General features: G+C 74.1%; 49 protein-coding genes and 1 pseudogene. 24 read left to right on the forward strand and 26 right to left on the reverse strand.

The window, feature by feature from the left end; all coding sequences use genetic code 11:
* Positions 1 to 82: 82 nt before the first annotated feature.
* A complete protein-coding gene (locus IF61_RS0128125) occupies positions 83 to 745 on the reverse strand; it encodes a response regulator transcription factor (RefSeq protein WP_030369345.1) in 663 nt (220 codons plus the stop codon).
* Positions 746 to 1,446: 701 nt separating this feature from the next.
* The gene (locus tag IF61_RS0128130; protein WP_030369346.1) at positions 1,447 to 2,160 is read right to left on the reverse strand and encodes a DUF3000 domain-containing protein; all 714 of its coding nucleotides are present in this window, start codon (positions 2,158 to 2,160) and stop codon (positions 1,447 to 1,449) included.
* A 90-nt stretch (positions 2,161 to 2,250) separates the two neighbouring features.
* Between IF61_RS0128130 and hemE the strand changes: the two genes are divergently transcribed.
* Both hemE and IF61_RS36060 read left to right on the forward strand, forming a co-directional pair.
* Positions 2,251 to 3,315, forward strand: a complete 1,065-nt coding sequence (gene hemE, locus IF61_RS0128135) for a uroporphyrinogen decarboxylase (protein ID WP_030369347.1) — start codon at positions 2,251 to 2,253, stop codon at positions 3,313 to 3,315.
* Positions 3,316 to 3,362: 47 nt separating this feature from the next.
* Positions 3,363 to 3,536 carry a hypothetical protein gene (locus IF61_RS36060; RefSeq protein ID WP_157848700.1) on the forward strand — a complete coding sequence of 58 codons (174 nt, stop codon included), beginning with the start codon at positions 3,363 to 3,365 and terminating at the stop codon, positions 3,534 to 3,536.
* On the opposite strand, the gene IF61_RS0128140 is transcribed toward IF61_RS36060, so the two are convergent.
* Positions 3,515 to 4,582, reverse strand: coding sequence for an alkene reductase (locus tag IF61_RS0128140; RefSeq protein WP_030369348.1), 1,068 nt, complete (start codon positions 4,580 to 4,582; stop codon positions 3,515 to 3,517). The two genes, IF61_RS36060 and IF61_RS0128140, sit on opposite strands and share 22 nt — an antisense overlap.
* A gap of 127 nt (positions 4,583 to 4,709) precedes the next feature.
* On the opposite strand from IF61_RS0128140, the gene IF61_RS0128145 reads away from it, so the two are divergent.
* On the forward strand, positions 4,710 to 5,246 hold the full coding sequence (locus IF61_RS0128145; protein ID WP_052393121.1) for a MarR family winged helix-turn-helix transcriptional regulator: 537 nt from the start codon (positions 4,710 to 4,712) through the stop codon (positions 5,244 to 5,246).
* Positions 5,247 to 5,265: 19 nt separating this feature from the next.
* On the opposite strand, the gene IF61_RS0128150 is transcribed toward IF61_RS0128145, so the two are convergent.
* Positions 5,266 to 6,156, reverse strand: a complete 891-nt coding sequence (locus IF61_RS0128150; RefSeq protein ID WP_030369350.1) for a nitroreductase/quinone reductase family protein — start codon at positions 6,154 to 6,156, stop codon at positions 5,266 to 5,268.
* Between the two features lie 385 nt (positions 6,157 to 6,541).
* Between IF61_RS0128150 and IF61_RS33655 the strand changes: the two genes are divergently transcribed.
* On the forward strand, positions 6,542 to 6,901 hold the full coding sequence (locus tag IF61_RS33655) for a hypothetical protein (protein WP_157848701.1): 360 nt from the start codon (positions 6,542 to 6,544) through the stop codon (positions 6,899 to 6,901).
* 62 nt (positions 6,902 to 6,963) lie between these two features.
* On the opposite strand, the gene IF61_RS36655 is transcribed toward IF61_RS33655, so the two are convergent.
* From IF61_RS36655 to IF61_RS0128190, 7 genes are all read right to left on the reverse strand, one after another.
* Positions 6,964 to 8,952, reverse strand: a complete 1,989-nt coding sequence (locus IF61_RS36655) for an asparagine synthase-related protein (protein WP_030369351.1) — start codon at positions 8,950 to 8,952, stop codon at positions 6,964 to 6,966.
* Positions 8,953 to 8,962: 10 nt separating this feature from the next.
* Positions 8,963 to 9,100 (reverse strand): hypothetical protein, encoded by a 138-nt coding sequence (locus tag IF61_RS36065; RefSeq protein ID WP_157848702.1) that lies wholly within the window; start codon positions 9,098 to 9,100, stop codon positions 8,963 to 8,965.
* 212 nt (positions 9,101 to 9,312) lie between these two features.
* The gene (locus IF61_RS0128170) at positions 9,313 to 10,704 is read right to left on the reverse strand and encodes an FAD-dependent oxidoreductase (RefSeq protein ID WP_030369352.1); all 1,392 of its coding nucleotides are present in this window, start codon (positions 10,702 to 10,704) and stop codon (positions 9,313 to 9,315) included.
* Positions 10,705 to 10,747: 43 nt separating this feature from the next.
* The gene (gene pcaG / locus IF61_RS0128175; RefSeq protein WP_030369353.1) at positions 10,748 to 11,287 is read right to left on the reverse strand and encodes a protocatechuate 3,4-dioxygenase subunit alpha; all 540 of its coding nucleotides are present in this window, start codon (positions 11,285 to 11,287) and stop codon (positions 10,748 to 10,750) included.
* Positions 11,287 to 12,027 (reverse strand): protocatechuate 3,4-dioxygenase subunit beta, encoded by a 741-nt coding sequence (gene pcaH / locus IF61_RS0128180; RefSeq protein ID WP_078660569.1) that lies wholly within the window; start codon positions 12,025 to 12,027, stop codon positions 11,287 to 11,289. Before pcaH ends, pcaG begins: the two co-directional genes overlap by 1 nt.
* Positions 12,028 to 12,081: 54 nt before the next feature.
* Positions 12,082 to 13,272, reverse strand: coding sequence for a 4-hydroxybenzoate 3-monooxygenase (locus IF61_RS0128185; protein WP_030369355.1), 1,191 nt, complete (start codon positions 13,270 to 13,272; stop codon positions 12,082 to 12,084).
* Between the two features lie 72 nt (positions 13,273 to 13,344).
* Positions 13,345 to 14,538 carry a thiolase family protein gene (locus tag IF61_RS0128190; RefSeq protein ID WP_030369356.1) on the reverse strand — a complete coding sequence of 398 codons (1,194 nt, stop codon included), beginning with the start codon at positions 14,536 to 14,538 and terminating at the stop codon, positions 13,345 to 13,347.
* Positions 14,539 to 14,734: 196 nt separating this feature from the next.
* Between IF61_RS0128190 and hemG the strand changes: the two genes are divergently transcribed.
* Both hemG and hemQ read left to right on the forward strand, forming a co-directional pair.
* The gene (gene hemG / locus IF61_RS0128195; protein WP_030369357.1) at positions 14,735 to 16,183 is read left to right on the forward strand and encodes a protoporphyrinogen oxidase; all 1,449 of its coding nucleotides are present in this window, start codon (positions 14,735 to 14,737) and stop codon (positions 16,181 to 16,183) included.
* A 5-nt stretch (positions 16,184 to 16,188) separates the two neighbouring features.
* The gene (hemQ, locus tag IF61_RS0128200) at positions 16,189 to 16,902 is read left to right on the forward strand and encodes a hydrogen peroxide-dependent heme synthase (RefSeq protein ID WP_030369358.1); all 714 of its coding nucleotides are present in this window, start codon (positions 16,189 to 16,191) and stop codon (positions 16,900 to 16,902) included.
* A gap of 337 nt (positions 16,903 to 17,239) precedes the next feature.
* On the opposite strand, the gene IF61_RS0128205 is transcribed toward hemQ, so the two are convergent.
* Positions 17,240 to 18,835, reverse strand: a complete 1,596-nt coding sequence (locus tag IF61_RS0128205) for an alpha/beta hydrolase (RefSeq protein WP_030369359.1) — start codon at positions 18,833 to 18,835, stop codon at positions 17,240 to 17,242.
* Positions 18,836 to 19,098: 263 nt separating this feature from the next.
* Between IF61_RS0128205 and IF61_RS0128210 the strand changes: the two genes are divergently transcribed.
* From IF61_RS0128210 to IF61_RS0128225, 4 genes are all read left to right on the forward strand, one after another.
* Positions 19,099 to 19,800 carry a nuclease-related domain-containing protein gene (locus IF61_RS0128210; protein WP_157848703.1) on the forward strand — a complete coding sequence of 234 codons (702 nt, stop codon included), beginning with the start codon at positions 19,099 to 19,101 and terminating at the stop codon, positions 19,798 to 19,800.
* 528 nt (positions 19,801 to 20,328) lie between these two features.
* Entirely contained in the window at positions 20,329 to 21,537 is a 1,209-nt protein-coding gene (locus IF61_RS0128215) for an EfeM/EfeO family lipoprotein (RefSeq protein WP_030369361.1), read from the forward strand.
* A complete protein-coding gene (gene efeB, locus IF61_RS0128220; protein ID WP_030369362.1) occupies positions 21,534 to 22,754 on the forward strand; it encodes an iron uptake transporter deferrochelatase/peroxidase subunit in 1,221 nt (406 codons plus the stop codon). The genes IF61_RS0128215 and efeB overlap by 4 nt, the downstream gene beginning before the upstream one ends.
* Before the next feature lie 16 nt (positions 22,755 to 22,770).
* Positions 22,771 to 24,585: a phospholipase C gene (locus IF61_RS0128225; protein ID WP_030369363.1), complete on the forward strand. Its 1,815-nt coding sequence runs from the start codon at positions 22,771 to 22,773 to the stop codon at positions 24,583 to 24,585.
* Positions 24,586 to 24,935: 350 nt separating this feature from the next.
* Here the strand turns inward: IF61_RS0128225 and IF61_RS0128230 are convergent, their stop codons facing one another.
* The gene (locus tag IF61_RS0128230; RefSeq protein WP_052393124.1) at positions 24,936 to 25,343 is read right to left on the reverse strand and encodes a BlaI/MecI/CopY family transcriptional regulator; all 408 of its coding nucleotides are present in this window, start codon (positions 25,341 to 25,343) and stop codon (positions 24,936 to 24,938) included.
* Positions 25,344 to 25,617: 274 nt separating this feature from the next.
* On the opposite strand from IF61_RS0128230, the gene IF61_RS0128235 reads away from it, so the two are divergent.
* Positions 25,618 to 27,558 carry a transglycosylase domain-containing protein gene (locus tag IF61_RS0128235; protein ID WP_030369365.1) on the forward strand — a complete coding sequence of 647 codons (1,941 nt, stop codon included), beginning with the start codon at positions 25,618 to 25,620 and terminating at the stop codon, positions 27,556 to 27,558.
* A 35-nt stretch (positions 27,559 to 27,593) separates the two neighbouring features.
* On the opposite strand, the gene IF61_RS0128240 is transcribed toward IF61_RS0128235, so the two are convergent.
* Complete coding sequence (locus IF61_RS0128240; RefSeq protein ID WP_043191149.1) at positions 27,594 to 28,856, reverse strand: polysaccharide deacetylase family protein; 1,263 nt, start codon at positions 28,854 to 28,856, stop codon at positions 27,594 to 27,596.
* Between the two features lie 81 nt (positions 28,857 to 28,937).
* Positions 28,938 to 29,654, reverse strand: a complete 717-nt coding sequence (locus IF61_RS0128245) for a peptidyl-tRNA hydrolase (RefSeq protein WP_245684649.1) — start codon at positions 29,652 to 29,654, stop codon at positions 28,938 to 28,940.
* 46 nt (positions 29,655 to 29,700) lie between these two features.
* Between IF61_RS0128245 and IF61_RS0128250 the strand changes: the two are divergent.
* The 3 genes and pseudogenes from IF61_RS0128250 to IF61_RS36405 all read left to right on the forward strand — a co-directional run.
* Positions 29,701 to 30,372: pseudogene (locus IF61_RS0128250) on the forward strand (ATP-binding cassette domain-containing protein); the annotation flags it as partial.
* Positions 30,373 to 30,851: 479 nt separating this feature from the next.
* A complete protein-coding gene (locus tag IF61_RS0128255; protein WP_030369369.1) occupies positions 30,852 to 31,520 on the forward strand; it encodes a hypothetical protein in 669 nt (222 codons plus the stop codon).
* A 14-nt stretch (positions 31,521 to 31,534) separates the two neighbouring features.
* Positions 31,535 to 31,675 (forward strand): hypothetical protein, encoded by a 141-nt coding sequence (locus tag IF61_RS36405; RefSeq protein WP_169748857.1) that lies wholly within the window; start codon positions 31,535 to 31,537, stop codon positions 31,673 to 31,675.
* A 23-nt stretch (positions 31,676 to 31,698) separates the two neighbouring features.
* Here the strand turns inward: IF61_RS36405 and IF61_RS0128265 are convergent, their stop codons facing one another.
* From IF61_RS0128265 to zapE, 3 genes are all read right to left on the reverse strand, one after another.
* The gene (locus IF61_RS0128265; protein WP_078660572.1) at positions 31,699 to 32,595 is read right to left on the reverse strand and encodes a polysaccharide deacetylase family protein; all 897 of its coding nucleotides are present in this window, start codon (positions 32,593 to 32,595) and stop codon (positions 31,699 to 31,701) included.
* Positions 32,596 to 32,645: 50 nt separating this feature from the next.
* Positions 32,646 to 32,942 (reverse strand): antibiotic biosynthesis monooxygenase family protein, encoded by a 297-nt coding sequence (locus IF61_RS0128270; RefSeq protein ID WP_030369371.1) that lies wholly within the window; start codon positions 32,940 to 32,942, stop codon positions 32,646 to 32,648.
* A gap of 333 nt (positions 32,943 to 33,275) precedes the next feature.
* Entirely contained in the window at positions 33,276 to 34,346 is a 1,071-nt protein-coding gene (gene zapE / locus IF61_RS0128275; RefSeq protein WP_030369372.1) for a cell division protein ZapE, read from the reverse strand.
* 149 nt (positions 34,347 to 34,495) lie between these two features.
* On the opposite strand from zapE, the gene IF61_RS0128280 reads away from it, so the two are divergent.
* Positions 34,496 to 35,302, forward strand: coding sequence for a pyrimidine reductase family protein (locus tag IF61_RS0128280; protein WP_030369373.1), 807 nt, complete (start codon positions 34,496 to 34,498; stop codon positions 35,300 to 35,302).
* A 164-nt stretch (positions 35,303 to 35,466) separates the two neighbouring features.
* Positions 35,467 to 35,967: a hypothetical protein gene (locus IF61_RS0128285; protein WP_043191155.1), complete on the forward strand. Its 501-nt coding sequence runs from the start codon at positions 35,467 to 35,469 to the stop codon at positions 35,965 to 35,967.
* Between the two features lie 35 nt (positions 35,968 to 36,002).
* Here the strand turns inward: IF61_RS0128285 and IF61_RS0128290 are convergent, their stop codons facing one another.
* The gene (locus tag IF61_RS0128290; protein WP_397945567.1) at positions 36,003 to 36,734 is read right to left on the reverse strand and encodes an ABC transporter ATP-binding protein; all 732 of its coding nucleotides are present in this window, start codon (positions 36,732 to 36,734) and stop codon (positions 36,003 to 36,005) included.
* Entirely contained in the window at positions 36,731 to 37,795 is a 1,065-nt protein-coding gene (locus tag IF61_RS0128295; protein ID WP_030369376.1) for an ABC transporter permease, read from the reverse strand. The genes IF61_RS0128290 and IF61_RS0128295 overlap by 4 nt, the downstream gene beginning before the upstream one ends.
* A 177-nt stretch (positions 37,796 to 37,972) precedes the next feature.
* On the opposite strand from IF61_RS0128295, the gene IF61_RS0128300 reads away from it, so the two are divergent.
* From IF61_RS0128300 to IF61_RS34745, 5 genes are all read left to right on the forward strand, one after another.
* Positions 37,973 to 39,325: a sensor histidine kinase gene (locus IF61_RS0128300; protein WP_342668026.1), complete on the forward strand. Its 1,353-nt coding sequence runs from the start codon at positions 37,973 to 37,975 to the stop codon at positions 39,323 to 39,325.
* Positions 39,322 to 39,993 (forward strand): response regulator, encoded by a 672-nt coding sequence (locus IF61_RS0128305; RefSeq protein WP_052393126.1) that lies wholly within the window; start codon positions 39,322 to 39,324, stop codon positions 39,991 to 39,993. The genes IF61_RS0128300 and IF61_RS0128305 overlap by 4 nt, the downstream gene beginning before the upstream one ends.
* A gap of 80 nt (positions 39,994 to 40,073) precedes the next feature.
* Complete coding sequence (gene murC / locus IF61_RS0128310) at positions 40,074 to 41,468, forward strand: UDP-N-acetylmuramate--L-alanine ligase (protein WP_030369379.1); 1,395 nt, start codon at positions 40,074 to 40,076, stop codon at positions 41,466 to 41,468.
* Between the two features lie 34 nt (positions 41,469 to 41,502).
* Positions 41,503 to 41,910 carry a peptide-methionine (R)-S-oxide reductase MsrB gene (msrB, locus tag IF61_RS0128315; protein WP_030369380.1) on the forward strand — a complete coding sequence of 136 codons (408 nt, stop codon included), beginning with the start codon at positions 41,503 to 41,505 and terminating at the stop codon, positions 41,908 to 41,910.
* Positions 41,911 to 41,991: 81 nt separating this feature from the next.
* A complete protein-coding gene (locus IF61_RS34745) occupies positions 41,992 to 43,566 on the forward strand; it encodes a hypothetical protein (RefSeq protein WP_030369381.1) in 1,575 nt (524 codons plus the stop codon).
* Between the two features lie 19 nt (positions 43,567 to 43,585).
* On the opposite strand, the gene IF61_RS0128325 is transcribed toward IF61_RS34745, so the two are convergent.
* The 4 genes from IF61_RS0128325 to lpdA all read right to left on the reverse strand — a co-directional run bounded on the left by IF61_RS0128325 (position 43,586) and on the right by lpdA (position 48,289).
* The gene (locus IF61_RS0128325; protein ID WP_030369382.1) at positions 43,586 to 43,882 is read right to left on the reverse strand and encodes a hypothetical protein; all 297 of its coding nucleotides are present in this window, start codon (positions 43,880 to 43,882) and stop codon (positions 43,586 to 43,588) included.
* Positions 43,883 to 43,961: 79 nt separating this feature from the next.
* Positions 43,962 to 45,722, reverse strand: a complete 1,761-nt coding sequence (gene treZ / locus IF61_RS0128330) for a malto-oligosyltrehalose trehalohydrolase (protein ID WP_030369383.1) — start codon at positions 45,720 to 45,722, stop codon at positions 43,962 to 43,964.
* 103 nt (positions 45,723 to 45,825) lie between these two features.
* On the reverse strand, positions 45,826 to 46,758 hold the full coding sequence (locus IF61_RS0128335) for a GNAT family N-acetyltransferase (RefSeq protein WP_030369384.1): 933 nt from the start codon (positions 46,756 to 46,758) through the stop codon (positions 45,826 to 45,828).
* A gap of 100 nt (positions 46,759 to 46,858) precedes the next feature.
* On the reverse strand, positions 46,859 to 48,289 hold the full coding sequence (lpdA, locus tag IF61_RS0128340; RefSeq protein ID WP_030369385.1) for a dihydrolipoyl dehydrogenase: 1,431 nt from the start codon (positions 48,287 to 48,289) through the stop codon (positions 46,859 to 46,861).
* Between the two features lie 92 nt (positions 48,290 to 48,381).
* Between lpdA and IF61_RS0128345 the strand changes: the two genes are divergently transcribed.
* Positions 48,382 to 49,290 (forward strand): LysR family transcriptional regulator, encoded by a 909-nt coding sequence (locus IF61_RS0128345; protein WP_030369386.1) that lies wholly within the window; start codon positions 48,382 to 48,384, stop codon positions 49,288 to 49,290.
* A 107-nt stretch (positions 49,291 to 49,397) separates the two neighbouring features.
* On the opposite strand, the gene treY is transcribed toward IF61_RS0128345, so the two are convergent.
* Both treY and glgX read right to left on the reverse strand, forming a co-directional pair.
* A complete protein-coding gene (gene treY, locus IF61_RS0128350; protein WP_030369387.1) occupies positions 49,398 to 51,836 on the reverse strand; it encodes a malto-oligosyltrehalose synthase in 2,439 nt (812 codons plus the stop codon).
* 213 nt (positions 51,837 to 52,049) lie between these two features.
* Positions 52,050 to 54,176, reverse strand: a complete 2,127-nt coding sequence (gene glgX, locus IF61_RS0128355; protein WP_030369388.1) for a glycogen debranching protein GlgX — start codon at positions 54,174 to 54,176, stop codon at positions 52,050 to 52,052.
* A 438-nt stretch (positions 54,177 to 54,614) separates the two neighbouring features.
* On the opposite strand from glgX, the gene IF61_RS0128360 reads away from it, so the two are divergent.
* Both IF61_RS0128360 and IF61_RS0128365 read left to right on the forward strand, forming a co-directional pair.
* Positions 54,615 to 55,856 (forward strand): SAV2148 family HEPN domain-containing protein, encoded by a 1,242-nt coding sequence (locus IF61_RS0128360; RefSeq protein WP_078660571.1) that lies wholly within the window; start codon positions 54,615 to 54,617, stop codon positions 55,854 to 55,856.
* Positions 55,857 to 55,952: 96 nt separating this feature from the next.
* Positions 55,953 to 56,669, forward strand: a complete 717-nt coding sequence (locus tag IF61_RS0128365) for a 3'-5' exonuclease (RefSeq protein ID WP_030369390.1) — start codon at positions 55,953 to 55,955, stop codon at positions 56,667 to 56,669.
* The last annotated feature ends 23 nt before the right edge of the window (positions 56,670 to 56,692 follow it).

Consider the following 56,692-nt stretch of genomic DNA (forward strand, 5'->3'; position numbering starts at 1 on the left):
GGGGAGAGGGGGCGGGAGGGGAGGGGGAGAGGGGGTTGTGAGGGGGAAAGGGGGTGGTGTGGTGCGGCCGGGGGCGCGGGCGTCAGTGGATGATGCCGGTGCGCAGCGCGACGGCGACCATGCCGGCCCGGTCGCCGGTGCCGAGCTTGCGGGCGATCCGGGCGAGGTGGCTCTTGACGGTGAGCGCCGACAGCCCCATGGACACGCCGATGGCCTTGTTGGACTGGCCCTCCGCGACCAGCCGCAGCACCTCGACCTCGCGGCCGGACAGCTCGCGGTAGCCGCCGGGGTGGCCGGGGGCGCCGGGCGGACGGCGGTGCAGCCGGGCAGCGGCCGCGGAGCCGATCGGGGCGGCGCCGGGGCGGCCCGGGACGCCGAGGTTGGTGCGGGTGCCGGTGACGACGTAGCCCTTCACACCGCCCGCGAGGGCGTTGCGCACGGCGCCGATGTCGTCGGCGGCGGACAGGGCCAGGCCGTTCGGCCAGCCCGCGGCACGGGTCTCGGACAGGAGCGTGAGCCCGGAGCCGTCGGGGAGGTGGACGTCGGCCACGCAGATGTCGCGCGGGTTGCCGACGCGGGGGCGGGCCTCCGCGATGGACGACGCCTCGATCACGTCCCGCACGCCCAGCGCCCACAGGTGCCGGGTGACGGTGGAGCGGACACGGGGGTCGGCGACGACGACCATGGCCGTCGGTTTGTTGGGGCGGTAGGCGAGGCTCGCAGGTTGCTCGAGGAGAACGGACACCAAGCCTCCAGGGGGGAGTGGCGGGGGGACGGGTCCGGCTTTGGGGGTAAGCCGGGGTAATCCGTATGGGAAGGGTCACAAGCCTCTTCGGCACCGAAGCGTCCCGGCTTTAGGGAATGATCACGAATTGGTGAGTAACAATTCGGGCAATTCGGATGCGAACGGTCGGCAACCGATCAGGTTGCCGACCGAAACGGTGCGGGGGATCGGGCGGAATCGGTCATGGATACGGCATCCGGGTGACCGTTCCGCCGCCGCGTCCGCTGCGCGGGCTCGGCGGTGCCGTAGGGGTTCGGGTGGGTCCGGCACCGCCGGGGTGCGCCGTTGCGGCTGAGCGCCGCGGCGGCGGTTTCAAGGATGCGGGGCATCCGGGACCGGCCGGTCCCGGCCGCGCTCGGTGGTGAAGGGGACGGGCCCCTTCAATCCCGCCGCAGCGGTGATCAGCCACAGCGGATGTCTTCGGCGGCGCCGAGCTTCCTGAGCCCGTACGGCACCGCCGGACAGCGCCGCTTCGGCTGAGCGCCCTCGCGGCGGTTTCAAGGATGCGGGGCATCCTTGACCGACTGGGACCGGCCGCGCCGCCGGTTCGGCGGTGAAGGGGCCGGCCCCTTTGAATCCGCCGCAGCGGTGATCAGCCACAGCGGACGTATCCGGCGGTGCCGGACTCGCCTCGCCCCCGTACGGCGAAAGCGCGCGCAGCGCTAGCGGCGGCTCTGGGGGTCCCTGCGCTGGGGGAGCGTGACTACCCCGGCATCGGGGGCGCCGCCCGGCGGCAGGCCCGCGATCTGGCACAGCAGGTCGCACCACGCCGCGAGGTGCGCCGCCGTGTCCGGCACCCCGGGCTCCTCCGGCGGCTCCGCGGCCGGGCCGCCGCCCTTGCCGCCCCGCACCGCCCGGACGGGCTTCGCGGCCGCCGGCGGGACCGGCGACCAGGAGGCCCGGATCTCGATGCGCGTCGACGGTTCCCGTTCGGCGAGGCCCCCGAAGTAGTGCGACCCGGCCCGCGTGACCGTGCCGCTCGGCGCCGCGTACGGCACGCGCCGCGCTTCGAGCGCGCCGGTGAGCCAGGACCAGCAGACCTCGGGAAGCAGCGGGTCCGCCGCCATCTCCGGCTCCAGGTCCGCGTGCACGAGCGTCACGAGCCGGAACGTGCCGCCCCAGGCCTCGTGCCCGGCGGGGTCGTGCAGCAGGATCAGCCGGCCGTCGGCCAATTCCTGGTCGTCGACGACGACCGCGGCCTCCAGCGCGTACGAGAAGGGGGCGAGCCGCTGGGGCGGCGGCGTCGCGTCGAGCTCGATCTCCGGCCGCAGGCGCACTCCTTGCAGCCCGGCGACCGCCTGCCGGAAGACGGACGGGGAGTCCTCCCCATCCGCGTCGTCCGGACCGTCCGAGAGGTGTCCCTGCGCCGCAGCCATGCCCGGAAGACTAGGCGGAACGACGCGCGGTTCCGGGTAGGACACCCACACGGGCGGGTCACTCGTTCGGCCCGTGCGAAGATTTGGGGCATGAGTGAGCGCAGCCAGCAGCAGACAGGCCGTACCGCCGCACACGACTCGGCGTTCCTGAGGGCGTGCCGGCGCGAGCCGGTGCCCCACACTCCGGTCTGGTTCATGCGGCAGGCGGGCCGCTCGCTCCCCGAGTACCGCAAGGTGCGCGAGGGCATCCCGATGCTCGACTCCTGCATGCGGCCCGACCTGGTCACCGAGATCACCCTGCAGCCGGTCCGGCGGCACAACGTCGACGCCGCGATCTTCTTCAGCGACATCGTGGTGCCGCTGAAGGCCATCGGCATCGACCTGGACATCAAGCCGGGCGTCGGCCCGGTCGTCGCGGAGCCCGTCCGTACCCGCGCGGACCTGGAGCGCCTCCGTCCGCTCGACGCCTCCGACGTCCCCTACGTCACGGAGGCCGTCGGCCAGCTCATCGGCGAGCTCGGCGCGACGCCGCTGATCGGCTTCGCGGGCGCGCCGTTCACGCTCGCCAGCTACCTCATCGAGGGCGGCCCCTCGCGCACGTACGAGAACACCAAGGCCATGATGTACGGCGACCCGGAGCTCTGGGCCGACCTCGTCGACCGCCTCGCGGGCATCACGGCCGCCTTCCTCGACGTCCAGATCCGGGCCGGCGCCTCCGCCGTCCAGCTCTTCGACTCGTGGGCCGGCGCCCTCGCCCCGGCCGAGTACCGCAACTTCGTCATGCCGGCCTCCGCCAAGGTCTTCGACGCGGTCGCCCACCACGGCGTGCCCCGCATCCACTTCGGCGTCGGCACGGGCGAGCTCCTCGGCCTCATGGGCGAGGCCGGCGCGGACGTCGTCGGCGTCGACTGGCGCGTCCCGCTGGACGAGGCCGTCCGCCGCGTCGGCCCGGGCAAGGCCCTCCAGGGCAACCTCGACCCGGCCGTGCTCTTCGCCGGGCGCGCCGCGGTCGAGGCGAAGGCGCAGGAGGTGCTGGACGCGGCGTCCGGCCTGGAGGGCCACGTCTTCAACCTGGGCCACGGCGTCCTGCCGAACACGGACCCGGAGGCCCTGACGCGCCTGGTGGAGTACGTGCACGAGCGCACGGCCCGCTGACCGCGCCTGTCAGCCACCGGCCCGGCGCTCGCATCAGGTCACACAGGGTGCCCGCGCACATCGCGCAGGGTTCGGCCGTGGTGACCGCGCCCGAAGGAAGCGGCGGCGCGACGAGCGGGCGGCCGGAGGCGGCCGCCCGCGAGGTGTACGACGCCCCGTCAGCGCTGTGCGGGCTCGCCGGCTGCCGACGCGTCAGCCGTCAGTCCGTCAGCGCCGGGTAGTCGGTGTAGCCCTTCGCGCCGCCGCCGTAGAACGTGGCGCGGTCGGCGGCGTTGAACGGGCCGCCGGCCTTCAGGCGGGCTGGCAGGTCCGGGTTGGCGAGGAACAGTGTGCCGTAGCTGATGACGTCGGCGGTGCCGTCCTCGATGAGCGCGAGGGCGTCCGGGCCGGTCGGGCCGTCGGTGAAGGCGTTGAGGACCAGGGTGCCGGAGAACCGCTTGCGCAGGTCGAGGGTGAGCTCGCGCATGCCGGAGACTTCCATGACGTGCAGGTAGGCCGGGCCCAGCGGCTCGATCGCGTCGACCAGGGCGGTGTACGTCGCCTCGGTATCGGTCTCCGCGATCGAGCCGAGCGTGTTCGCGGGCGAGATCCGCAGACCGGTCCGCTCCGCGCCGATCTCGGCGGCGACGGCCTTGACGACCTCGACGGCGAAGCGGATGCGGTTCTCGACGCTGCCGCCCCACTCGTCGGTGCGCCGGTTGGCGTTGGAGGCGAGGAACTGCTGGACCAGGTAGCCGTTGGCGCCGTGCACCTCGACGCCGTCGAAGCCGGCCTCGATCGCGTTGCGCGCGGCTGCGGCGTGGTCGGCGATGGTGGCGAGTACCTCCGGGCCGGTCAGCTCCCGGGGAGTGACGAGGTCCTTCATGCCCTCGGGGGTGAAGTGGGCGCCTTCGGCGGCGATCGCTGACGGGCCCACCGGAACCAGACCGTCCGGCAGCAGGACCGGGTGGCCGATGCGGCCGGTGTGCATGAGCTGCGCGAAGATCCGGCCGCCCGCGGCGTGCACGGCGTCGGTGACCTTGCGCCAGGAGGCGACCTGCTCGGCGCTGTGCAGGCCCGGGGTCCAGGGGTAGCCCTGCCCGACGGCGGAGGGCTGGACGCCCTCGGTGATGATCAGGCCGGCCGAGGCGCGCTGCGCGTAGTACTCGGCGGTCAGCTCGGTGGCGGTGCCGCCCTCGCCGGCGCGGCTGCGGGTCATCGGCGCCATGGCGATGCGGTTGGCGAGCCGGGTGCCGGCGAGGTCGATGGGGTCGAAAGCGGTGGTCATGACGGTCCCCTCCACAAATCATTGGCCGACCAAGCAATCGGCTCGAGAGGCACTGTAGCGCATTGCTTGGCTGGCCAACATAATGAGAGGGAAGAGACCCCGGACCGCCCATGGAAGAAGCCCGCTCATGACCGACGCCCCGGACGACGCCCCCGGCCCCTGTGCCGCCGAAACGACCGGAGTGGCCGAAGCCGCCGATGCTCCCTGCGCCGACGGAGCCGCCGGCGCCCGGCTGTGCCCCGGAGGCGAGGGGCAGGTCAGTCACGCCATCGCCCGCGTCGCCCGCGCCCACCGCATCACCGCGGGCAACCTGCTGCGCCGCCTCGGTCTCTACGCGGGACAGGAGCTGCTGATGATGCGGCTGTGGGAGGCCGGCCCCCAGCGCCAGTCCGAACTGATCAAGCTGCTGGGCCTGGACCCCTCCACCGTGACCCGCATGGTCCAGCGGCTGGAGCAGGCCGGCCTCGTCACCCGGGAACCGTGCGCCGCCGACCGCCGCGCCGTCATCGTCGCGACCACCGAGGCGGGCGAGGCCCTGCGCAAGGAGGTGGGGCAGGTGTGGCAGGAGCTGGAGGAGCGCACGCTCGCCGGCCTCGGCGACGACGACCGGAGCGAGCTGGCCAGGCTCCTGGCACACCTGGAGGACAACCTCACCGGGTGCTGACTGCGCTCTCGGCGCGCCGCTACGGCTTCGGGGCCTGCGGCGGGAACGGAATCCCGGCGAGCGGCGGCAGCAGGACCTCCTCCTCGTAGGCGAGGTGCGCCGTCAGCTTCTCCGACATCCGCTCCAGTTCGGCGCGGAACCGTACGGGATCGGCGACGGCGATGTCCGCCAGCAGCGCGCCCAGCTCCTGCTGCAGCCGCGCCACGGTCCGGTGCTCCGCCCGGAGCCGCTCGAAGGCCGCGCCGAGTTCCGGGTGATGGGCTTCCATCACGGGGAACAGATGCCGGTCCTCGCTGGTGTGGTGGAACTCCAGCGACTGGCAGAACGCCAGGCAGTGCTGTCGGATCTGGAGCCCCAGCCCCGGTCCCGGCGCCGCCGTCTCGCCTCCCGGCGCCGCGAAGTGCGCGTCGACCTCGTCGCGTACGTGCTCCAACTGCGCGCGCAGCCAGGTGTGGACCTCCATGACCTTGTCGGCGAGCGTCCTGACCGGGGCCGGCGCGTCCTCCCCGGCGCGCTCCAGGATCACGACCGGCAGGACGCGCGGGGTGTTCGCCTGGTAATCGCCGTACCCCGGCGCCGCGCGCACCGCGTGGGCGAACAGCCGGTCGCGCCGCTCCCCTTCGGCGGGCACCGCCACCGCCCCGTACCGCTCGGTCCCGATCTCCACCTGGACGAGCGGGTGGGCCAGCAAGTTGTGGTACCAGGCGGGGTGCCGGTGCGCTCCCATGCTGGATCCGACGACCAGGACCAGTCCGTCATGGCGTACGTAGCCGAGCGGGGTGGTGTGCTCCGTGCCGGACTTCGCGCCCGTGGTGGTGAGCAGCAGCAGGTCGCCGCCCTCGAACGGGCCGCCGACCTTTCCGCCGTTGGCGCGGAACTCATCGATGACGGATTGATTGAAGGAAGACATGTGTGTGGGCTCTCCGGAAAATGCAGGACCGCGTCAACGTGCGCGGGAATGCCTGAAGTCGGGGATCCGCGCGAGGCGGAGGGGGTGAGGAGACAGGGCGCGCGGAGCGCCGGGGCGTACGCGTACGAGCACGCCGCCCGCGTCAGGCTCAGCCTGCGGAACGCGAGTTCATGGGAAGTACCCCTGCAACAACGGGTGGTCGCCCGGCTGCCGGCCGGCCCACTTCTCTTTGGCCGGCGCCACGCGCCACGTCGCCCATTACAACCGCAGGGCCCGGCCCGCGTCAAAGCCGGAGATCGTCCGGGCGTCACCGCTCGCTTTGCATGTCATGCTCATGCCTGGATAGCGTGGTGATCACCGTTACCGACCACGACGGGGAATCATCATGCACATAAGGAAGTTGGCGGCCGCTGCCGTCACCGCCGCCGTTCTCGCCGGCACCACAGCCCTGACCGGCGGCGTCGCCACCGCGGCCGACGTGCGGACCGCCGACGCCTCGTACTGCACCTACGGCAAGCTCACCGCGCTGGAGAGCGTGAAGATTCGCACGGACAGGAAGCTGAACGCCACCGCCGTCGGCCTGCTCCCCAAGGGCAAGTCCGGCCGCGGCTGCGACTCCACCGGCACCGGCCTGAGCGGCCAGTCCTACAACCTCTGCGGGAAGAAGGACAACAGCTGGGTCCTCCTGGGCTACGCGGGGCACGAGGGCTGGGTGCCCACGGCCTGTATCAAGCAGTGGCAGTGACAATCTGACACCGGTGCGCCGTGAGCGGTTCTTCCGCTCGCGGCGCACCGCTGTGTGAGCGGTCAGCGCCCGCGCTCGGCGGCGGACCGCACGGGGAGGGCGCGGACCCCCGCCGCCGAGCGCAGCCACGCCTCGGTGGAGAGGGTGTGCACGAGCGCGGGGCGTACGGCGCCTTCCGTGCACGCCTCGGCGACGGCGGCCCGCAGACGGCCGGCGTCGGCCATGCCGTACCGGGCGAGTAGCAGGTCGTCGCACAGGGCGAGCAGTTCCGTGCGGTGGCGGCGGAACCCCTCGGAGACCTCCGCGCCGGAATCCGGCTCCGTCGTGCGGCGCAGTACGGCATCGGGGACGAGGCCGCGCATCGCCTCCGCCAGCAGGGGGTCGCAGCGCCAGGGGGTGGCGCGCTCGTGCAGGCGCACCGCCAGGCACGCCTCCAGCACGCGGTCGTCGAGGAAGGGGTAGGCCGCGGTCAGGCCGGCGCCCGCCACGACCTGTCCGTCGATCCGGGAGCGGCGGCCGGCGGTCTGCGCCAGCATGACGGCCTCGTGCCGGCCGCGTGAGCCGGCGAGCGGGCGCGCGTCCGCCGCGGCCGCGCCGAGCAGGGCGCGGGCCGCCTCGGCGGCTTCCGCCGTGGCCCACGGCACCATGCGCAGGTCCGGCCCCCAGCCGGCCGGGCCGTCCGGGCCGGGCGGGGAGAGGAGGGCGCCGGCCTGGTCGCCGAGCCACGTGCGGTAGTCCCGGCGGTCCAGCAGCAGGTCCAGGACGGAGCGGGTGGGCCGGCGGCGCAGGATCCGGTGGGCGCGTGCGTGGCGCCAGCACGTGCGCGGGTGGCTGCGCGCCAGGTCGTGGAGGTAGGCGCGCCGTGCCCGCACTGCCTCGTCGCCGCCGTGCCCGCTGAGCCGTACGCGGCAGCCTTCGGCCGCCAGGAGCCCGGAGAGCGCGAGGACTTGGGCCTGGCTGCGCAGGCCCGGGTTGGGTTCGTCCGTGCCGGCGGGGCGCAGGAGGTCCGCGAACTGCGGGGGGCGCTGCCCGGGCGTCACGACGAGCCGCCGGGCGCCGGGCAGGTCGCGGGTGGCGAGGCCGGCCCATGCCGCGTCGTCGTCGCTCTGGTCGGTTCCCGTGCAGGTCACCGTGGTCAGGCCGGGCCGGTGCCGGTGGGCGAGGAAACACAGCGACATCGAGTCCAGGTCACCGGACAGGTCGCAGCCGATGCCGATGCCGATGCCGATGCCGATGCCGATGCCGATGCCGATGCCGATGCCGGTGCCGGGCGGCCCCTCGGCCCCTCCGGCCCTTGCAGCCCCTCCGGCCCCCGCGGATCCGGCAGTCCTCGCCGCCCCGGCAGCCCCTGCCGTCCCCGTGGCCCCTGCGGCCTCGATGCGGAACGCCACGGCCGTGGCCAGCGCGTCGCGCAGGAGCGGGGCGCCCCGGGACAGGGGCAGTTCCGGCTCGGGGGGAGTCCACCAGCGTGCGGTGCGGCTCCGCCCGCCGGCCCCGATCAGCAGGCAGTCTCCCGGCGGCACCGCCCGGACCCCTTGCCACGGCGGCATGTCGGCCACGGGATGCGGCAGCGGCGGGTTCAGCAGCCGGGCCGCGAGCCACTGCCGGTCCAGACCGTTTCCGGTCAGGCGGGCCAGGACGTCGCACCGGTCGGCGGCCACGACGGTGCCTGCCAACGGCGCGAAGAAGACCCTCCGCAGCCCCGACGCGCTGCCCTGGACCCGGAGCATGCCGCCCGCCACGGCCACCGCGTGGAAGCTCCCCGGCAGGGCCGCGCCGATCCGGTCCAGGCGCGCCACGCTCTCGCCGAGCCCCGCGGCCAGCCGGTTCAGCCGGCCCGCGGTGACCGGGCACTGGCCGATCACCGCGAGCCTCGCGCCGCCCGCCGCGCCGACCACGATCTCGTCCGTGCTCCAGTGGCCCATCAGCCACGGCCGTCCCGACGCATGGGGGACGGACCGGGCGGCGAGGGGGCGCAGGAGCCCGGCCGCGAGGCTGCCGGCTTCGCTGTCGGGCAGCACCGCGAACCAGCGCGCACCGCAGCCGGACACCCCGCTGTCCTTACCGGTCGCGCCGGCCGGAGGGGCCGTCCCGGAAGTCCCCCCGCCGGCCCTGCGTGTCCTCTTCGAAGGTGCCGGTCTCGACGAGCCCGGGCGATTCGCAGGTCTTCTTCTCGTCCACGGTCTTCTTCTCGTCCACGGGATCCACCTCGGTCCTGACCGGTATTCAGGCTTCCCTTTGGGGGACTATTGCCAGCATCGCGCCGTAATTCCGTGATGCGCAAGTATCCGGCCTTACGCACGATCGGGTGAGTTTGCCCGACCTTCGCGTGGCGCGGAATTGCGCATACGCACCACGACCCGCCCGCGTCATCAGCCCGCAGGCGGGCATCCACCTGAATCTCACGCCCGTCAACTCGATTGTCCCCGAGCGTCCTTGACGGCCGCCGCCGCCCTGCGGGCCGCCACCAGCACCGGGTCCCACACCGGTGAGAACGGCGGGGCGTAGCCCAGGTCCAGAGCCGTCATCTGATCCACCGTCATGCGGGCCGTGAGGGCCACCGCCGCGACGTCCACCCGCTTCGCCGCGCCCTCGCGTCCCACGATCTGCACGCCCAGCAGCCGCCCCGTGCCGTGCTCGGCGAGCATCTTCACCGTCATCGGGCGCGCCCCGGGGTAGTAGCCGGCGCGGCTCGTGGACTCGATGGTGGCCGTCACGCAGCGCAGGCCCTCCGCCCGCGCCTGGGCCTCCAGCAGGCCGGTCCGGGCGATCTCCAGGTCGCAGACCTTGCTGACGGCCGTGCCCACCACGCCGGGGAACGTCGCGTAGCCGCCGCCCACGTTGGTGCCGATGACCTGCCCGTGCTTGTTGGCGTGCGTGCCGAGGGCGATGTGGCGGGTGCGGCCGGAGACGAGGTCGAGGACCTCCACGCAGTCGCCGCCCGCCCAGACGTTCTCGTGGCCGCGCACCCGCATGGCCAGGTCCGTGAGCAGTCCGCCCGAGGTGCCCAGCGGCAGGCCCGCTTCACGGGCGAGCGCCGTCCCGGGGCGCACGCCGAGGCCGAGGACGACCACGTCGGCGGGGTGTTCGCGGGCGGCGGTGACGATGGCGCGGACCCGGCCGTCCGGGCCGGTCCGTACGGCCGTGACCTCGGTGTCCGTCACGACCTCGATGCCCATGCCGGTCATGGCCTCGCGCACGAGCGCGCCCATGTCGGGGTCGAGGGTCGACATCGGCTGCGCGGAACGCTCGATCACCGTCACCGTCCAGCCGCGCCGGACGAGCGCCTCCGCGGCCTCCACGCCGATGTACCCCGCGCCGACCACCACCGCCCTGCGGTCCGCCGCGCCGCCGTCGAGCGCGGCGACGAGCGCCCGGCCGTCGTCCAGGGTCTGCACCCCGTGCACGCCCGGGGCGTCGATGCCCTCCAGGGGCGGCCGGACGGGGCGGGCGCCGGTCGCGAGGACGAGGTGGTCGAAGCCGTGCCAGCGCTCCGTACCGGACTCCAGGTCGCGTGCGAGAATGCGCTGCCGGTCGAGGTCGAGCCCGGTCACTTCCGTGCGCATCCGTACGTCGATGCCGCGGGCGCGGTGCTCCTCCGGCGTCCGGGCGACGAGCGCGTCCGGGCCGCCGACCACGCCGCCCGCCCAGTACGGGATGCCGCACGCCGAGTATGACGTGTGCCGGCCGCGCTCGAACGCGACGATCTCCAGCTCGTCCGGCTTCCTGAGCCGGCGCGCCCGGGACGCGGCGGACATGCCCGCCGCGTCGCCTCCGACGACCACCAGTCGCTGTGCGGCCATGTCCGCTCCTCCCGTTCCCCGGTCCCGGTCGCCCGGTCTCCGCTCAGTCTCCGGCACTCCAGTCCAGGAAGACCGTCTCGCCGTCCCCCTGCAGCTGCACGTCGAAGCGGTACGCGGTCCGCCGCCCGGCCTCGGGCCGCGCCAGCAGCGTGGCCCGCCGGTCCGCCGGCAGCGCCGCCAGCAGCGCGTCTCCGGGCGGCTCGGTGACGTACACCCGGGTGAACAGGTGCCGGTCCAGGCCCCGGGCGTGGACGCACAGGGCCAGGTACGGCGCGCCGCCCGGCAGCAGCGTGCGCAGGACGTAGTGCCCGTCCCGGTCGGTGGGCACGCGGGCCCAGCCGGTGAACGTCTCCCCGTCGCGGTGCAGGCTGCCCGGCGCGCCGGCGAGCGAGCCGTCGGGGGCGGCCTGCCAGAACTCCAGGAGCGCGTCGGGCACGGGCGCGCCCTCCCCGTCGCGGACATGGCCGTGCAGGGTCACGGCGGCCGGGTGCCCGGCCGGGGCCGCGTCGCCGCCGCCCGGGAAGGGCAGGGCGGTGCCGTAGTAGGGGCCGATGGTCTGGGACGGGGTGGGGGGCAGCAGCATCAGCGGGCCCCTTCGGTCCAGGTCGCGGACGGGCCGTCCAGGACGATGTCCCAGCGATAGCCGAGGGAGCGGCCGGGCTCGCCCAGCGCGCGGTCCAGGGCGCTGACCAGCCGGGCGCGGGCCGCCGCGTCGCTGACGGCGTTCCGGATGATGTCGTCGGGCAGGAGCGGGTCGCCGGGGAAGTACATCTGGGTCACGAGCCGCTGCGTGAACGCCGTGCCGAAGAGCGAGAAGTGCAGGTGGGCGGCGCGCCAGGCGTCGTTCGCACCGCCCAGCGGGTAGGCGCCGGGCCGGATGGTGACGAAGCGGTAGCGGCCGTCGCCGTCGGTGAGGCAGCGGCCCGCGCCGGTGAAGTGGGGGTCGAGCGGGGCGGGGTGGCGGTCGAGGGGGTGGGCGTAGCGGCCCGCGGCGTTGGCCTGCCACAGCTCCACGAGCTGGCCGCGCACGGGACGGCCCCGGCGGTCCGTGACCCGCCCGGCGACGACGATGCGCTCGCCGACCGGCTCGCCGCGGTGCTGCCGGGTGAGGTCGTGGTCGAGGGGCCCGACGTCGGCCGTCCCGAAGACGGGACCGCTCAGCTCGGCGGTTCCGGGAGCGACGGGCATGGGCACGGGCACGGCCGGCCGGAGGGGAGCCCGGAGGGCGACGGCCCGCGCTGCGGCGGCGAAGGCGCTGTCCCCGGAGTCCGTTGGGCGTATCTGTTCCTGCGCGGGACGCGGTGCGGGTTCAGAGAGGGCCATGGACCTGATCTACCCCGGGGCGCCCCCGGTGATCCCGCCCGGCCTGCCGTCAGGTCAGACCAGCGGTGCGCCCGCATAGTTCTCGGCCAGTTCGGCCGCGGCCGCCGTGGGGCCCGTGACCCGGCGCAGCCACGTCAGCTGCATGGCGCGGTCGTACGCGTCGGCGCCCGGCGCCGCGTGCAGCATCGTCGTCAGCTCGTGCGAGAAGAACTGCGCCTGCCACACGCGGCGCAGGCAGTTGTCCGAATACCGGTCGAGGAGCGCGGCCGAGCCGGTGCGGTGCCAGTGCGCGAACGCCCGGGCCATGGTGACGACGTCCCCGAAGGCCAGGTTGAGGCCCTTGGCGGCGCTCGGCGGCACGATGTGCGCCGCGTCCCCCGCGAGCAGCAGCCGCCCGTACCGCATCGGCTCGATCACCTGGCTGCGCAGGCCGCTCACCGATTTGGCGAGGACGGGCCCGCGCCGCAGCCGCCAGTTCCCGGCGGCCAGCCGGACGTCCAGCTCGTCCCAGACGCGGTCGTCCGGCCAGTCGCGGGGATCGGTGCCGTTGGGCACCTGCAGGTAGAGCCGTGAGACGGCGGGGGAGCGCATGCTGTGCAGCGCGAAGCCCCGCTCGTGGCCGGCGAGCAGCAGCTCGTCGCTGGAGGGCGGCACGTCCGCGAGGATGCCGAGCCACGAGTACGGGTACGTGCGCGCGTGCATCGACACCGCGCCCGCGGGCAGGGCACGCCGGGAAGCGCCGTACGAGCCGTCGCAGCCCGCCACGAACTCGCACTCCAGCGTGCCTTCCTGGCCGCCCCGCCCCCCTTGTCCTCCCCGGACGAAGCGGACGAGCGGCTGCTCGCCGTCGGCCTTCTCGACGGCGACCACCCGCGTGTCGAACAGCAGCGGCGGCCCGCCGGCCAGCTGAAGGGCGATCAGGTCCTTGACCACCTCGGTCTGCGGATAGATCGTCACCGTCCGGCCGCCGGTCCGGGACGGCAGGTCCACCCGGTGCGCCTCGCCCTCGAAGCGCAGCTCGAAGCCGCGGTGGGTCAGCCCCTCGCGGTCCAGCCGGTCCCCCGCGCCGCACTCCCGCAGGATGTCCACCGAACCCTGCTCCAGGATCCCGGCGCGCTGCCGCCGCTCGACGTACGCGCGGTCGCGGGTCTCCAGGACGACGCAGTCCACGCCCGCCCGGTGCAGCAGCCGGGCGAGCAGCAGGCCGGCCGGGCCGGCCCCGATGATGCCGACGGTGGTACGCATGTGCGGGCAACCTCCCCGGAGAGCGAGCGCCGTACGCGTCCTCGGCGTGCGCGCGTCCCGGGCGGGCGGTCCTCAGCGTTCGAGGACCAGCGCCTGCCCCTGCCCCACGCCGATGCACAGTGCGGCCAGCCCCGTGCCCGAGCCCGCCGCGGCGAGCTGATGGGCGACCGACCCCGCGAGGCGCGCGCCGGAGCAGCCCAGCGGGTGGCCGATGGCGATCGCGCCGCCACGGGGGTTGACGATCCCCGTGTCGAGCTCCGGCCACTCCTCGAAGCATCCCAGGACCTGTGCCGCGTATGCCTCGTTGAGCTCGAAATATGTCACGTCCGCAAAGGTGCGCCCGGCCTTGGCGAGGACGCGCCGCACGGCTTCCACCGGCCCGAGCCCGTAGAGGTCCGGCTCGATGCCGGTGACCGCGGACGCCCGGATCCGCGCGAGCGGCTCGCGGCCCGTCTCGCGCAGCCCTTCCTCATCGCACAGCAGCAGCGCCGCCGCGCCGTCGTTGAGCGGCGAGGCGTTGCCCGCAGTGACCGTGCCGCCGTCCTTGCGGAAGGCCGGTTTCAGGCGGGCGAGGGCCTCCATGGAGGTGTTGTCGCGGATCGTCTCGTCCCGCGGCAGCGCCACGCCCGGCAGCGGGACGACCTCGGCGTCGAACGCGCCCTCCGCCCACGCCCGCGCCGCCTTCCGGTGGCTGGCGAGCGCGTAGGCGTCCTGCTGCTCCCGCGTGATGCCGTACTTGTCCGCGATCAGCTCGGCGCCCTCGCCCAGCGACGTCGTCCACCGCTCCGGCATCGCCGGGTTCGTCATCCGCCAGCCGAGCGTGGTCGAGTACAGCTCCTGGTGGGCCGTGGGGAAGGCCCGCTCCGGCTTCGGCATGACGTAGGGCGCGCGGGTCATGGACTCCACGCCGCCCGCCACGACCACCGACGCGTCGCCGAGGGCGATCGTCCGGTACGCGTGGACGACGGCCTCCAGGCCCGAGGCGCACAGCCGGTTGACCGTCATGCCCGGCACGGTCACCGGCAGCCCGGACAGCAGCACGGCCATCCGGCCCACGTTGCGGTTCTCCTCGCCGGCGCCGTTGGCGTTGCCGAAGACGACGTCGTCGATCCGGGCCGGGTCGAGCGCGGGGCTGCGGCCGACGACCGAGCGGACGACGTGCGCGGCGAGGTCGTCCGGGCGCACGGAGGCGAGGGCCCCGCCGTACTTGCCGACCGGGGTGCGCACGGCGTCGACGACGTAGACGTCCCGGATGCGGTCGTTCATGGCACTCCTCCCGCGGGGCCCCGCCACCGGGGCCGCCGTGTGAACTGCTGTTCAACCCTGCTGTTCCTGGCCGGCCGCTGCCGAGTCTTCGGGCTGTCTCCGGCCGCTGTCAATGGGTAACCGGCCGATCGGTCGGTCGGGAGGCGGGACAGAGGGCGGCGGAAGGCCGTTTGGGGCCGTTTGAGAGAGTGGTCCCATGAGCGCAGCAGACCGTTCAGCGGTCTCTTCCAGGCATCATGTCGTCGTTGTCGGCGGCGGGATCTCCGGCCTCGCCGCGGCCCTCCGGCTCGCCCGCGCGGGCGTCCGCGTCACGCTCCTGGAGAGCAGCGACCGCGTCGGCGGCAAGCTGCACGCCGGCGAGATCGCGGGCATGCCCGTGGACCTCGGAGCCGAGTCGGTGCTGGCCCGGCGCCCCGAGGCCGTGGAGCTCGCCCGCGCCGCCGGGCTCGGCGACCACCTCCAGCCGCCCGCCGCCACCGCCATGCTCTGGACCCGCGGCGAGCTGCGCCCCCTCCCGACCGGCCACACCATGGGCGTCCCCGGCGACCTCGCCCCGCTCGCCGCCGCCGGCATCCTGTCCGCCGACGGCCTCGCACGCGTCGCGCAGGACGCCGAGCTGCCGCACACCGACCCCGGCGAGGACATCGCCATCGGCGCGTACATCGCCGAGCGCATGGGCCGCGAGGTCGTCGACCGGCTGGTCGAGCCGCTGCTCGGCGGCGTCTACGCGGGCGACGCGTACCGCATCTCCATGCGCGCCGCCGTCCCGCCGCTCTTCGAGGCCGCCCGCACCCACTCCTCGCTCGGCGAGGCCGTCCGCGACCTGCAGGCCCGCGCCGCCGCCCGGCAGCAGACCGGGCCCGTCTTCATGGGCATCGAGGGCGGCATCGGACGGCTGCCGCTCGCCGTCGCGGACGCCGTACGGGCCGCCGGCGGCGAGATCCTCACCCGCACGCGCGCGGACGAGCTCCGCCGGGACGGCGCGCGGTGGACCGTCCGCGCGGGCGAGCGGACCCTGACCGCCGACGCCGTCGTCGTCGCCGCGCCCGCCGGGGAGGCCGGACGCCTCCTGCGCGCCGCCGCCCCCGCGGCCGCCGACGGCCTCGCCGCCGTCGAGTACGCCTCGATGGCCCTGGTCACCATGGCCTTCCGGCGCTCCGACGTGGAAGGGCTGCTGCACGGCAGCGGCTTCCTCGTGCCGCCCGTCGACGGCCGCACGATCAAGGCCTCCACCTTCAGCAGCAACAAGTGGCGCTGGAACGCCGACGCCGACCCGGACCTGTTCGTCCTGAGGACGTCCATCGGGCGGTACGGCGACGAGGCCGATCTCCAGCGCGAGGACGCCGAGCTGGTGTCCGTGTCGCTCAAGGACCTCGGCGACGCGGTCGGCCTCGCGGCGGCCCCCGTCGAGACCCGCGTCACCCGCTGGGACGGCGGCCTGCCGCAGTACCCCGTGGGGCACCTCGGCCGCGTCGCCCGCATCCGCGAGGCCGTCGGCCGCGTGCCCGGCCTGGCCGTCTGCGGCGCGGTCTACGACGGCGTGGGCGTCCCCGCCTGCGTCTCCAGCGCCCACCGGGCGGCCGGCCAGGTACTCGAAGGACTCGCCACCCTGGCCGAGGGCGCCGGGGACGGCAGGGGAGAATAGGAACCATGACAGACGCGCAGAAGATCCCGAACGCCGGCAAGAAGGCCAAGGACCTCAACGAGGTCATCCGCTACACCCTCTGGTCGGTGTTCAAGCTCCGCGACGTCCTCCCGCAGGACCGCGCCGGCTGGGCCGACGAGGTCGAGGAGCTGTTCGCCCAGCTCGCGGAGAAGGACGTCACCGTGCGCGGCACGTACGACCTCTCCGGCCTGCGCGCCGACGCCGACGTCATGATCTGGTGGCACTCCGAGACCTCGGACGCCCTCCAGGACGCGTACAACCTCTTCCGCCGCACCAAGCTCGGCCGCGTGCTGGAGCCGGTGTGGTCCAACATGGCGCTGCACCGCCCCGCCGAGTTCAACAAGTCGCACATCCCGGCGTTCCTCGCCGACGAGACCCCGCGCGACTACGTCAGCGTCTACCCCTTCGTCCGCTCCTACGACTGGTACCTGCTGCCCGACGAGGACCGCCGCCGCATGCTCGCCGACCACGGCAAGATGGCCCGCGGCTACCCGGACGTCCGGGCGAACACGGTCGCGTCGTTCTCGCTGGGCGACTACGAGTGGATCCTCGCCTTCGAGGCGAACGACCTGTACCGGATCGTGGACCTCATGCGGCACCTGCGCGCGTCCGAGGCGCGGATGCACGTCCGCGAGGAGGTCCCGTTCTACACCGGTCGCCGCAAGGCGGTCGCGGAGCTGGTGGCGGGGCTCGCGTAGCGCCTCCGGCGCGGAGGCGGCACGCGCATTCCGCCGGGCCCTCATGGCGGTGGCTTCTCGCCGTGGCGGCGGGCGTCTTCTGCCGCCGCGGCGGCGGGTCACCACAGTGCCGGATTCCGGCGGTGCCGAGACGGGCCGTTGGCCGACGCGGCACCGCTGGGAGTCAGCCCGCGGCCTGCTTGTCTCTCGTTGCTGCCGGCTCCCGGCGCGGAGCGTAATCGCGGTGGCTTCTCGCCGTGGCGGCGGGCGTCTTCTGCCGCCGCGACGGCGGGTCACCACAGCACCCGACCCCGGCGGTGCCGAACCGGGCCGCAGCCCGGTTCGGCACCGCCTGTAGTCAGCCCGCGGCCCGCTGGGCCTGCTTGCCCCTCGTCGCCGCCGGCTCCCGGCGCGGAGCGCACGTCGCGCCGCGTGCCGGGACCGCGCCCGTCAGCAGGTACGCGTCCAGGTGGCGGTTGACGCAGCGGTTCGGGCCGCCGCCGATGCCGTGCGTGCCCGAGCCCCGCTCGGTCACCAGGGCCGAGCCCGGCAGCCGGCGCCGCAGCTCCAGCGCGCCCGGGTACGGCGTCGCCGCGTCCCGCTCCGCCGCCAGCAGCAGCGTGGGCGGGAGCGCGCCGCGCGCCGCCCGGACGTCGAGCGGCCGCTGCGACGGCGCCTTCCAGAACGCGCACGGCAGGTTCATCCACGCGTTCTGCCAGGTCTCGAAGGGCGCCCGCCGCGCGAGCCGCGTGTTGTCGCGGTCCCACTTCTTCCACGAGCGCGGCCAGCGCGCGTCGTTGCACTCGACGGCCGTGTAGACGGCGTTGGAGTTCTCACTGGCCACCGCGCCGCCCGCGTCCGGCTCGGCGATGGCGCGCAGGGACTTGGCGTCCCCGCGCAGGTACGAGGAGAGGGCGTTCGCGCTGCGCGCCCAGTAGCTGTCGGTGTAGCCGACCTGGAGGAACGCGGCCTGGAGCTCCCCGGGACCGACCTTGCCGGCCGGCTTGCGCGCCAGCCGGCGGCTCGCGTGCTCGTAGGAGGCGTGCACCTGCTGCGCGGTGCGGCCCAGGTGGTAGACGTCGTCGTGCCGGGCGACCCAGTGCCGCCAGTCGCTCCAGCGGGTCTCGAAGGCCGCGGACTGGCTGAGGTTGCTGCGGTACCAGATCTTCTTCGGGTCGGGGTCGACCACGCTGTCGAAGACCATGCGGCGCACGTGCCCCGGGAACAGGGTGGCGTAGAGCGCGCCGAAGTAGGTGCCGTAGGACGCGCCCATGTAGGTGAGCCGCCGCTCGCCGAGCGCGGCGCGCAGGACGTCCAGGTCGCGGGCGTTGTTGAGGCTGGTGAAGTGCTGCAGGTCCGCGCCTGCGCGGCGCGCGCAGCTCTGCGCGTAGGCGCGCGCCTCGGCGGCCTTCTTGCGCTTGTACGCGGCGGAGGGGTGCTCCGGCGCCTCGGTGGGGGCCTTCACGAAGCTCGCGGGGGAGACGCACGACAGGGGCGCGGAGCGGCCGACGCCGCGGGGGGCGTAGCCGATGAAGTCGTACGCCTTCGCCAGGTTCTGCCACTGCGGGACGGCGGCGAGCAGCGGGAAGAACATGCCGGAGCCGCCCGGGCCGCCGGGGTTGAAGACGAGCGCGCCCTGGCGGCCGGAGTCCTGGCCGGTGGCGCGGCCGCGGCTGACGGTGAGGCTGATGTGCTTGCCGTGGGGGCGGGCGTAGTCCAGCGGCACGGAGACGGTGCCGCACTCGAAGGGGGCGGGCAGGCCCTCGGCCTCGGGGCACGTGCCGAACCGGATGCCCTCCGAGGCGGCTTCCCGGGCGGCTTCCTCCGCGCCGAGCATTTCGGCGTAGCCGCCGGGCGCGTGGGTGCGGTGCGGGACGAGGGCGTCGGCCGGGGCGGCGGTGAGCGTGGTGAGGACGAGTGATCCCAGGGCTCCGTACAAGGCGAGTGCTCTCACTGACCATCCCTTCCCGGCATTTAATCTGACAAAAGGGATAATTGGTGGGGTCTTTGACGATGTAAAGCACCGGGGGCGGGTGTCGCCGCGATGGGGCCGGACGGGGGTGCGGGGGCGCCGGGCGGGAACGGCCTCGGACGGCCGGGGAATGGACGAGACCCCGCGATCGGGGGGATGTCGCGGGGCCTCTGTCAGGCGAACGGCCCGCCGGACGGGTTGGTTCCCGCGCTTCTGCGGCAGTATGGCGGAGGGGGGTGGTCTGCGTGCGGGAGCGGCCGGACGGCAAGAGGAGCGCGAACGGCAAGGCGTTCGATCCCGAGCGGCTGTTCCTGCCGCCCGACGACGACCTCGCGCCCAACCGGCCCGGCGAGACGCTCCGCGCCCGGCTCGACGGCTCCGGCACGGCCGGGCCGTCCGGCCGCGCCCGCCTCGTGCTCGCCCGGCTGCTCGGGCGGCGGCCCCTGGAAGACGCCTGGCGCCGGGCGCTGGCCGCCGAGCAGTGCGTCGGCGCGGCGCTCGAAGAACTTGCCGGCGGCGGCTGGGACGTCGTGCACTCCATCGTCCTTCCGGGCGACGCGATCGTCTCCCACCTGCTGATCGGGCCCGGCGGCGTCTTCGGCATCGCCTCCCGGCCCGGGCGGAGGGCGCGGGTGCGGGTCGGCGTGTCGGAGGTGCGGATGGACCGCGAGCGGCATCCGCGGCCGTACGTCCGCGAGGCCCGGCACGACGCGGCCCGCGCGTCGCTCGTCCTCACGCGCGGTTGCGGGTTCCTGGTGCAGGTGCGGCCGGTGCTGGTGTTCGTGGGCGCGCGGAGCGTGGACGTCTCGCCGGAACTGGACGACGTCCAGGTGCTGGGCGAGCGGGACGTGCCCGGGCTGGTCGCCCCGGGCGGGGTGCTGCACCCCGACCGCTCCCGGCGCATCCACACCGTCGCGCGGAACCGGCGGGTGTGGCTCTGGGCGTGACAGGCCGTCAAACGGGTGACCTGCGGGCGTATTTCCCGACCGGAGCGGGGTGCGGCCCCTAACCTTGATCATGCGGTCGAGGACCACGGGGAGGCTGCGGTGCGGTGCGCCGTGTCCGGCGGACGCTCGGGGATGAGGGTTCCCTCCGGGGCACCCCTGCCGCCGGGCCACGGGCACGCACGGCTGCCACCCTGTAACTCGACCGCGTTCGATTTTGCGGGCACGGGTGCCTGGCGGCTCCTTCGCCGTGTGCGGCGCAACGGGCGCCCGCCGCGGCGACGGTGGAGAGGTGCGGGCGCTCTCCCCTGTTGCCGCGGCAACAGTGGTTCTTTTGCTTGCCGCCGCGGCAACGAATCGTCCGCCGCGGCAGCGGGCAATCGCGGCGGTGGAGGGCAGGCGCGTGCCTGCCGGGTGCTTTGCCCGCCGCGGCAACCATCCCTCCGCCGCGGCGGCGCGCAACCACCCACAACCAGTCCGGCGGTGCCGGACGGACGTGACCGACGGACGGGACGGAGGAGGAGGCGGTCGATGAGGCGCAGCCGGGGCGTTCGCCCGCCGCGCCGGCGCGCGGCCGCCGTCACCGCCACGGCGGCAGCCGTCGGCGGCGCCCTGCTCGCCCTCGCCGGCTGCGGCGCCGCCGCGCCCCGTACGCCCGCCGCGGGCGACAGCGTCGACGCGTCGCCCCACCGCTGCGGCCACGGCTGGCGTCACCCCCGCCCCGGCACGCACACCTTCGCCCTGCACAACACCTCCGGCACCGTGACCGAGATCCAGCTCACCGACCCCCGTACCGGCGCCGTGCTCGGCGAGGCCGAGGGGATCGCGCCCGGGGCCGTCCGGACGATGCGGGCGCGGCTCGGCGCCGGCCGTTACGCGTTCGTGTGCTTCGGCGAGGACGCCGACCCCGTCACCGGCCCCGCCGTCCGCATCCCCGGCCGCACCGCCGCCGGAGGCACCGGCCCCGCCGCCGTCCCCCTGACCGCGCACGACCTCATCCCGCCCACCCTGGACTACCAGCAGTGGGTCACCACCCGCATGACCCGCCTCGCGTCGGCGACCGACGCCCTGCGCGCGGCCGTCCGCGCCGGCGACATCCCCGCCGCCCGTACCCGCTGGCTCACCGCCCACCTCGCCTACGCCCGCCTCGGCGCCGCCTACGACGCGTTCGGCGACGCGGGCGAAGCCGTCGACCGCACCACCGCCGGCCTGCCCCGCGGCCCGCGCGATTCGGGTTTCACCGGCTTCCACCGCGTCGAGTACGGCCTCTGGCACCACGAGCGCCCCACCACCCTCCTCCCCGCCGCCGACCGCCTGGCCCGGGACGTGCGCGCCCTGCGCACCGCCTGGGCCGGCACCCGGATGGACCCCGCCGACCTCGGCCGCCGCGCGCACGAGATCCTGGAGGACACCCTGCGGGCCGAACTGACCGGCCGCACCGACTACGGCAGCGGCTCCGGCCTCGCCACGACCCGCGCCCACGTCGACGCCACGCGCGCCGTCCTGGACCGCCTCCGCCCGTTCCTGCGCACCCGGTACCCGGGCCTCCCGGCCCTCGACCGCCGCCTCGGCCGCCTCGCCCGCACCCTCGACGCCCACGCCCGCGCCCACCACGGCGGCTGGACGCCCCCGGCCCGCCTCGGCCGTACGGAGCGGGCCCGTATCGACGCCGCCGTCGGGGACCTCACCGAGCGCCTCGCGTCCGTCGCCGCGCTCTGCGACGTACGGAGGACGCCGTGAGGCCCGTCCCCCGCCGCGGCCTCCTCCGCGGCGCACTGGCCGCGGGCACCGCCGGCGCCCTCGCGGGCCCGGCCGCCGCCACCGGTCCCCACGGCCCCGGCCCCCACCGCCCGTCAGCGCCCCGCTTCCACGGCCCCCACCAGGCGGCCGTCCTCACCCCGCCCGCCCGCGCCACCGCCTTCACCTCCTTCGACGTCACCGCCGCCGACCGCCGCGAACTCGCCGGCCTCCTGCGCACCCTCACCGACCGCGCCCGCTTCCTGACCACCGGCGGCACCCCCGACCCCACCGGCATCACCGCCCCGCCCCCCGACTCCGGCCTCCTCGGCCCGGACGTCCCCGCCGACGGCGGACTCGCCGTCACCCTCTCCGTCGGCGCCTCGCTCTTCGACGACCGCTACGGACTCGCCGGCCGCGCCCCCCGCCTGCTGCGCACCATGCCCGTCTTCCCCGACGACGACCCCGACCCGGCCTGGTGCCACGGCGACCTCGCCGTCCAGCTGTGCGCAGACAGCCCCGACACCGTGCTGCACGCCCTGCGCGACCTCACCCGCCACACCCGCGGCGCCCTGCAGATCCGCTGGCGGATCAACGGCCACACCGCCCCGCCCCGCCCCTCCGGCGCCCCCCGCAACCTGTTCGGCTTCAAGGACGGCACCTCCGGTCCCGACCCCCGCGACGCCCGCCTCATGGACCGCCTCGTGTGGACCGGCCCGGACTCCGGCGAGCCGCCGTGGGCCGCGGGCGGCAGCTACCAGGTCGTCCGGCTCATCCGCATGCTGACCGAGTTCTGGGACCGCGTCCCGCTCTCCGAGCAGGAACGCGTCATCGGCCGCAGCCGCGACACCGGCGCGCCCCTCGACGGCGCCCGCGAGACCGACGCACCCCGCTACGCCCACGACCCCACCGGCGAGGTGACCCCCCTCGACAGCCACATCCGCCTGGCCCACCCCCGCACCCCCGGCAGCGAGGCGCACCGGCTGTTGCGCCGCTCGTACACCTACGACCGCGGCACCGACAGCAACGGCACCCTCGACCAGGGCCTGCTCTTCTGCTGCTACCAGCGCGACCCGGTGCGCCAGTTCACGGCCGTGCAGAAACGACTCGCCGGGGAGCCGCTGACCGACTACGTCACGCCGTTCGGCGGCGGGTACTTCTTCGCCCTGCCCGGCGTGCGGGACCGCGCCGACTGGTACGGCCGCGCCCTGCTGGCCTGAACCGGAGGAACACGACATGACCACCCGTGCCCGTACCCGTACGAGACGCGGCGTCGCCCTCGCCGCGGCCTTCGCCACCACCGCCATCCTCGGCGCGTCCCCCGCCACGGCCCGCTCCCCGCTCCCCGGCGACTGGACCACGACCGAGTCCCCGGTCGAGCACCTCGTCGTCGTCTTCGACGAGAACGTCTCCTTCGACCACTACTTCGCCACCTACCCGCGCGCCGTCGGCACCGACGGCACGCGCTTCACCCCCGCCCGCGACACCCCCGCCAAGATCGACAACCTGCGCACGGCCGGCCTCCTGCGCCGCAACCCCAACCAGTACCCCCCGCGCCGGCTGTCCGCCCGGCAGGCCCTCACCTGCGACCAGAACCATTCCTACGGGCCGGAGCAGTACGCCGCCAACGGCGGGAAGGCCGACAGGTACGTGCAGAACACCGACTCCGGGAAGTGCTCCGGCCGGCTGTTCGGCGAGCCCGGCCTCGTCATGGACTACTACGACGGCAACACCGTCACCGCCCTCTGGAACTACGCCCAGCACTACGCCCTGAACGACCGCTCCTTCAGCACCACGTACGGGCCGTCCACGCCCGGAGCGCTCAACCTCGTCTCCGGGCAGACCCACGGCGTCGTCTCGACCGACCCCGCCTCCGGCACGGAGCGCCCCGAGCGGACCGCCGAACCCGACCGCCGCGTCGTGACCGCGCCGGACGCCGACGGCGTCGGCACGGTCGTCACCGACCCCGAGCCCGCCTACGACGACTGCTCCAACAAGGACCGCACCGGGCACAGCCCCCTCGCCGAGATGACCGGCCGCACCATCGGGGACGTGCTCACCGACGACGACATCTCGTGGGGCTGGTTCCAGGGCGGCTTCCGCCCGAGCACCCCCTGGGACGGCACGCCCGGCCACCACGCGCGCTGCGCCGGCCGCACGCACACCAACGCCGGCGGCGCGCGCGTCATCGACTACCTCCCGCACCACGAGCCGTTCCAGTACTACCGGTCGACGGCCAACCCGCACCACCTCCCGCCGCGCTCCGTCGCCGAGATCGGCCACGCCGGGCGGGCGAACCACCAGTACGACCTGACCGACTTCGACGCCGCCCTGCGCGCGGGGCGGCTGCCCGCCGTCAGCTTCCTCAAGGCCCCCGCCGCGCAGGACGGGCACGCGGGCTACTCCGGGCCCCTCGACGAACAGCGGTTCCTCGTGGAGTGGATCAACAAGATCCAGAACGCGCCGCAGTGGAAGGACACCGCCGTCGTCATCGCCTACGACGACTCCGACGGCTGGTACGACCACGCCTACGCGGCGCCCCGCAACGGCTCCCGGCTCGCCGGCAAGGGCCCCCACGGCAAGCCCCTCGACGGGCCCGCCTGCCGGGCCGCGCCCGCGGCCGCCGGCGGGCACGCGGGGCGGTGCGGGCCGGGGCCGCGGCAGCCGCTGCTCGTGATCTCCCCCTACAGCAAGGTCAACGCGATCGACCACACGCCGACCGAGCAGACGTCCGTCCTCAAGTTCATCGAGTGGAACTGGGGCACCGACCCGGTCGGCGGCTCGTCCTTCGACACCCGCGCGGGCTCGCTGCTGGGCATGTTCGACTTCGCGCACCCGAACGGGAAGCGGGTGCTGCTGAACGCGGACGGCTCCGTGCGGTCGGTCGCGAACATCCGGAGGGTCGAACCGGTCGCGACGGAGATCGTCGACGGCGACGCGCCGCACGGTGTGCCCTCCGGGCCGGAACCGGTCGCCTTGGCGGCGGGCGGGGCGGTGACGTGCGGGGGCGCGGCGGTGCTCTTGCTGCGCCGCCGCGCACGCCGGGGCTAGCGCCCCCGGCGCGGGGTGTCCTCGCGACGAACCTTCCGCCGCCGCGGCGAGCAATCACCGCGGTGGTGTCCGGCGGTGCCGGGCGGGCCCGAGGCGGTTCCGGCACCGCCGGGATGCGCCGCTGTGGCTGATCGCCGTCGCGGCGGATGTTTCTCGCCCGGCGGCAAGGATGGGCCCGGCTTCGGCCGCCCGGGTGACATCCCTCCGCCGCCGCGGCGAGCAACCACCGCGGTGGCGTCCGGCGGTGCCGGGCGGGCCCGAGGCGGTTCCGGCACCGCCGGGATGCGCCGCTGTGGCTGATCGTCGTCCGCGCGGAGGGAAGTCGCCCGGCGGCAAGGGAGCCGCCGACCCTACCTCTGGGCCGGGATGCCCAGGCCGTCCGACAGTACCGCCCGGAGGAGCAACGCGTCCCCCGGAGGGAGCTCCGCCGCGAAGCGGGCCAGGACGACCTCCCGGTCCGGGACGCCGTCGAGAATGCGGCACATGCGCCGCGCGGCCAGGCCCGCCTCGTCCGTGACCGGCGCGTACGCGTACGCGCGCCCGCGCGGGGTCCGGGTGAGGACCTCCTTGCTGAGGAGCCGGGAGAGGATCGTCACCACCGTGCTGTACGTGAGCTCGCCGGACAGCTGCGCCTGCACCTCGCGCGGGGTCAGCGGCCCCTCGGCCCGCTGCAGGGCGGCGAGGACCTCACCCTCCAGCGCCCCGTTCGCGCGGCGGCGGGGGAGGCGCACCACGACGGGCGGTGTGGCTGTTTCCATGGCGTTCCGGCGGTCCTTCGCTTGTTTCGCGGGGTATGACCCAAGATTTAATGCTTTTACAAGGAAGTAAGACATTACGCTATGGGAGCGCACCCCATAGGGTCGAGCGGTGTTCGAACGACGACAAGGGCGACGAAGAGGGGCGCGTGCCACGCATGCCCGGAAACCATTCGCTCCGGCCGGCCGCCGGTCCTCCGGCCCTGCCCGCCGTAGACGCGCCGCCCCCCGCAAGCGCGGGCTCGCGGGCCTGAACCGGCTGAGCTGGCCGCGCCGCCTGCGCCCCGTGTACCCGCGCCCGGGCCGGCAGGGCTGGCGGCGCTGGATACCGTCGTGGCGCCAGGTGCTCGGCCTCTGCTCCTCCGTCGTGGGCGCCGTCGCCGTCCTCGTGGCGGTCATGTACGCCCGCACGGACATACCCGCCGACCTCAACGCCTTCGCGACCCAGCAGGACAACGTCTACTACTGGGCCGACGGCACGGAAATGGCCCGCACCGGCGAGGTCAACCGGCAGGACACCGACCTGGGCAAGGTCCCCGAGCAGGTGCGCTGGGCCGCCCTCGCCGCCGAGAACGAGACCTTCTACTCCGACAGCGGGGTCTCGCCGAGCGGCATGGTCCGCGCCGTCTCCAAGATGATCACCGGCGGCAGCACCCAGGGCGGCTCCACGATCACCCAGCAGTACGTGAAGAACGCCTACCTCAACCAGGAGCAGACCTTCACGCGCAAGCTCACCGAGATGTTCATCGCGATCAAGCTGGACAACCGGATGAGCAAGGACGACATCCTGGAGGGCTACCTCAACACCAGCTGGTTCGGCCGCGGCACGTACGGCATCCAGCGCGCCTCCCACGCCTACTACGGCAAGGACGTCTCGCAGCTGAACGCGAGCGAGGGCGCCTTCCTGGCCTCGCTGCTCAAGGGCGCCGGCCTCTACGACCCGTCGCTGGGCGCGAAGAACCACGAGCGGGCGGTGGAGCGCTGGAACTGGATCCTCGACCGGATGGTGGCCATCGGCAAGCTGCCGAAGGAGGAGCGGGCCCGCTACACCACCTTCCCGGAGCCCAAGGCCCCGCCCAAGCCGGCCGGCCTGACCGGGCAGACGGGCTACCTCGTGGAGACGGCGCGGCAGTACGTGAGCGCGCACACGCCCGTCACCGAGAAGGACTTCGACCTGGGCGGCTACCAGATCCGCACGACGTTCGAGAAGCCGTCGATGGCGGCGCTGACGAAGGCCGCCGACGAGGTGAAGGGCCGCCTCGACCCCGAGAAGCGGGACGCCGACAAGGACGTGCGCATCGGCGCGGCATCGGTCACCACCGACGGCCGCATCGTCGCCCTCTACGGCGGCCCCGGCTACCTCCAGCAGGGGTTCAACGACGCGAACTCGTCCGCCGTCCCGGCGGGCACCGCGTTCACGCCGTTCGTCTACGCGGCCGCCCTGCGCGACGGCGTGCAGCTGGAACGCGGCAAGCCCCGTACGCCCGTCTCCCCGTCCACCGTCTACAACGGCGACAACAAGGTGAGCCTGCGCACCCCCGAGGGCCCGTACTGGGACCGCTCCGGGAAGATCGTCAAGGCGGTGAACGACGGCGGCAAGTCCTGGGGGAAGGTGACCCTCAAGGAGGCCGTCGCGCAGTCCGTGAACACCCCGATGATGCAGCTCGGCATGGACGTGGGCCTGGACCGGGCGGGCAAGGCCGCCGTTGACGCGGGCCTGCTGGAGAGCAGCCTCGGCACGAAGCTGCCCGCCTTCTCGCTGGGCACCGCGACCCCCAGCGCCATCCGCATGGCCGGCGCCTACGGCACCTTCGCCGCCCAGGGCCTGCACAGCGAGCCGTACTCCGTCGACCGGCTGAGCCGCAACGGCAACGAGGTGCCCGTCGAGAAGCCCAAGGCCGAGCGGACCCTGCCGCAGCTTGTGGCGGCCGCGGTGGACGACGCCCTGCGGGAGGCGGTCCGGCGCGGCACGGCGACCACCGCCAAGGCGGCCGGCGACGTGGCCGGCAAGACCGGCACGGGACAGGGCAACAAGTCCGCGTGGTTCGCCGGCTACCGCGGCAAGGTCTCGACCGCGGTCTCGCTCTCCCGCATCGACCCCAAGACGCAGGAGCTGCTCCCGCTGGACGGCCTGGGCGGCGCCCCGAAGGACGCGACGGGCAGCACGTACCCGATCGACATCTGGACGAAGTACATGGCGGCTGTGAAGCAGAAGTGACGAAGGGGGCCGGGGGTGCGCCCCCGGCCCGCGGCCTACTTGACGAGCGTGGCCCAGTCCGGCGACTGCGCCGGGTCCAGGCCGCGGAGCTTCGCCAGGACCTTCGGGTCCTGGGCGTCCAGCCAGTCGGAGAGCTGCTTGAAGGACACGCAGCGCACCCCGTCCCGCTTGCAGACCGCCTTCACGACGTCCTCGACGGCCTTCATGTAGATGCCGCCGTTCCAGTCCTCGAAGTGGTTGCCGACGAACATCGGCGCCCGGCTGCCGTTGTAGACGCGCTCGAAGCCGTTGAGGTAGCCGTCCCGGGTCAGCTTCCGCCATTCCGCGTACTTGGCCGGGTCGCCCTTGGTGTTGTCGCCGGACTGGTTGTAGAGGAAGTTGAAGTCCATCGACAGGACCTGCTTCTCGCTCTTGGGGTACGGCAGCAGCTGCAGCGGGAAGTTCCACATGCTGTTGATCTTCGACGGCCAGATCTGGAAGTCACCGGGCGAGCTCGCGTCGTAGCGCCAGCCGAACGACTGGGCCGCCGCCAGCATGTTCTTCTGCCCCTCCAGGCACGGGGCGCGGCCGCCCACCAGCTCCTTCTTGAAGTCGAAGGGCAGCGGCGGCAGGCTCGTCAGGCCCGTGTTCGTCTTCCAGTTCTCGACGAAGGAGTACGACTGCTCGATCTCGCTCTTCCACTCGGCGACGCTCCAGTCGCCGCCGCCCTTGCCCCCGCAGAAGTGGCCGTTGAAGTGCGTGCCGATCTCGTTGCCGTCCAGCCACGCGCCCCGCAGCTGGACCAGGGTGTCCTTGATGTGCGGGTCGGTCGCGAAGGATATCGCCGCGTCGCCCGGCTTGTGCTGCGGCGGTTTGTACATCGACGCCTTCGACTTCGGCAGCAGGTACATGCTGGTGAGGAAGAACGTCATCTTCGCGTTGTTCTCTTTGGCCACTTCGCGGAAGTGCGAGAACTGGTGGTCGTCGCCTTCCAGCGCGCCGTCCCAGGAGAAGACGACGAACTGCGGCGGCTTCTCGCCCGGCTTCAGCTTCTCCGCCTTGGGCTGGTTCGGCTGCGGGCCCGTGTAGGACGTCGAGCCGTCCCCGAGCACCTTGACCTTGCCGTCCCACTTCTCCTCGGGCTTCTTCCCGTCCCCGGCCTCGTCCTCACCGCCGCCCGGGCTCTGCGCGGAGCCCGGGGAGGCCGCCGACGCGGAGCTCTTGCCGCCGTCCTTCTTCTCGTCGGCATCGCAGGCGGTCAGGCCCATCGCGAGCGCGGCGACGGCGCCCGCGGTGACGAGAGCCGTCGTGCCGCGCACGGTCCTTTTCGACAACTTCTTACCCCCTGGCGCCAAAACAGATGTTCTCCGCCAGTATCACAGGTCTCCCTGTGAGTCCCTTCAGCCCCTCTGGACGCTTCCGTGACGGAGCGCAGGATGGTCCGCGACCACCGTGCACGAGCCCGGCGCGATCTCCGTGAAGCCCGCGTCCCGCACCACCGGCAGGCCGCTCGCCGAGAGCTCCGGCCAGCGGGCCGGGTCCGCCGTCCGCACCGCCAGCGCGAAACCGGCCGCGCGCCAGGCCGCACGGGCGGCGTCGTCCAGCCCCCACCACGCCAGCTGGGCGCCGTGCCCGGCCTGCGCCATCGCCTTGCCCGCCGACATCTCCAGCTCCGGGCTCATCCACAGCACCGGCAGCGCGGGGTCCGGCTCCGCCGGGGGTTCCGCATCGTCCAGGTCCGTCCCCGACACCTGCAGCTTCACGAGCTCCTTGGGCCAGCCGTCCAGGGGCACCGGCGGGAAGACGCGCACCTCCGCCCGCTCACCGGTCACCGTGATGCCCGGCAGCGCCGACGCCTTGCGCCACTCCGCGCCGCGCGCCCTGCGGACCACCTTGCGGATCCGGGAGTCCTGCCAGTCCCGTACGGCCTGTGCCCACTCGCCGTCCTCGCCGTCCTCGCCGCCGGGCCCGGTCCCGGCGGCGGCCCGCTCGTCCGACAGCAGCGTCAGTACGGCGCGCGCCGCGGTCTCCAGGGCGTCGGTCCGGGCGGGCGGGGCGTCCTTCTCGATCCGCACGACGAGGGGCAGGACGAACTGGGGTGCGTCAGGGCTGGTCACGGCCCCCAGTCTGCCAGCCGCCAGGCAGCGCCTTTAATGTGAGGGGATGAGACTCACGGGGGTGGGCCGCCGCTACGGGTTCGGCGGGCCGTGGATACTGCGCGACCTCGACCTCGAAATCCCGGAGGGCAGCCTGCTGCGGGTCGAGGGCACCAACGGGAGCGGCAAGTCCACGCTGCTGCGGCTGCTCGCGGGCATCGACGCCCCGAGCGCCGGCCGGATCACCGGCCGCCCCCGCACCGCCTACGTCCCCGAACGCTTCCCCGCCGCACTGCCGATGACGGCGGGCGCCTACCTCACGCGCCTCGGCCGCATCCACGGCCTCAGTCGCGCGGGCGCGGCCCGCGGGGCGCAGGAGTGGCTGGAGCGGTTCGGCGCCGGTGCGTACGCCGGCACGCCGCTGTCCGAACTGTCCAAGGGCACCAGCCAGAAGGTCGCCGTCGCACAAGGGCTGATGGGCGCGCCCGGCCTCCTCGTCCTGGACGAGGCGTGGACGGGCCTGGACCGGGCGTCGCGGGGCGTCCTCGACGAGGCGGTACGGGAGCGGGTGGCGGGCGGGACGCGGGTGGTATTCGTGGACCACGATCCGGGGCGGCTGGCGGGGGAGGCGTATGCGGTACTGAGACTTGGCGGCCGCGACCGCTCGGCTGGTGCCGGTGACCACTCGGCGGGTCCTGGTAGCCGCTCGGCCGGTTCCGGTGACCACTCGGCGGGTCCTGGCGACCACTCGGCCGGTTCCGGCAACGACTCGGGTGGCTTCGGCGGCCTCTCGGCCGGTTCCGGCAACGACTCGGGTGGTTCTGGCGGCCTCTCGGCCAGTGCCGGTATCGACTCGGCCGGTTCCGGCAACCACTCGGGCGGTTCCGGCGGCCTCTCGGCCGGTCACGGCGCCCACTCGGGTGGCTCCGGCGACCTGCCGGGCGGTCCTGGCAACTACCCGGCCAGTCCCCGCAACCACTCAGCCCCTCCGGCGTTTGAGGACACCGCGCGTTCAGCGCGGAACACCACGGTGCACATCGTCGCCGAAGGCCCGGCCGGAGCCGAGCTCCCCCACGGCCTCCCCGGCGCGGCCGAGCCGCTCGGCGACGGCGCCGTCAGACTGACCGTGGCCGGGCCGCAAACAGACGACACGCTCCGCACCCTCCTCACCGCCCGCCCCCCGTGGCACATCCGCTCCGTAACGGAGGCCCCGCACCCGTGATCGCCCTGCTCCGCTACCAGGCCGCTCTCTTCCTGCGCTCGCACCGCTGGCTGCCGCCGCTGCTGCTCTACGGCGGCTCCATGGCCGTCGGCGTGCAGAGCGGCCAGCCGGTCCTGGACTGCGCCGGGTGGGCGGCGGCCACGCTGCTGCCCGTCACCGCGTGGCTGGTCCGGGTCTGCGTGACCAACGAGCCGCCCGCCGCGCGGGACTGCACCGCCGCCGCTGCCGGCCCGTGGCGCGTGCACCTGGCCGCGGTCGCCGTCGCCCTGGGCGCGGCGCTGCTGCTGGCCGTGGCCGGGAGCGGGATCGTCGCGGCGGTCGGCGACCCGCACACCGCCGACCGGCGGGCGGTGGTTCCCATGGGGTCCGCCACCGCCGCGGGGCTGGTGTGCGCGGTGGCCTGCGCGCTGCTCGGGACGGCGGTCGGGGCGCTGTGCAACCGGCCGCTGCTGCGCAGCACCGCGTGGGCCGTGCCGTCGACGCTGCTCGCCACGGTCGTCGTGCTGTTCGCCGGGGCGTCGCCCGCGAACGCCGCGGTGACCGGCCTGGTCACGGGGTCCCGTACGGGCGTCGTGCACGTCCCGCTGCTGCCGCTCGCCGCCGCGGGCGCCCTGGCGGCGGGAGCCGTCGCGACGGCCTGCGCGCTCGCCGCCCGGCGGACGTAGGCGAGGATGGGGGCATGAGCGACCGCAACGACGAGGCGTTCGCGGACTGCGTGCAGTGCGCGAAGCCCACCGAGTACCCCGCCGGCCGGCCCGGCATCACGCTGTGCCCCGTGTGCGAATGGCAGGAGGCGCAGCGCACCGCCTGCTCCGGCTGACGCGCCCGGCGCGGGCGCGTCCGTCAGCGGGCGGCGATCAGGTCCGAGACCCGGACCAATTCGTAGCCGCGGGCCCGCAGTTCCGGCACGATGCGCCGGATCGCCTCCTCGGTGGCCGGTGCCGCGCTGTGCGTGCAGTGCATGACCACGACCGAGCCGGGCTTGACCTGTGCCAGGACCTGGTCGGCGACCGGCCCGGACTTCTTGGCGAAGGCGTCGCCGCTGATCACGTCCCACTGCACGGCGGTGACCTTCGCCGGGGCTATCTCGCGCAGGACCGCGTCGTTGTGACAGCCGCCGGGGAAGCGGAAGTACGGCACGGTGTGTTCCACGCCGGCCTTCCCGAACGCGGCGGAGGCCCGCTCCACGTCCTGCCGGGCGGAGCCGGGCGCAACGGCCGGGAGGCCGTAGCAGGGCGTGGAGAACGCGTGGTGGCTGTACGAGTGGTTGGCGACCTCGAAGAGCGGGTCGGCGCCGATGGACTTCGCCTGATCCGGGTACTGCTCGGCCCACTTGCCCGTCATGAAGACGGTGGCGGGCACCTTCAGCCGCCGCAGCGTCGCGATGAGCTCCGGGTTGTCGAACCGCTCTCCGCGCGCGGCGCGCCTGTCCTGATCCGCCGTCATGTCGGCGTCGAAGGTGAGCGCGACGCGCTTGGCGCCGTCGCGCCGGCCGTGCGAGAAGACGGGGGCGGCCCCGCCGGGGCCCGGGGGCAGCGTGGGCGCGGCCAGGGGCCGGACGGAGGGCGCCGGCGGCGTCCCGGCCGGTGAAGCGGCCCCGGACGGAAGGGCCTTGGGGCGCTCGGCCGCGCCGGAGCTGCCGCCGCCGCACGCGGCGAGGGGCAGGCAGAGCAGCGCGGCGAGGGCGGGCGCGAGGGTGTGACGGGCCGGTCGGCGACGGAGGAAGGGGGTGGGGGTCACCACGGCACTGTATGCCCTGCCCCGCCGCGCCCTCGCGCCCGCCGGCGCTGTCAGGCGACGACGACGTTGTGCGCCGGGGTGACGCTGGGCCGCAGGTCGGCGAAGCCGAGGTCGGCGAGGACGGGGCCGAGGGTCTTGGCCCAGTTCTCCAGCGCCTCGGTGGACTCCCACACGTCCGTCACCCGCCAGCCGCCGCCCTCCCGGGGACCGGCGATGTGGGCGATGAGCCCGGCGGCGGGGATGTCGGCGAGGCGGGTGAATCCCATCCCGTCGGTGACGCGGGCGATGACGGCCTCGTAGAGGTCCTGTCCCCCTTCGGGGACGTCGAAGGTGACGACAATGGCCATGGTGTGCTCCTGGCGGTGGCGGAGAGCCCGGTGCCGGGCCCGTCCCCAGCCTTCCGCTCCGGCCGCCGCGGGGCAGCCCCGCGGCGGCGGCTCGCGGGCGCGTTGGACGGGGGCCCGTAGGCGCTGGCGCGAGGGCGCGCGAGGAGCGGGTGGCTTCGCTTCGGAAACGTTCCGGCCGGGTCGGCTGCGCCGCCCGGCCGCCTGCATGCCGCCGGACCTGCTCCGCTGCGGCCGGCCGCCGCGGCTGCGGTGGCGCGGCACGTTCTTCCGCCGCAACGGCGCGCAACCACGACGTGGCGGCCCGGCGGTGCCGAACCGCCCGCAGCCCGTGGGTTACGCCTCGGTCAACCGCTTCGCGTCGCGCGCGAGCGCCGTGAGCCGGGATATCGCCCGGAAGTACTTCTTGCGGTAGCCGCCGGCCAGCATCTCCGCGCTGAACAGCTCGTCGAACGGCCGCCCGGAGGCCAGGACTGGTATCTCGCGGTCGTACAGGCGGTCGGCCAGGACGACCAGCCGCAGCGCCGTGGACTGGTCCGGCACCGGCTCGACGCCGGTCAGGCACACGGCCCGCACGGAGTCGCACATCGCGCCGTAGCGGCTGGGGTGGACCTTGGAGAGGTGCTCCAGCAGCGCGGGGAAGGCGTCGAGCGAGGCGCCCTCGGTGGTTTCAGCCGTACGGGTGACGGTCGCTTCGCCGAACGGGGCGGGCGCCTCCGGCAGGCCGCGGTGGCGGTAGTCCTCGCCGTCGATGCGCAGGGGGCGGAAGTGGGCCGACAGCCCCTGTATCTCGCGCAGGAAGTCCGCCGCGGCGAACCGGCCCTCGCCGAGCTTGCCCGGCAGCGTGTTGGAGGTCGCGGCGAGCGCGACGCCCGCCTCCACCAGCTTGCCCAGCAGGCTGGAGACGAGGACGGTGTCGCCCGGGTCGTCGAGCTCGAACTCGTCGATGCACAGGAGGCGGTGGCCGCTGAGGGTCTTGACGGTCTGCTGGAAGCCCAGCGCGCCGACGAGGTTGGTCAGCTCCACGAAGGTGCCGAACGCCTTCAGCTCCGGGGCGGCCGGGGTGGCGTGCCACAGGGAGGCCAGCAGGTGGGTCTTGCCGACGCCGTACCCGCCGTCGAGGTAGACGCCGCGCGGGCCGGCCGCCGCGGCCGGCTTCGCCTCGCGCCGGAACCAGCGCTTGCGGCCCCCGCCGGCGGCGCTCGCGCCGCCGAGGCCGCCCGCGAAGCCGCTGAGGACCTTGACGGCCTCGGTCTGGCTGGGCTGGTCGGCCGCCGGTATGTAGTTGTCGAAGCGGACCGTGCCGAAGCGGGGCGGCGGCACCATCTCGGCGACCAGGCGGTCGGCCGGGACGTGCGGGGCGCGGGAGGTCAGCGCGATCGGGGAGCCGGTACCGGCGCCGGGTATCGGGCCCGAGGCGTCGGAAGGGGCCGACGGGGCCGGTGAGGCGGCTGCGCCGGAAGCGGAGGCGGTGGTGGGTGACACAGCTCTCCAGCCTAGCCGCTGAACACCGGCTGCCGGCCGCCGGAAGAGCGAGGCATGTCACACTGCGGCCTATGCGACGCCTGTTCCCCGTGCCCCTGCCGTCTCCCTCCGCCTCTGCTTCCCCCTCGTCCCCCTGTGCCTCAGAGGACCGCACCTGGGAGCTGGCGGAGCTCGCCGAGGCGTACGCCTATCCGGAGGCGGCGGGAAGCGGTGGTCGCGCGTGGCTGCGCGCCAACATGGTCTCCTCGCTGGACGGCGCGGCCCACCACGACGGGCGCTCGCAGCCGCTGTCCTCCGCCGCCGACATGCGCGTCTTCGGTACGCTGCGCGGCCTCGCGGACGCGGTCGTCGTCGGCGCGGAGACCGTACGCCAGGAGGGCTACCGGCCCGCCCGCGCCCGCGAGGCCTTCGCGGCGCGCCGGGCGGCGCTCGGCCAGGGGCCCGCGCCGGTGATCGCGATCGTGAGCGCGGGGCTCGACCTGGACTTCACTCTGCCCTTGTTCAGGGAGCCGCTGGTGCCGACCATCGTGCTGACGGGTGCGGACGCCCCCGCGGACCGGGTCGCCGCGGCCCGCGCGGCCGGGGCCGACGTGCTCGTGGCGGGCGAGGGGCGCCGGGTGGACCCCGCGCGGGTGCCGGAGGTGCTGGCCGCACGCGGTCTGACCAGGCTGCTCACCGAGGGCGGCCCGCGGCTGCTGGGGCAGTTCGCGGCGGCGGGCGTGCTCGACGAGCTGTGCCTGACGCTCGCGCCGCTGGTCGCGGGCGGTACGGCGGACCGGATCGTGAGCGGTCCCGGCATGCCCGTGCCAAAACGATTCGTCCTCGCCTCGCTCCTCGAAGAGGGAGGTTTTCTGTTCAGCAGGTACCACAGGATCTGACAATCGGCGGAATATTCCGTTCCGGTTACCCGTCCGTGGGCAGAATTGAGTCGGACGCGCCCGAGGGGGCACGTGACCAGAACAGGCGGGCCCAGGGGGGCACGCGCAGGATGGTTTCTGTTGGCCGTTGGGCCGGTGGCCCACGAAGGAGAAGGGCTCCCACCGTGTTCACGAGCGTATTGATGATCGAGCAGCCGCTGTCCGCCACCGACGTCGACTTCGTCACCACCCTCCACGACGACGAGATGTCCTTCGTGGTGCTCATGCAGCCCCGAGGCGCCGAGGACCGGCTCCTGCGCGCCATCGACGACGTCGCCCTCGGCGAGCTGGAACGGGCGATGCACGAGGCCGACGAACCGGAGGGCGAGCAGGCCCTCCGCCCGGCCGCCGTCGCCCTGGAGCACTCGCTCCGCAGCCTCCGGGACGCGGGCTGCGAGGCCGTGGGCCAGCTCGTCGAGGGCCACCCGCTGGACCTGCTGCGGTCCGTGGTCGAGCAGACCCACGCCGACGAGGTGATCGTGCTGACCGCACCGCACCTGGTGGAGGAGTTCTTCCACCGCGACTGGGCCTCCCGGGCCCGGCACAAGGTCGGCGTGCCCGTCCTCAAGCTCTACGCCCACAACGACGAGGAGGACTACGCCCTGGGCGACGTGGGAGAGGGGTGAGAAGCGGGGGCGGCCCCCGGAGAAGGGCGCCGTCCTCAGCGCAGCCGCCCGTCGGCCATCGTCAGGACCCGGTCCGCACGGCCGAGCAGCGCCCGGTCGTGCGTCACCAGCACCGTGGCCGTCCCGTGCTCCCGGGTCACCGCGGCGAGCAGCTCCACGACCCGCTCGCCGCGCTCGTGATCCAGCGCCGACGTCGGCTCGTCCACCAGCAGGACGGACGGGCCGCCGCACAGCGCGCGGGCGATGTTCACCCGCTGCCGCTCGCCCCCGGACAGCTGGTGCGGGCGGCGGCGCCGCTTCGCCGCGTCCAGGCCCACCGACTCCAGCAGCTCCGCGGCCCGCGCCCGGGCGGCCCGCCCGCTGCCGCCGCGTACGGCCCCGCCCCGCACGTGCTCCACCGCCAGCAGCTGCTCCTCGGCGGTGAGCGACGGCAGCAGGTTCGCCTGCTGGAAGACGATGCCGATCCGGTCCCGGCGCAGCGCTGTGCGGGCCCGGGCGCTCATCGGCCCGGTGTCCTGCCCGGCCACGGTCACGCGCCCCTCGTCGGGGCTCAGCAGCGTGGCCGCCACCGCGAGCAGGCTCGACTTCCCGGAGCCGGAGGGTCCGGCGACGGCGACGAGCTCGCCGGGCGCCACGTCCAGGGACACCGCGTCGAGGGCGGTCAGCCGGCGGTCGCCGTCCGGATAGGTGAGAGTGACGGATTTCAGCGACAGAGCGGGTTCCAGCGGCAGAGCAGGATCCAGCGGCAGGGCGGGGGCGGTGTTCACCGGGAGGCTCCCAGGGCGGTCAGGGGGTCGACGGACGTGATGCGGCGCACGGCGAGGGCGGAGCCGGCCAGGCCCAGCAGCACCATGGCCGCGACGGGTACGGCCACGGTCGCCGCGCCCAGCTCGAACGGCACCGACGCCGACGCGAGCGCCCCGCCGGCCGCGCCCGCCGCCGCGCCGAGCACGGACCCGGCGGCCAGCACGACCGCGGCCTGCCCGAGCGCGTCCCGCACGAGGTAGGCGCTGCTCGCGCCCACCGCCTTGAGCACCGCGACGTCGGGCTTGCGCTGCACCGTCCACACCGTGAAGAAGGCGCCCACGACCAGGGCGCTCACCACGAACAGGAAGCCCTGGATCATCTGCAGGGTGCCGTGCTCGGCCGCGTAGCCGTCGATCCCGTCCAGGGCTTCGCCGACGGAGACCGCTTTCGTGGAGCGCGCGGCGTCCCCGGCCGGGTGCCCGCCGCCGTCAACGGCGAGCGCTGTCGGCTGCGCCTGGTGGCTCACCCGCTGCCACGCCGCGAGCGTCGTCCACACGCTCGGGGCGTGGCCGTGGCTGCGGTCCTCGGTGATGCCCGAGACGGTCAGCTCCTCTGTGCCGAGGGTGACCCGGTCGCCGGTGCGCAGCCCGGCGTCGCGCGCCACGCGCTCGCTCACGGCCACCTGGCCGCTGCCCGGCGCCGCGCCGGTGACGAGCGCGGGCCGCAGCCCGTCCGGCGTCCCGAAGACGCTCACCGACGACGCCCGGCCGCCCGCCGTCAGCCGCGTCATCGCCACGCCGAACGGTTCGGCGGACCGCACGCCCGCCGCCTCCCGCCAGGCCCGCTGCTGCCCGGCGTCCACCGAGCTGTTCGAGAAGGACACCTCCGGCCCGGCCCCGGCGGGCGCACCGAAGACGATCCGCCCGGCCGGCAGGCCCGCCACGGCGGACGACGCCTCCCGCGCCAGGCCGCCGGTCAGGCCGTAGAGAAAGACCACGAGGGTCGTGATGAGCGTGACCACGGCACCCATCAGGGCGAACCGCCCCCGGGCGAAACGGATGTCACGAAGTGCGACGAACAAGGACCCTCTACCTCCGGGCTCTGAACAGGACCCCTCCACACTCCCGCGCGGACGCCTTGCCGCCATCAGGGCAAGGACTGGTCCGCGGCCCGTCCGTACGGTGCACCCGAAAATCAATCGAACGGTTGAGGGCAGGGGCGGGCAGGCTCCCGGGCGCGGGCCCGTACGCTCGATGGGGTGAGCCGAACGACCCCTTCCGCCCTCCGCGCCCGGCGCGCGGCGCGGCCCGCGCCGGACGCCGTCGCAGTGCCCCCGCCCGGCTCCGACATGCCCTCCCTGCGCCTGGTCCGCCTCGCGCTGCACGGCTCCTTCTACGTGCTCCTCGCCGTCGCCGCCGCCCCGGCCGTCGCAGGCAGCAAACCCCCGGCAACCCTGCTGCCCGCCGCCGTGCTCGCCGCCGTCTACGGCCTCGGCGTGATCCGGTCCACCGCCCGCCGCGGGCTCTGGCTCACCGCCGTCACCGCCCTGTGGCTCCTGCTGCTCGCCATGGACCACGGCTACAGCTACGTCGCCTTCCCGCTGTTCTTCCTCTTCCTGGGCACCCTGCCCGTCCGCTGGGCGCACCCCGCCATCGCCGCGGCCACCGCCGCCGTCGTGGCCGCCCAGGCCGCCGCGCCCGGCGGGCTCACCGCCGCCAAGGTGATCGGCCCCGCCGCCGGCGCCGCCGTCGCCATCCTCACCGGCTACGGCTACGCCGCGCTCTACCGTGAGAGCCGCAAGCGCCAGCAGCTCATCGACGACCTGCTGCGCACCCGCGACGAGCTCGCCGCCGCCCAGCGCGAGGCCGGCCGGCTCGCCGAGCGCCAGCGGCTCGCCCGCGAGATCCACGACACCCTCGCCCAGGGCCTGTCCAGCATCGTCCTGCTCGCCCGCGCCGCCGAGACCGCCGCCCCGGACACCGCCCGCGAGCGCGTCCGCGAGATCGGGCTGACCGCCTCCGACAACCTCGCCGAGGCCCGCCGCTTCGTCCAGGCCCTCACCCCGCCCGCCCTGGAGGACGCGCCCCTGCCCGAGGCGCTGCGCCGGGTCACCGCGCGCACCGTCCCCGGGGCCGTCTTCCGCCTCGACGGCGACCCGCGCACGCTCCCCATGGAGACCGAGGTCGCCCTGCTGCGCCTCACGCAGGAGGCCCTCGCCAACGTCGCCCGCCACGCGCACGCCGACCGCACCGCCGTCACCCTCGCCTTCCTCGACGGCCAGGTCGCCCTCGACATCTACGACGACGGCGTCGGCTTCACCCCCGGCGACGGCCCCGCCGACGGCCGCCGGACCTTCGGCCTGCACGGCATGCGCGAGCGCATCGCCGCCCTCGGCGGCACCCTCACGGTCGAGTCGGCCCCGGGGGAGGGCACGGCGATCGCGGCGGTGGTGCCGGTGGGTGCGGGAGCCCGGCCCCGGGATGAGGGAAGCGAGGGTGTTCCGTCCGAGGGCGGCCCCGGGGCGTCCTCTCCGCCGCAACGGCGACCGGCCACGACGGCGGTGTCCGGCGGTGCCGGACCGGACACCGGCTCGAAGGGGGTCGCGGCATGAGCGAGCCGGCACACTCCGAAGGCGCCGGCCGCGAGGCCATCCGCGTGCTGATCGTCGACGACCACCCCGTCGTGCGCCGCGGCCTGCGCGCCATGGTCGACGACCTCCCCGGCGTGGAGGCCGTCGGCGAGGCCGCCGACGGCGCCGCGGCCCTGCGGCTGCTCGACGCCGGAACCCGCCCGGACGTCGTCCTCATGGACCTCCAGATGGGCGACGGCATGCACGGCGTCGAGGCCACCCGCCGCATCACCGCGCTGCCCTCCCCGCCCGCCGTCCTCATCCTCACCACCTACAGCACCGACGCCGACATCCTCGCCGCCGTCGAGGCCGGCGCCACCGGCTACCTCCTCAAGGACGCCCCGCCCGAAGAGGTCGCCGCCGCCGTCCACGCGGCCGCCCGCGGCGAGACCGTCCTCGCCCCGCCCGTCGCCGCCCGCCTGCTCGGCCGCGTCCGCGCCGGGGGCAGGCCCGCCCTCACCCAGCGCGAGACCGAGATCCTCGGACTGGTGGCCGAGGGCCTGGCCAACAAGCAGATCTCCCGCCGCCTCTTCATCAGCGAGGCGACGGTCAAGACCCACCTCGTCCACATCTACGGAAAGCTCGGTGTCGACAGCCGCACGGCGGCCATCGCGGCGGGCCTGGCGGCGGGGCTGATCCGGGCGGTGTGACGGGGGAGGACGGGGCTGTCACCGCGGGGTGCAAGAATCGGTCCCTGACACCCAGCAAGCTGCGACAGGGAGCACCGCACATGGCACCGGCCGTCCCCACGACGATGGACCGACCGCACTTCATCGGCATCGGCGGCGCCGGCATGTCGGGCATCGCGAAGATCCTCGCCCAGCGCGGCGCGCAGGTCGCGGGCAGCGACGCGAAGGAGTCCGCGACCGCCGAGGCGCTGCGCGCCCTGGGCGCCACGGTGCACATCGGGCACGCCGCCGGGCACCTGGCCGAGGACGCCACCTGCGTCGTCGTCTCCAGCGCCATCCGCGCGGACAACCCCGAGCTGGCCGCGGCCGCCGAGCGCGGCATCCCCGTCGTGCACCGCTCGGACGCCCTCGCCCGCCTGATGGACGGCCTGCGCCCGATCGCGGTCGCCGGCACCCACGGCAAGACGACCACGACGTCGATGCTCGCGGTCGCCCTGGACGCGCTGGGCCTGGACCCGTCGTACGCCATCGGCGGTGACCTGGACGCCCCGGGCTCCAACGCCCGGCACGGCGCCGGCGAGATCTTCGTGGCGGAGGCGGACGAGAGCGACCGCAGCTTCCACAAGTACGCGCCCGAGGTCGCGATCATCCTCAACGTGGAGCTGGACCACCACGCGAACTACGCGTCGATGGACGAGATCTACGAGTCGTTCGAGACGTTCGTGGGCCGGATCCGCCCGGGCGGCACGCTCGTCGTGGCCGCGGACCAGTCGGGCGCCCGCGAGCTGACCGAGCGCATCTCGGGGCGTCACGACATCGAGGTCGTCACGTACGGCGAGGCCGAGGACGCCGACGTGCGCGTCCTGAAGGTCACCCCGCGCGGCCTGACCAGCGAGGTCACCGTCCTCCTGGGCGGCAAGATGCTGACCTTCACGGTCTCCGTCCCCGGCCGCCACTACGCGCACAACGCCGTCGCCGCCCTCGCCGCGGGCATCGCGCTGGGCATCCCCGCGCACAACCTGGCCTCCGCGATCGGCAAGTACACCGGCGTCAAGCGCCGTCTGCAGCTCAAGGGCGAGGCGGCCGGCGTGCAGGTCATCGACTCCTACGCCCACCACCCCACCGAGATGACCGCCGACCTGGAGGCCATCCGCGGCGCCGCGGCCGGCTCCCGCGTCCTGGTCGTCTTCCAGCCGCACCTGTTCTCCCGCACCCAGGAGCTCGGCACCGAGATGGGTCAGTCCCTCGCGCTGGCCGACGCCTCGGTGGTCCTGGACATCTACCCGGCCCGCGAAGACCCGGTCCCCGGCGTCACCAGCGCCCTGATCATCGACGCCGCGGTCGCCGCGGGCGCCGACGTCCGCGCCGAGCCCGACATGGCCGCCATCCCGGACGTCGTCGCGGGAATGGCCCGCCCCGGTGACCTCGTTCTGACCATGGGGGCGGGAGACGTCACGGACCTCGGTCCGAAGATCCTGGCCCGCCTGGAGAGCTGAACCGGAAAAGCCGTATCCCCGAAAGGCGAGCGACATGGCGTACGAGGTCGAGAAGACGGACGAGCAGTGGCGCGCTGAGCTCTCCCCTGCGGAGTACCAGGTGCTCCGCAGGGCCGGCACCGAGCCCGCCTTCCGGGGCGAGTACACCGACACGAAGACGGCGGGCGTCTACTCCTGCCGCGCGTGCGGCGCGGAGCTCTTCCGCTCCACGGAGAAGTTCGAGAGCCACTGCGGCTGGCCGAGCTTCTACGACCCGAAGGACTCCGCCGCCGTCGAGCTGATCGAGGACCGCTCCCACGGCATGGTCCGCACCGAGGTCCGCTGCGCCCGCTGCGGCTCGCACCTGGGCCACGTCTTCGAGGGCGAGGGCTACCCCACCCCCACGGACCAGCGCTACTGCATCAACTCCATCGCCCTGCGCCTGGAGTCCGCGGGGGGCTGAGCTCAGCCTCGCCGGGGCTGATGTCAGTGGTCCATGTCAACCTGCTGGGGCCTGAGTTACCGCCCGGACAGCGAGGAAGACGTGGACCGCGCAAGCACTGCCCAGCCGTTCAACCGCCGTATCCTTCTGCTGACGGAGGTCATCGACGACCCCGTTGAGGTGGCAGCCGCCGAAGAACTGGTGGCTGCCGAAGGCTGGATCATTCACGAGCCGACCGAGGGCGAGACAGCACGCGTCGCGCCCCGACGCGCTCTGAAGTTCGAGGTTCGTTTGCGAGGGGCGCGGCGCGGAGCCGTGAAGGAGGCTGTCAGACGCGTCGAGCGTTTGGCTGAGCGGGCACGTCTCGGCCTGTGGGTACGCGAATCGGTGCTGCTGACCCCGCCCCGGGAACCGCGCACGCCGTACTGGATCCGCTTGGCTCGACCCGCTCAGGGGACAAGGCCGGCACGGTGGGCCCTTCGTGTCGCGCGGCGGCTGGATGGCTCGCATGATCAGCGTGTTGTTGTGCTGCCCGGGCCGCGGGACATGCCCACTGCTGTCGATGAATTGTCCGGCAGCCGCTTGGGCGGACATCTGTACGAGCCGGCGACGCAGGTGGTACGCGGCCCGTCGGTACTGGATGGTCAGGCAACTGCCCCATTCCCTGATCCGTCGAATCCAGACCGGTTCCTGAAGCTCTGTCTCCAGGTACTTCTCTTCCTGGCGAGCATGCTCGGGTGCTTGCTCGGTGCCGGGGTTCTCTATGTGGTTGATTCGCCGTGGCGCTGGTCCGTGCTGCCTCTCGCATTGGTTCTGGGGGCAGTGCTGGGGGCTTTTGTTATGCCTGCTTCCTGGTCTCGATACGGGAAGCTGGCGATGGGGCTGGGTTTTGTTTCCGTAATGATCTACTTGGGGTACTTCATTGCCGATTCGAAGCCTGGTGGGCCGGGTGGAGTCATCTATGTGCCACTGTATGTCCTTGCCGGAGGGTTTATCCTCGCGGTTTTCTACGGCCTTTGGCTGGCAGGGACGGCGTCTTGGTTTAGTCGGAATCTGAGCTGGGCGCTTCCGGCGCTTATGGCGCCGCTCTATTTCGTCCCGCTGTGGTTCGGAAGGCTGATGTACACCGTCTATCTGTCCTTCGGCTTTGATATACCTGTCGATGCAGTCCCTGTGACGACGTATTCATTCATTTCCGCTGCTCTGAAGCCGGTTGCCTTGGCGGCGGCATGTGCGCTCTTCTTTCTTTCTGTGGGTGGCTGGGCGCGCCACTTCTACTGGGGGAGCTCGGCGGCGGGCGGAATTTCTACGTTTACTCTCCCTGTCGTGGCTTTGGTGTACGTGGTGACCGCCCTCTCCTACGGTATTCTGAACGTCGAATCGGCATGGAGTGAATCCGTAAATTCCGTCCGGGCAGGGCGTCCCCCTGCCTCCTTCCATGGTTTGCAGGGCAAGCTCATGTGTGTCCGGCCGCGTGAAAAGGACATAGCAACGTACGGCGGCCCGGTGCCCGAGGACCGGGCTGTGCTGACCTTCGGCAGTACTGGGGACCGCGTCTGGCTGTGGGGCCTCCAGGCACCGGGTTCCCGCGAAGCACGGTGGGCGTCCATGAGCGTCCGCCTGGAGGACGTCATCCTCACCCCCGCCCCGTCAGGCGGGCACTGCAAGCGCCCGTGACGCGGCCCCGAGGCGGGGCTCAGCTCCGGGGGGTGGCGGACAGGCCCTTCTTCAGGTCGTCGTAGTTCATGACGGGGATCAGCTCGACGTCGGCTTCCATCTCCAGCAGGAGCGACTCCAGCGTGGCGGGTATCTGCGACGCGTCCGCCAGGTCGAAGACGAGCGTGCAGGTGCGGCCGCCGTCCATGGGGCCGAAGTAGGCCGCTTCCGGCTTGGTCCGGTCCATCAGGTCCTGCACGAACTTCGGCAGCTCGCCGCGCTTGTAGACCTCGTTCGAAGCGTGGGTGTCCAGCCGGGCCCTGAGCATCATGCGCATGGCTCATCGTCCCCTCGGGGCGGCCCACCGCACCCGGCGCTCCGGCTCCGCGCTCACTGAGGCGCGGATGTGCCCGTCTTCAGCGTCTCTCCGGGGCGGAGCCGTCGCAACGCAGCACGGCCGCCGACGCGGGCGGCAGGTGGAGGACACCATCCGGGCCGGGGAGGTGCACCGGGTGCCAGGCGGCCAGGATCCCGGTCGGGTGGGGGGTGCCCAGGGGCAGGGCGGCCGGTGCGGCCGTGGGGTTGACGGCCGTGCACAGGGTGCCGCGGCGCAGGACGGCCGTGCCGCCGGGGCCCACGGCGGCGGTCGTGGAGGAGAGCGGGCCCGGGTCCGGTTCGGCGTGGCGGAGGGCGATCAGGCGGCGGTGCCAGTCCAGCAGGGCGCGGTGCGGCTCGCGCTCGGGCTCGCTCCAGTCCAGGCAGGAGCGGTCGCGGGTGGCCGGGTCCTGCGGGTCGGGGATCTCCTCGGCGGACCAGCCGTGCGCGGCGAACTCGCGCCGGCGGCCGGTGCGGACCGCCTCGGCCAGCTGCGGGTCCGTGTGGTCGGTGAAGAACTGCCAGGGGGTGCGGGCGCCCCACTCCTCGCCCATGAACAGCATGGGGGTGAAGGGCCCGCCCAGGACGAGCGCGGCGGCGCAGGCGAGCAGGCCGGGGGAGAGGCGGGCCGCGAGCCGGTCGCCCTGGGCGCGGTTGCCGATCTGGTCGTGGTTCTGGGCGTAGCCGACGAGGCGGTGCGCGGGGGTGGCCGCCGGGTCGAGGGGGCGGCCCCACGGGCGGCCGCGGAACGAGGAGCGCGTGCCGTCGTGGAAGAAGCCGCCCCGCAGCGTCTTGGCGAGCGCCGCGGCCGGGTCGGCGGCGAAGTCGGCGTAGTAGCCCTGGGACTCGCCGGTGAGGACGGTGTGCAGGGCGTGGTGGAAGTCGTCGTTCCACTGGGCGTGCAGGCCCAGGCCGCCGGCGCGGCGCGGCGTCACCGTGGCGGGGTCGTTCCGGTCGGACTCGGCGACGAGGAACAGCGGCCTGCCCAGCCGCGCGGCCAGGGCGTCGACGGCGCCGGACAGCTCGGCGAGGAAATGCTTGGGCCGGTTGTCGGCGAGGGCGTGGACCGCGTCGAGCCGCAGCCCGTCCAGCCGGTAGTCCCGCAGCCAGGCCAGCGCACTGCCCGTCAGATACGCGCGCACCTCGTCGGAGCCGGGGGCGTCGAGGTTGACGGCCGCGCCCCACGGAGTGTGGTGGGTGTCGGTGAAGTACGGCCCGAAGGCGGGCAGGTGGTTGCCGGAGGGGCCGAGGTGGTTGTGCACCACGTCCAGGACGACGCCGAGGCCGAGCGCGTGGGCCGCGTCCACGAAGCGGGCGAGGCCCGCGGGCCCGCCGTAGGGCTCGTGCACGGCCCACAGCGACACGCCCTCGTACCCCCAGCCGTGCGTGCCCGGGAACGGGCACACGGGCATCAGCTCCACATGGGTGACGCCCAGTCCGGCGAGGTGCGGCAGGCGCGCGGCCGCGGCGTCGAAGGTGCCCTCGCGGGTGAACGTGCCCACGTGCAGCTCGTAGAGGACGGCCCCGGGCAGCCCCCGGCCCGCCCACCCGTGCCGCCACGCGAAGCTCTCCGGAGCGGTGACCGCGCTCAGTCCGTCGGGCCCGTCCGGCTGGCGGCGCGAGCGCGGATCGGGCCGTACGGGGCCGACGTCGAGGGCGAAGCCGTAGCGGGTGCCGTCCCCGCCCGGAGCCTCCCGCCGCCACCAGCCGGCCCGCGCCGGATCCGGCTCCATCGCGTACGCTCCGCCGCCGGCGTGCAGCGTCACCCGCCCGGCCCGCGGCGCCCACACCTCGAACAGCACTGGCGGCTCCTTCCGGCCGTGGTGACCGCAGTGCTGTCCATGGTGCCCTGCGGCCACCCCTTCCGGGGCGCGGAACCGGTCAGCCCGCCCGGGGCATAACCGGTCAGCCCTGCGGCGGCGGAATCAGGTCGATACGCTCCTGGCTGACGGGGTAGCCGGCCTTCGCGAAGTTCGCCGCCATGGGGAAGTTGCCCTGGTCGGTGGCGGCCGCGATGCGGGTGGCGCCCTCGTCCACCAGGTCGTGCGTGCACTCCACGAGCAGGTTGTAGGCGTAGCCGCGGCCGCGCTGCCCGGGAACGACGCCGATGTAGCCCACGCACGGCCCGGCCGGGTTGTGCGCGGGGATGTGGATGCCGACGAGCTCGCCGCCGGGCGTGTAGGCGAGCTTCCACCACGCGCGGGGCGACGGCAGCCAGTCGAGGAACTCCATCGAGTCGTCGACGGCCGCCTCCAGGCCGAGTTCGGCGACGTTCCGGCAGTCGTGGGCGTCGAGCGTGCCGTGCATGGTGCGGCCGAGCACGTCGCGGATGACGGCGTCGTCGGGCTCGGGGCGGCACACCAGCCTGCCCGTGCGCTCCGGCAGCGGGCAATCGGTCGTCCACTCGTAGCGGAAGCGCTCGACGAGGATCCGCATCCCGGCGGCCTCGGCGGCCGCGACGCGGGCCTCGACGGCGGCGCGCACGTCCGGCAGGTCGCGCCAGCCGGGCGGGGCGATGAGGCAGTACTCGGACCGCAGGGGCGCGGCGCGCAGCACCTGGGCCGCCGCCTCCGCCTCGCCGTCGGCGAAGTCGAACCAGTCGAGGGCCTTGGGCGTCTCGTCGCCCGGCCCTCCCCACCAGGCGGCGCGGGCCACGACCCTGCCGTCGCGCAGCGCCACCCAGGTCCAGTCGGGCCGGTACTCCCCGCCCTCGTGGACGGGCACGTAGGCGTGGCCGAAGGCGCCCTTGCCGACGAGGGCGGGGGCGGAAGAGGCGTCGAAGGAGGTGAACAGGTGGGTGTCGTGCTCGGTGAGCGCGCGGACGACCAAGCCGGTCATGGGTTCCTTCCGGAAGGGAATCTCTGCGCAGAGGGTGCGCGCACCCGGTGCCGGCCGTCCACTGATTTCTTCACCCGCTCGTTCGCCGCACACCCGTTCCTCACGCCTGGTGCAGCCCCCGCCCCGCCAGCGACAGCATCACCTCGCCCACCGCCTCCGACAGCGTCGGGTGCGGGTGGATGTGCTGGGCGATGTCCGTGGCCTCCGCGTCCCAGCCGACGGCCAGCTGGCTCTCCGCGATCATCTCCGAGACGTGCGGGCCCACCAGGTGGACGCCGAGCAGCCGGCCGCCGCCCTTCTCGGCGACGGCCTTCACCACACCGGCCTGCCCGTGCACCATGCCCTTGGCGATGGCCGTCAGCGGCATGGAGTTGACCTCGACATCGAACCCGCGCTCGCGCGCACCCGCCTCCGTCAGACCGACCGAGGCCGTCTGCGGGCTGGAGTACGTGACGCGCGGCACGGCGGCGTAGTCGACCGGCCGCGGAGCCCGCCCGGCCAGGGTCTCGGCGACCAGCAGACCCTCCGCGAAGGAGGCGTGGGCCAGGCCGAGGGACGGCGGAGGCAGCAGGTCGCCGACGACGTGGATGCCCGGCATCGCCGTCTCCAGGCGCGACCAGTCGGCCGGCTGTACGAAGCCGCGGGCGTCGACGGCGAGACCGGCCGCCGCGAGGCCGAGGCCGTCGGTGACCGGGACCCGGCCCACGGCCACCAGCAGCCGCTCCGCCGTGACGGTGCGCACGTCCCCCTTGGCGGTGCGCAGCGTGGCCCGCACCCCGCCCTCGTGGACGGCGGCCTCCTCCAGCCGCGCCCCCGCCTGCACGTCGATGCCGCGCTTCTTCAGACCCCGCGTCAGGTACCGGCTCACGTCGGCGTCCTCCAGCGGCAGCAACCGGTCCGCCGCCTCCACGAGCGTCACCTCGGCGCCCATGGAGCGGTGCAGGGACGCGTACTCGACGCCGATGGCACCCCCGCCCAGCACCAGCACCGAGCCCGGCAGCCCGGGCACGAACAGCGCGTCGTCGCTGGTCACCACGCGCGCCCCGGACGGCTCCAGGCCGGGCAGCGTGCGCGGCCTGGAGCCGGTCGCGAGGACGACGCCCCGCCGGGCCGTCCACCGCGCGCCCGCGTCCGCACCCGAGTCGATCCGTACGCTGCGTGCGTCCGTCAGCGATGCGGAGCCGTGCACCACGCGTACGCCGGCCTGGGCCAGATGGCCCTCCACGCCCCGGTGGTTGCGGGAGACGATGTCATCACGGGTCGCGGTCAGCGCGGACCAGTCGACCGACTCCAGCGTCGCCTTCACTCCCCACCGCTCGCGCGCCTCCGCGATGCCGTCCACGAGCTCCGCCGCGTGCAGCATCGCCTTGCTGGGTATGCAGCCGCGGTGCAGACAGGTCCCGCCCACCAGGTCGCGCTCCGCGAGGACTACGTCGAGGCCGAGCGCCGCGGCGCGCAGGGCGGTGCTGTAGCCGCCCGTGCCGCCGCCGATCACGATCACATCTGTTTCCAGCAAGCCTGTTTCGCGCATGTCTTCACCCTGCGCTGTCAGGGATCATGAGTCCAACGCAATGTTTCGATGGAACCCATGATCTGGGTTCATGAGTGCTCAGGGGGGCCGGCATGAGCCTGCGGCAGATGGAGTACCTCGTCACCGTCGTCGAGGAGGAGTCCTTCACCCGCGCCGCCGAGCTCCTCAACGTCACCCAGTCCGCGCTCTCCCACCAGATCAAGGCCCTGGAACGGGACGTCGGCGGCCCGCTGCTGGAACGCCGCCCCCGCGGCATCGGCCTGACCCCCATGGGCCGCGCGTTCCTCCCCCACGCCGAACTCGCCGTCCGCAGCGCCGAACAGGCCCGCCGGGCGGCGAAGGCCGCGGCCGGGGCGGCCGGCGGCGAACTGCACATCGCCTCGCTGCACGCCCTCGCGGTCGGCGTGCTGCCACCCGTCTTCGCGCGCTGGCGCCGCGCCTTCCCCGCCGTCCGCCTCCACCTCCACGAGTACGCGACCACGGAGGAGCTGCGCGACCACATGGAACGCGGCGTCGCCGACATCGCCGTCGGCCCACGCCCGGAGGGCTGGCACGGCCCCGTCGTCTCCCTCGGCGACGAGGAGATCATGGTGATCACCTCGGCCGCCGACCCGCTCGCCGCCCGTACGGACCCGGTCACGCTGCCCGAGCTGGCCGACCGCGACTGGGTGCGCTGCGCCCTCGAACCGCTCGTGCAGGGCAAACGCTGGCTGGACTGGGTCTGCGAACAGGGCGGCTTCAGCCCCCGTACGGCAATCTGGACGGAACACTCCTCGACCGCCGTACGGATGGCTGTGGCCGGGCTGGGCCTGGTCGCCGCCCCCGTGCACATGGCGCGCGACGTGCCCGGCGCGGTGGCCGTCCCGGTCGACCGCCCGTGGCGCCGCGAGCAGACCGCCTTCACGCGGGTCGGCCTGACGGGGATCACGGCGGCGTTCGTGGAACTGTGCGGGGAGATGGCGTTTCCGGGACCGGTGCTGTCGGGTCACCGGGCTCCGTAAGCACCGCGCCCCGTTAGGGGCGCGGGGCGGTGCCAATCTGCGGCTCCGCCGCGTGGGCGCGACCAGCCACATACGACCCGCAGTCGACAACGCACCCGGCCGAGCACTCAGCTCCGTACGAGAAGCGCCACCGGCTGGTGTTCCAGTAGCTCGGCCAGCATGGCACGCCCTTCGAAGGACGCCCCCGTCAACACCTCGCGCCACGGCCCGCCCCCCGGCAAGGCCAGCACCGTCTCCCGCAGCCCCCCGCTCCGGGCGAGCCGGCGCTGCAGCCGTGAGACGACGGTCACCGCCTCGCCGGAGCGGGCGAACGCCACGCAGTGCTCCGCGGCCGGGCCGTCGGCGGCCAGCGGCTCGTACGAGGCGCCCACGCCGAACCACTCGGGGCGCTCGCGGCGCAGCCGCAACACGGTGCGGGTCAGGTGCAGCTTCTCGGCGGTCAGGTTGCCCGCGGCACCGGCAGCGGCACAGACACCGGCTTCGGCTCCCGCTTCGGAGAAGACCGGCGGCCGCCGGTTGTCGGGGTCGACCAGCGCGGCGTACGCGCGCTCCGTGCCCATGTAGAGGTCCGGGACGCCCGGCATGGTCAGGTGCAGCAGGGCCGCGCCGAGCGTGTTGGCCCGCACGGACGGCCGCAGCGCCTCTTCCAGGGGCGCGAGCGCGGCGCGGGCCGCACCGCACGGGCCTCCCGCGACGAACGCCTCCACCGCCGCCTCGTACGGCGCGTCCGGCTCGGTCCACGTCGTACGGAGCCCCGCCTCGCGCACGCTCTTCAGCACGGCGGCGACGAGCCGGGACGCGTCGGCGGGCCCGTCGGACCCGCCGGCCGGGCCGAGCCCGAAGGCGGTCTGCCAGGCCAGCCACGCCGCGTGCGGGTCGGGCGCGCCGGGCTCCGTGGCCGCCAGCCGCTCCATCAGGTCGCCCCACTCCTCGGGGCATTCGCTGAGCGCGGCGATGCGGGCCCGTACGTCGGCGCTGCGTTTGGTGTCGTGCGTGGAGAGCACGGTGCCGGTCGCGGGCCAGTCGCGCTGGAGCAGGGCGCAGTAGGAGTGGAAGTCCTCGGGGGAGACCGCGGGCCGGCCGGGGTCGCCGCCGACCTCCGTGGCCGACAGCAGGGGCGCGTGCCGGTAGAAGGCGGTGTCCTCGACGGACTTGGCGCGCAGCGCGGACGCGGTCTGCGCGAACCGCGCGCAGAAGTCCCGGTGGTCGGGGCCCTGCCCCAGGCGGCCGAGCGCCGCGTCGCGGACCACCTCGGCCGCGGCCGCCTCCTCGGGGACGGCGAAGGCGCCGCGCGCGTCCTGGGCGGCCTGGTCGAGGAGGGCGGCGTCGACGGGGGCGACCGGCCGGCCGGGCACGGCGTAGGGGCGGTAGACGGGCAGCCGGACGAGGATCTCGTGCAGGGCCGTGCGCAGGGCCCAGGGCGCGGTGTCGCGCAGCCGGTGGGAGCCCTCGCAGATCCGGCCGGCGGTCCGGACGAGCCGTTCGGACTCCGCGGCGAGCTCGTGGCTGATCACCTTGTACGCGGCGCGCCGCACCGTCGCGGGCCAGTCGCCGCCGCGGTCGGGCGGCAGGCCGGTGAAGTCGCGGTAGCGGGCGCCGAGCGCGCCCACGCCCTCGGGGTCGAGGAAGAGGCCGTCGAGGCGGCGCAGGGCGTCGTAGCCCGTGGTGCCGGCGACGGCCCAGTCGGCGGGCAGCCGCTCGTCGGCGCTGAGGATCTTCTCGACGACCGTCCACCGGCCGTCCGTGGCCTCGGCGAGCCGGCGCAGGTAGCCCGCGGGGTCGGCGAGGCCGTCGGGGTGGTCGACGCGCAGCCCGTCGATCACCCCCTCGCGCAGCAACTGGACGACCTTGCCGTGGGTGGCGGCGAAGACCTCGGGGTCCTCGACGCGAACGGCGATCAGCTCGGAGACGGTGAAGAAGCGCCGGTAGTTGAGCTCGGTGCGGGCCAGGCGCCACCAGGCGGGCCGGTACCACTGGGCGTCGAGCAGCTCGGGCAGCGGCAGCCGCTCGGTGCCGGGCCGCAGCGGGAACGCGTGGTCGCCGTAGCGCAGGACGCGCTCAGCACCGCCCGCGCGGCCCGCGACCGTGAAGCGCCGCAGCTCCGCGCCGAGCGGGCCGGCCAGGACGGGGAGCAGCACCTTCCCGCCGTGCTCGGCCCAGTCGATGTCGAACCAGCGGGCGTAGCGCGAGGCCGGGCCGTCCCGCAGGACCTCCCACAGCGGGCCGTTGAGCGTCGCGGGCGCGGGCACGGCCATGTGGTTGGGCACGATGTCGACGACGAGGCCGAGCCCGTGCTCCCGGGCGGTGCGCGAGAGCGACCGCAGGCCCTCCTCGCCGCCGAGCTCCGCCCGTACGGCCGAGTGGTCGGTCACGTCGTAGCCGTGGGTGGAGCCGGGGACGGCCTCCAGGACGGGCGACAGGTGCAGGTGCGACACCCCGAGGGAGGCCAGGTAGGGCACGGCCTCCTCGGCCGCCCGGAACGGGAAGGAGGGCTGGAGCTGGAGCCGGTAGGTGGCGGTCGGCGCGGTGCGGTGCGGGGGCCTCATGGGAACGTACGTACCCACTTGGCGCGGCTTTGCCGCGGGGGCCACCAGTACGGAGGGTTGGGCACGGCTCGGCACCGCCGGATTCCGCCGTCGTGGTGCTGCGCCGTTGCGGCGGACAAACCTTCTTCCGCCGCAGCGGCGGGATGCCACGACGGCGTGGACCGGCGGTGCCGGACCGTGCTGTCACCCGGGAGTGGGGCCGGGCGGGCCGCCCTACGCCGGCCGCTGCAGCACCGTCAGGCTGCGGTCGGCCAGCGTCAGACGGTCTCCCGCACGGACCTTCGGCCCATCCGTCTCGACGCCCTCCGCGCTCGCGGTGTCGACCACGATCTGCCACTGCCTGCCGTGGTCGGCGGGGACGACGAAGTCGAGCGGCTTGTCGTGCGCGTTGAACATCAGCAGGAAGGAGTCGTCGACGACCGGCTCGCCGCGCGGCCCGGGCTCGGAGATCGCCCCGCCGTTGAGGAAGACGGTCAGGGACTTGGCCTGGGCGGCCTGCCAGTCGCTGTCCCGCATCTCTTCACCCTCGTGGGTGAACCAGGCGATGTCGGACAGCTCGTCGTGCGTGCCCTGCACGGGGCGGCCGTGGAAGAAGCGGCGGCGCCGGAAGACCGGGTGGTCGCGGCGCAGCCACACCATCGCGCGGGTGAAGGCGAGCATCCGGCGGGCGCGCGTGGAGGACGCGTCGCCGGGGTGCGGCCAGTGCACCCAGGAGACGTCGTTGTCCTGGCAGTAGGCGTTGTTGTTGCCGCGCTGGCTGCGCGCGAACTCGTCGCCGTGGCTGAGCATGGGCACGCCCTGGGACACCAGCAGGGTGGCGATGAAGTTGCGCATCTGGCGCTCGCGCAGGGCGAGCACCCCGGGGTCGCCGGTCTCTCCCTCGGCCCCGCAGTTCCAGGACCGGTTGTGGTTCTCGCCGTCGCGGTTGTCCTCGCCGTTGGCCTCGTTGTGCTTGTCGTTGTACGCGACGAGGTCGTGCAGGGTGAAGCCGTCGTGACAGGTGACGAAGTTGATGGAGGCCAGCGGGCGGCGGCCGTCGCCCTGGTAGAGGTCGGAGGAGCCGGTCAGGCGTGAGCCGAACTCCGCGAGGGTGGCCGGTTCGCCGCGCCACAGGTCCCGCGCCGTATCCCGGAATTTTCCGTTCCACTCGGCCCAGAGCGGGGGGAAGTTCCCCACCTGGTAGCCCCCCTCGCCGACGTCCCACGGCTCGGCGATCAGCTTCACCCGGCTGACCACCGGATCCTGCTGCACCAGGTCGAAGAACGACGACAGCCGGTCCACCTCGTGGAACTGGCGCGCGAGCGTCGCCGCCAGATCGAAGCGGAAACCGTCCACCCGCATCTCGGTCACCCAGTACCGCAGCGAGTCCATGATGAGCTGCAGGACGTGCGGGCTGCGCATCAGCAGGGAATTGCCGGTGCCGGTGGTGTCCATGTAGTACTGCGGGTCGTCCGCGAGCCGGTAGTACGAGGCGTTGTCCAGGCCGCGGAAGGACAGCGTCGGCCCCAGGTGACTGCCCTCGGCCGTGTGGTTGTAGACCACATCCAGAATGACCTCGATGCCCGCCGCGTGCAGTGCCCGCACCGCAGACTTGAACTCCAGCACCTGCTGGCCCCGGTCGCCCCAGGAGGCGTAGGCGTTGTGCGGGGCGAAGAAGCCGATGGTGTTGTAGCCCCAGTAGTTGGCCAGCCCCGCGTCCACCAGCCGGTGGTCGTTGACGAACTGATGGACCGGCATCAGCTCGATGGCCGTCACCCCCAGCTCCGTCAGGTGCTCCAGCACCGCCGGATGGGCCAGCGCCGCGTACGTGCCCCGGATCTCCTCCGGCAGCGCGGGGTGGCGCATCGTCAGGCCCTTCACATGGGCCTCATAGATGACCGTGCGGTGATAGTCGGTGCGCGGCGGGCGGTCGTCCCCCCAGTCGAAGTACGGGTTGACGACGACCGACGTCATCATGTGCGGCGCCGAGTCCATGTCGTTGCGCTTCTCAGGCCGCCCGAAGTGGTAGCCGTACACCGCTTCGCTCCAGTCGACGGCCCCGCTCACGGCCCGGGCGTAGGGGTCCAGCAGCAGCTTGGCGGAGTTGCAGCGGTGGCCGCGCTCCGGCTCGTACGGCCCGTGCACCCGGAAGCCGTACCGCTGACCCGGCATCACCCCCGGCAGATAGGCGTGCCGTACGAAGGCGTCGCTCTCGCGCAGCTCGACCGCCGTCTCCGAGCCGTCGTCGTGCAGCAGGCACAGCTCGACCCGCTCGGCGACCTCCGCGAAGACCGCGAAGTTGGTGCCGGCGCCGTCGTACGTCGCGCCGAGGGGATACGCCTGTCCCGGCCAGACCTGCATCGACTCTTCCGTTCTTCCGTCGTCCCCGGTTCTTCTGTACCGGTGGTCACGCGCGCGTACGGGCCGAAGCGGCATCCTCGCCCAATCGGAGCCGACGGGCCGCCCTTTCGCCAGATCTTCCCCAAAAGGAGCGCCGCCACCGCCTTCTTCGGCTCGTCCGACCGGGTGACCCGGCGGGGCCCGGCCGGTTGCGGCCCCCGCCCGCACGGGCCCCGGGGCACCGCCGCCACCGCGCCCGTACGCGCGCCCGCACGGCCCTCACCGCGCCTTTTGCGCCCCCGCCGCTATGAAACGGCTCACTCCCCGCCCCGGGGCGCCGGACAACAGGCACACGGAAACCCAGAGTTGACGGGGGACCGGCCGCGTCCGGGTGCAGGGCCTCCCGCCCGCACAGTAGTCTGCCTTGATCGTTGGACGGGGGCGGAAGGGCGGTGCACTGTGAGCTCGGGCGGGCTGGAGCTGCCCCCTGGAGACGGAGGTCCCGGGGGTGACGGCTCGGCCGACACACCTCCCGGCGCCGTGTCCTTGGCGCGCCCCGTGGAGATCGGCGCCGCGCTGGACTGGGACGCCGACGCGTGGAGCGAGGTGCGCACCCGCGCCCGGCGCGCCGGCCGGGCCTACATCTGGCTCAACCTCGTGGAGCAGCGGCTGCGCGCCGTCGTGGCCGCCGTGCTGCGGCCCGTCTACGAGCCCGTGCACGGCGAGGACGAATGGGTCGTCGCCGCGGCCGGCCCCGCCGGGCAGGAGTGGGTGCAGCGGGCCGTGGCCGTGCGCGAGGTCAGCCGCCGCAAGGGCTACCTGCTGGACCCCGCCGACGACAACGTCCTCAGCTTCCTCACCCTGCCCCAGCTGCGTGAGCTCCTCGTCCAGCACTGGCCCTGCTTCGAGCCCTACCTCGACGACCGGCGCGAGCTGGAGCTGGCGCTGGACGAGCTCGAGGTCACGCGCAACGTCGTCTCCCGCAACCGCGCCCTGTCCGAGACCGTCCTCGCCCAGGCCGAGCGGGCCTCCGGCCGCCTCCTCGCCATCCTCGGCGGCGGCAGCGGCTCCGGCGCCGCGTCCGCCGACCGGCTGCCCGTCGACGCCGTCGAGGACATCGTGGGCGACCGCTACGCCGACGTCGTCGGCGTCCACCCCGACCGGGTCCGGCTGCAGCGCCAGCTGCCCGTCGAGGACCTCTTCGGCAGCGCCCGGCGCCTCGACGCCGTCGGCATAGGCCTGAACCTGCTCGTCCAGAACTACTCGGGTCGCCGGCTCGTCCGGCTCGCCGAGGCGGGCTGCCGGGCCCGCCTGCTCTTCCTCAACCCCGCCAGCAGCGCCGTGCGGCGCCGGGAGCGGGAGCTGGGCATCAAGAAGGGCGAGATGAGCCGGTCCGTCGAGATGAACATCATGCACATGCGGCGCGTGCGCGACCGGCTGCGGGACACCGCCGCCTTCGAGATCCGCGTCTTCGACGAGACGCCCCGCTTCACCGCCTACCTCGTCAACGGCGACGGCTCGGACGGCCTCGCCGTCGTCCAGTCCTACCTGCGCAAGGCCCGCGGCATGGAGGCGCCCGTGCTGGTGCTGCGCGGCGGCGGCACCGTCGTCCGCGACGGGCGCGAGCCCGAGCACGGGCTCTTCGAGACGTACCGCGAGGAGTTCGAGAGCGTGTGGGCGGACTCGCGGCCGGTGTCGTGACGCTCGCCTGCGGCGACGGCCTGACGAGGGGCGATGTCAGTGGGGCGTGCGACGCTGGGGAACCAGTCGGGGGAAGCACCACGAAGGGGGACCGCGATGGGGTGGCATCAGGAGCTGCTGATCGGCTTCGACCTGGAGACGACGGGCACGGACCCGGCGGAGGCGAGGATCGTCACGGCGGCCGTCGTCGAGACCAAGGGCGGTGAGCCGATCGGGCGCCGGGAGTGGCTCGCCGACCCCGGCGTCCCCATCCCGGACGAGGCCGCGGCCATCCACGGCATCACCAGCGAGCGCGCGGCGCTCGGGCGGCCGGCGCGTGAGGTGGCCGACGAGATAGCCGGCATCCTCGTCGCCCACTGGTCGGCGGGCGCCCCCGTCGTCGCCTACAACGCCGCCTTCGACCTGACGATCCTCGCGGCGGAGCTCCAGCGGCACGGGCTGCCGTCGCTCGGCGAGCGGCTCGCCGCGGAGGCCGCCGGTACGGCGGCGGAGACGGGCCCGGTCGTGGACCCGCTCACCATGGACCGCGCCCTCGACCGCTACCGCCGGGGCAAGCGCAATCTGGAGACCGTCTGCGGCGTCTACGGCGTCACCCTGGACGACGCCCACGAGGCGGGCGCGGACGCCCTCGCCGCGGTCCGGGTGGCTTGCGCCCTCGCCGACCGCTACCCGGAGGTGGCCGGGTCGGCCCCGTGGGACCTCCACCGGGACCAGGTCCGCTGGTACGCGGAATGGGCACGGGGGTATGAGGCATGGCTGCGCGGCCGCGGGGACGCGACGGCGACAGTGGACACCCGCTGGCCATTGCGCTGACCGCGAGGCGGTCGACAGCGGCG

The organism is Streptomyces roseoverticillatus (genome assembly GCF_000719265.1).
Classification (GTDB): Bacteria; Actinomycetota; Actinomycetes; order Streptomycetales; family Streptomycetaceae; genus Streptomyces; species Streptomyces roseoverticillatus.

What these genes read in the sequence shown, in the direction of transcription:
- IF61_RS0128130 (WP_030369346.1), bottom strand. Translation starts at nt 2,160, where the DNA reads ATGGCTGCGGCGCAGGGACACCTCTCGGACGGTCCGGACGACGCGGAT.
- hemE (WP_030369347.1), top strand. Translation starts at nt 2,251, where the DNA reads ATGAGTGAGCGCAGCCAGCAGCAGACAGGCCGTACCGCCGCACACGAC.
- IF61_RS0128140 (WP_030369348.1), bottom strand. Translation starts at nt 4,582, where the DNA reads ATGACCACCGCTTTCGACCCCATCGACCTCGCCGGCACCCGGCTCGCC.
- IF61_RS0128145 (WP_052393121.1), top strand. Translation starts at nt 4,710, where the DNA reads ATGACCGACGCCCCGGACGACGCCCCCGGCCCCTGTGCCGCCGAAACG.
- IF61_RS0128150 (WP_030369350.1), bottom strand. Translation starts at nt 6,156, where the DNA reads ATGTCTTCCTTCAATCAATCCGTCATCGATGAGTTCCGCGCCAACGGC.
- IF61_RS33655 (WP_157848701.1), top strand. Translation starts at nt 6,542, where the DNA reads ATGCACATAAGGAAGTTGGCGGCCGCTGCCGTCACCGCCGCCGTTCTC.
- IF61_RS0128170 (WP_030369352.1), bottom strand. Translation starts at nt 10,704, where the DNA reads ATGGCCGCACAGCGACTGGTGGTCGTCGGAGGCGACGCGGCGGGCATG.
- pcaG (WP_030369353.1), bottom strand. Translation starts at nt 11,287, where the DNA reads ATGCTGCTGCCCCCCACCCCGTCCCAGACCATCGGCCCCTACTACGGC.
- pcaH (WP_078660569.1), bottom strand. Translation starts at nt 12,027, where the DNA reads ATGGCCCTCTCTGAACCCGCACCGCGTCCCGCGCAGGAACAGATACGC.
- IF61_RS0128185 (WP_030369355.1), bottom strand. Translation starts at nt 13,272, where the DNA reads ATGCGTACCACCGTCGGCATCATCGGGGCCGGCCCGGCCGGCCTGCTG.
- IF61_RS0128190 (WP_030369356.1), bottom strand. Translation starts at nt 14,538, where the DNA reads ATGAACGACCGCATCCGGGACGTCTACGTCGTCGACGCCGTGCGCACC.
- hemG (WP_030369357.1), top strand. Translation starts at nt 14,735, where the DNA reads ATGAGCGCAGCAGACCGTTCAGCGGTCTCTTCCAGGCATCATGTCGTC.
- hemQ (WP_030369358.1), top strand. Translation starts at nt 16,189, where the DNA reads ATGACAGACGCGCAGAAGATCCCGAACGCCGGCAAGAAGGCCAAGGAC.
- IF61_RS0128215 (WP_030369361.1), top strand. Translation starts at nt 20,329, where the DNA reads ATGAGGCGCAGCCGGGGCGTTCGCCCGCCGCGCCGGCGCGCGGCCGCC.
- IF61_RS0128225 (WP_030369363.1), top strand. Translation starts at nt 22,771, where the DNA reads ATGACCACCCGTGCCCGTACCCGTACGAGACGCGGCGTCGCCCTCGCC.
- IF61_RS0128230 (WP_052393124.1), bottom strand. Translation starts at nt 25,343, where the DNA reads ATGGAAACAGCCACACCGCCCGTCGTGGTGCGCCTCCCCCGCCGCCGC.
- IF61_RS36405 (WP_169748857.1), top strand. Translation starts at nt 31,535, where the DNA reads ATGAGCGACCGCAACGACGAGGCGTTCGCGGACTGCGTGCAGTGCGCG.
- IF61_RS0128270 (WP_030369371.1), bottom strand. Translation starts at nt 32,942, where the DNA reads ATGGCCATTGTCGTCACCTTCGACGTCCCCGAAGGGGGACAGGACCTC.
- IF61_RS0128280 (WP_030369373.1), top strand. Translation starts at nt 34,496, where the DNA reads ATGCGACGCCTGTTCCCCGTGCCCCTGCCGTCTCCCTCCGCCTCTGCT.
- IF61_RS0128305 (WP_052393126.1), top strand. Translation starts at nt 39,322, where the DNA reads ATGAGCGAGCCGGCACACTCCGAAGGCGCCGGCCGCGAGGCCATCCGC.
- murC (WP_030369379.1), top strand. Translation starts at nt 40,074, where the DNA reads ATGGCACCGGCCGTCCCCACGACGATGGACCGACCGCACTTCATCGGC.
- msrB (WP_030369380.1), top strand. Translation starts at nt 41,503, where the DNA reads ATGGCGTACGAGGTCGAGAAGACGGACGAGCAGTGGCGCGCTGAGCTC.
- IF61_RS0128325 (WP_030369382.1), bottom strand. Translation starts at nt 43,882, where the DNA reads ATGCGCATGATGCTCAGGGCCCGGCTGGACACCCACGCTTCGAACGAG.
- IF61_RS0128335 (WP_030369384.1), bottom strand. Translation starts at nt 46,758, where the DNA reads ATGACCGGCTTGGTCGTCCGCGCGCTCACCGAGCACGACACCCACCTG.
- lpdA (WP_030369385.1), bottom strand. Translation starts at nt 48,289, where the DNA reads ATGCGCGAAACAGGCTTGCTGGAAACAGATGTGATCGTGATCGGCGGC.
- IF61_RS0128345 (WP_030369386.1), top strand. Translation starts at nt 48,382, where the DNA reads ATGAGCCTGCGGCAGATGGAGTACCTCGTCACCGTCGTCGAGGAGGAG.
- treY (WP_030369387.1), bottom strand. Translation starts at nt 51,836, where the DNA reads ATGAGGCCCCCGCACCGCACCGCGCCGACCGCCACCTACCGGCTCCAG.
- glgX (WP_030369388.1), bottom strand. Translation starts at nt 54,176, where the DNA reads ATGCAGGTCTGGCCGGGACAGGCGTATCCCCTCGGCGCGACGTACGAC.
- IF61_RS0128365 (WP_030369390.1), top strand. Translation starts at nt 55,953, where the DNA reads ATGGGGTGGCATCAGGAGCTGCTGATCGGCTTCGACCTGGAGACGACG.